We start from the raw sequence: 56240 nt of genomic DNA on the forward strand, positions 1-56240 counted from the left end.
CGGATGTGGAAGCCCAGTAATGGGTGGAGCTGACCGGTACTAATAGGCCGAGGGCTTGTCCTCAGTTGCTCGCGTCCACTGTGTTAGTTCTGAAGCAACGAACAGTTGCTGGTTTGAGCAGAACACAACTACAGAGTGTGCTTGTTCGCTCGAAACCGATAGGGTTTCGGTGGTCATAGCGTTAGGGAAACGCCCGGTTACATTCCGAACCCGGAAGCTAAGCCTTTCAGCGCCGATGGTACTGCAGGGGGGACCCTGTGGGAGAGTAGGACGCCGCCGAACAATCTTTCAGGACCCCTGGTCCCAGCGTTCACGCTGGGACCAGGGGTCCTTTTGTTTTTCCTTGTATTTCTTGAAAGCGCGGTGCGGTGCCGGCTGCGCGAGAATGACTGCAGTACCCGAAGACAGGAGTCACGCCGATGTCCACCAACTCTCCCGACGATCGTCCGGAGCGCGAGCCGCGTCGCCGGGACGGTGGCGAGCGGGGCGGCTTCCGTGGGCCGCGCCGTGACGACAACCGTGGCGGTGGCGGCGGCGGTTACCGTGGCCGCGACGACCGTCCCTCGTACCGTCGCGACGACCGCCGGGACGACCGGCGCGATGACCGTCGTGACGATCGCCCGTCGTCGTACCGCCGTGACGACCGTCCCTCGTACGGCCGTGATGACCGCCGTGACGACAACCGTGGCGGTGGCGGCGGCGGTTACCGTGGCCGTGACGACCGTCCGTCGTCCTTCCGCCGCGATGACCGCCGCGATGACCGCCGTGACGACCGGCGCGATGACAATCGTGGTGGTGGCTTCCGTCGCGATGACCGTCGTGACGACACCCGCGGTGGCGGCGGCTTCCGTCGGGACGACCGCCGTGATGAGCGCCGTGACGACCGTCCCTCGTTCCGTCGCGACGAGCGCCGTGACGACAACCGTGGCGGCGGCGGTGGCTACCGTGGCCGCGACGACCGTCCGTCGTCCTTCCGCCGTGACGACAACCGTGGTGGCGGCTTCCGTCGCGACGACCGCCGTGATGAGCGCCGTGACGACCGTCCCTCCTTCCGTCGCGACGACCGTCCCTCGTACGGCCGTGACGACCGGCGTGACGACAATCGTGGTGGTGGCTTCCGCCGTGACGAGCGTCGGGACGACCGTCCGTCGTCCTTCCGTCGGGATGACCGCCGCGATGACCGGCGTGACGACCGGCGTGATGACAACCGTGGTGGTGGCTTCCGTCGCGACGATCGCCGTGATGAGCGCCGTGACGACCGTCCCTCCTTCCGCCGTGACGAGCGTCCGTCGTACCGCGGTGACGACCGGCGCGACGAGCGGCCCCGTGGGCCGCGGCGTGAGGACGACCGGCGTGGCGGCGGTGGGTTCCGTGGGCGGGACGACCGTCGGGACGATCGTGGGCGTGGGCCGCGTCGGGACGACCGGGGTGGCTACGGGCGCCGTGACGACCGCCGTGACGACCGCGGTGGCGAGCGTCGCGGTGGGGACCGCACGCCGCTGAAGCGGCTGCCGATCCCGCCGGAGGTCACCGGTGAGGAGATCGACCCGGATGTGCGGCAGGAGCTCATGAGCCTGCCCAAGGGCCTGGCCGACGACGTCGCCCGCAACCTCGTCATGGTCGCGCAGCTGATCGACGAGGACCCGGAGAAGGCGTACGGCTACTCCCGCGTCGCCCTGCGGCTGGCCTCCCGCGTCGCCGCCGTCCGCGAGGCGGCCGGCTTCGCCGCGTACGCCACGCAGAAGTACGCCGAGGCGCTGGCCGAGTTCCGGGCCGCGCGGCGGATGACCGGCAGTGTGGAGCTGTGGCCCGTCATGGCGGACTGCGAGCGCGGTCTCGGCCGTCCGGAGCGGGCGCTCGCCATGGCCGGTGAGCCCGAGGTGCAGAAGCTCGACAAGGCCGGGCAGGTCGAGATGCGGCTCGTGGCCGCCGGTGCCCGTCGGGACATGGGGCAGCTGGACGCCGCCATCGTGACCCTGCAGAGCCCCGAGCTGGCGTCGAGCGCCAACCACCCGTGGACCGCCCGCCTGCGCTACGCGTACGCGGACGCGCTCCTGGCCGCCGGCCGGGAGAACGAGGCGCGCGAGTGGTTCGCGAAGGCCCTCGAATCCGACAAGGACGGTTCCACGGACGCCTCCGACCGGCTCGCCGAGCTGGACGGGGTCGAGTTCGTCGACGCCTTCGAGGAGGAGGACGGCGAGGAGGACGGCGCGTCCGAGGACCTCGACGAGGGCACGGACGAGGACGACACGGACGAGGACGACGAGGACGACGAGGACGTCGAGAACCTCGACAAGGACTGACGTCCGACACACCGACGCGCGAAGGGCGGCACCCCAGCCGGGGTGTCGCCCTTCGCGCGTGTCAGTCGAGGGCCAGGCTGCGCAGCACCAGGCCGGTCGCCGGCTTCGGGCCGAACGAGGTCGACTTGCGGGGCATGGTGACGCCCTGCCGGGCCAGGTCCCGCACGACCTCCTCCCTCACCGGGTGCATGAGGACCGCCGTACCGCCGCGGCGTTCGGCCTGGGCGACGGCGGCCTCGGTGTCGTGGATGTAGGCGATGTCCTCGGGGGCGTCCGGGATGCGCCAGACGTGGTCCAGGAGCGTCGAGTGCAGCACGGTCGCGTCGAGCGTGCGCCAGGCCTCGGGGCGGTCGGCGCGGACCGTGCGGGCGAGCAGCTCCGGGTCCGGGCGGTCGAGGAGGTGGAAGGTGCCGTCGCCGGCGAGGACGAAGGCGTTGCCCTCGGCGGTCGCCGCGGCCAGGGCCTCCTGGGCGGCGGACAGCGGGCCGTCGAGGCGTGTGACGCGGAAGGCGTCGCCGACGGCGGCGAGTGCGTCGGCGACGGGGAGCCGGTTGAGGAGCCGGTGGATGGCGCGGACCCGGAGCGGGTAGCGGGCGGTGTCGACGAGCAGCACCAGGCCGTGGTTCCACGGGCCGGGCGCGGCGTGCTCCTCGCGCAGCCGCAGGTAGGTCGCCCAGCGGTGGTGCCCGTCGGCGATGAGGGCCTGGTGGCGGGCGAGTTCGGTGGCGACGGCGGTCAGGTCGGCCGGGTCGGTGACGGCCCACAGGCGGTGCTGGAAGCCGTCCTCGGTGGTGGTGGCGAGCAGCGGCTCGCGCTCGACGACCCGGTCGACGACGGCGCTCGCGCCGTCCCCGTCGCCTCGGTAGGTGAGGAGCAGCGGCTCCAGGTTGGCGGCCGTCGTGCGCATGAGGGCGGCGCGGTCCTCGACGACGTGCGGCATGACGTCCTCGTGGGGGAGCACGATGCCCTCGGCGGGGGTGGAGAGTTCGAGGGCGCCGATGAGGCCGCGTTGCAGGATGCCGTCGCCGCGCTGCTCGTACACGTACAGGGCGGGCTCGGGGTCCGGGGCGAGGACGCCGTCGGCGAGCCAGCGGTCGAGGGTGACGGCGGCCTTGCGGTGGCGGGTGCCGGCGGTGATGGCCTGGGGGAGGATCAGCCGGACGATGTTGTGGGGGTCGGCGGACTCGAGCTCGTGCAGTCCGTCGGGCCGCACGACCACGTCGTACGGCGGGGAGGTCACGGCGGCCAGGCTGCCGACCCGCTCGGGGACGTACCGGAGGCCCCGGAAGGGGCTCAGACGGAGACCGGGGGCGCGGACGTCGTCGGCCGCGTGACCTGAGGTGTTCATCTCGTCATCGTAGGCGGTGGGGGCATGAGCGATGATCGGGGAGCGGGGATTTTCGCCCCCGGCGACGTGAGGAGTGCATGACATGACGGGATTCGGCCAGGGGCGGCAGGGCAGGGTCCGGCCGGAAGGCAGCGCTCGCCCCTTGAGCGAGGCGTACGACACGGCGCTGCTCGACCTGGACGGCGTCGTGTACTACGCGGGCGGCGGCGCGGTCCCGTACGCGGTCGACGCACTGGGGACCGCCCGGGCGGGCGGGATGCACCTGGCGTACGTCACCAACAACGCGCTCCGGCCGCCGGACGCGGTGGCGGCGCACCTGACCGAGCTCGGGCTGTCGGCCGAGCCGACGGACGTGATCACCTCGGCGCAGGCGGTGGCCCGGCTGATCGCCGACGAGATGCCGCCCGGCGCGCGGATCCTGCTGATCGGCGGCGAGGGGCTGCGGGTGGCGCTGCGCGAGCGTGGTCTGGTGCCGGTGGAGTCGCTCGACGACGACCCGGTGGCGGTGGTGCAGGGGTACGGCGGTCCCGACCTGCCGTGGGGGCGGTTCGCGGAGGCGAGTTACGCGGTGGGGCGCGGGCTGCCCTGGTACGCGTCGAACACCGACCTGACGATCCCGAGCGCGCGCGGCATCGGGCCGGGCAACGGGGCGGCGGTGGAAGTCGTCCGGATCGCGACGGGTGCGGAGCCGAGGGTCGCGGGCAAGCCGTTGCCGCCGATGCACCGCGAGACGGTGCTGCGGACGGGGGCCGAGCGGCCGCTGGTGGTCGGCGACCGGCTGGACACGGACATCGAGGGCGCGTTCAACGGCGGGGTGGACTCGCTGCTCGTGCTGACCGGGGTGACGGACGTGGCGCGGCTGCTCGCGGCGGTGCCGGAGCACCGGCCGACGTATGTGTCGGCGGATCTGCGCGGGTTGCTCGTGCTCCAGCCGGAGGTGGCGGGGGACGCGGACGGCGGCTTCCGGTGCGGGGGGTGGACGGCCTCGGTGAGCGGGGGCGCGCTGCTCCTGGAGGGGGAGCCGGAGGGGGCGGGAGACGGACTGGACCCCTTGGACGGGGTACGGGCGCTGTGCGCGGCGGCGTGGACGGAGGCGGGTGCCGGGGCGTGCGGGCTCGACGCGGGCAAGGCGCTGGAGCGGTTGGGGACGGTGGCGGTGCGCTGACCCCGTCGGCGCCCGTCGGCGCCCGCCGGCCCGTACCCGGGCCCGCACCGGGGATCGATCACCTATGGCAGGGTAGGCTAACCTAACCTCGTGTTGGTCGAGAGTCCCTCCCGTGCGAGCGCGGAGTCGACCGGCCCTGCCCAGCCACCGGCGCGCCGCACCTCGCTGCGCGCCGTCGGACTGGTCGCGGCCGTCGGGGTCCTGCTGCTGATCTGCGTCCTGAGCATCATGATCGGTGCCAAGCCGGTGCCGCTCGGCGACGTGTGGCACGGCCTGTTCCAGAACAGCGGCATCCGCAACGACGTCGTCATCCACGACGTGCGCGTCCCCCGCACCCTCCTCGGCCTCCTCGTCGGCCTGGCCCTCGGCCTCTCCGGCGCCGTCATGCAGGGACTCACCCGCAACCCGCTCGCCGAGCCCGGACTCCTCGGCGTCAACGCGGGCGCCGCCGCCGCGGTGGTGTCCGCGATCGCCTTCCTCGGGGTCACCGACCCCGCCTCGTACGTGTGGTTCGCCTTCGTCGGCGCGGCCGTCGTCTCCGTCCTCGTGTACGTGCTCGGCGGCAGCCGCGGTGCCACGCCCGTGCGGCTCGCGCTCGCCGGCACCGCGGCCACCGCCGCCCTGTACGGCTACGTCAACGCCGTACAGCTGCTGAACTCCGCCGCCCTGGACCGGCTGCGCTTCTGGACCGTCGGCTCGCTCGCCGACGCCAACATGGACACCGTCCGCCGGATCGCGCCCTTCGTCCTCGTCGGCGCCGTCCTGGCACTGCTCATCTCCCGCCCGCTCAACGCCATGGAGATGGGCGACGACACCGCCAAGGCGCTCGGCGCGCACCTCAACCGGACCCGGATCACCGCCATGGTGGCCGTGACGCTGCTGTGCGGCGCCGCGACGGCCGCCTGCGGGCCGATCGTGTTCGTCGGCCTGATGGTCCCGCACCTGGTGCGGTCGATCACCGGCCCCGACATGCGCTGGATCCTGCCGTACGCGGCTGTTCTGTCGCCCGTCCTCCTCCTCGGCTCCGACGTCGTCGGGCGGGTCGTCGCCCGCCCCGCCGAACTCCAGGTCGGCATCGTCACCGCGCTCGTCGGCGGGCCCGTCTTCATCCGCCTCGTCCGCCGCAAGAGGATGGCCCAGCTGTGAGCACCCCGACCTCGACCTCACCGAGCAGGACGTTCCGGACCAGGACCCTGCGGACCGGCGGCGGTCTCTCCGTACGGTACGAGCCGCGTGCCCTGTTCTCCGTCCTCGCGCTGGTCGTGGTCGCGCTCGCCGCGGCCGTCGTCCTCATCGGCAGCGGCGACTTCCCCGTCCCGCCCGCCGACGTCGTCTCGACCCTGCTCGGCGGCGGCACCGAGGTGCAGAAGATCGCGGTCCTGGACCTGCGGCTGCCGCGCGTGCTCGTCGCCGTGTTCGTCGGCGCCGCGCTCGGCATCGGCGGCGCCGTCTTCCAGGCGATCTCCCGCAACCCGCTCGGCAGCCCCGACGTCATCGGCTTCGGCCAGGGCTCCACGGTCGGCGCGCTCGTCGTCATCGTCCTCTTCCAGGGCAGCGCCATGGCGGCCGCCGGCGGCGCGATCGCCGGCGGGCTCGTCACCGGCGCCGTGATCTACCTGCTCGCGTGGAAGCGCGGCGTGCACGGCTACCGCCTCGTGCTCGTCGGCATCGGCGCCGCCGCCATGCTCACCGCCGTCATCCACTACCTCATCACCAAGGCCCAGCTGGTCGACGCGACGCGTGCGGTGGTGTGGATGACGGGGTCCCTGGACGGCCGGGACATGGCCCAGTTCTGGCCGCTGTTCGGCGTCAGCTGCGTGCTGCTGCCGTTGGTCCTCGGGCACGGGCGGGCGCTGCGGATGCTGGAGATGGGCGACGACGCCGCGTACGCGCTCGGCGTGAGGGTCGAGCGGACCCGGATCGTCCTGATGGGCTCGGCCGTGCTGCTCGTGGCCGTCGCCACCGCCGCCGCCGGACCGATCGTCTTCGTCTCGCTGAGCGCGCCCCAGCTGGCCCGCCGGCTCACCCGCTCGCCCGGCCCGAACCTGGCCGCCTCCGCGCTCATGGGGACCGCCCTGCTGCTGGTGGCCGACTGGGCCGCCACCAGCGCCTTCGGCGAGCGCCGGCTGCCCGTCGGTGTCGTCACCGGCGTCCTCGGCGGCTGCTATCTGCTGTGGCTGCTCGTCAGCGAACGGAAGGCGGGCCGGATATGACCATCGACGAGAACACCCACAGGACCCACAGGAGCCAGGGAATGAACCGGCAGCAGCAGACGCGGCAGACGCAGCAGGCGGAGCAGCGGCGGCAGCGGCTCAGCGCCGAGTCGGTCACGCTCGCCTACGACCAGCGGGTCATCGCCCGCGACCTCAGCGTCGCGATCCCCGACAACTCCTTCACGGTCATCGTCGGCCCCAACGCCTGCGGGAAGTCCACGCTGCTGCGCGCGCTGTCCCGGATGCTCAAGCCCACCGAGGGCCGGGTGCTGCTCGACGGGCAGGCGATCCACACCATGCCCGCGAAGAAGGTCGCCCGGACCCTGGGCCTGCTCCCGCAGTCCTCCATCGCACCCGACGGCATCACCGTCGCCGACCTCGTCGCCCGCGGCCGCTACCCCCACCAGGGCCTGCTGCGGCAGTGGTCGCCCGAGGACGAGCGGATCGTGCGGGAGTCGATGACCGCGACGGGCGTGGCGGAGCTGGCCGAGCGGTACGTCGACGAGCTGTCCGGCGGGCAGCGCCAGCGCGTCTGGATCGCGATGGCGCTCGCCCAGCAGACCCCGCTGCTGCTCCTCGACGAGCCGACCACCTTCCTCGACATCCAGCACCAGATCGACGTCCTCGACCTGTGCGCCGAACTGCACGAGACCCGGGGCCGCACGCTCGTCGCCGTCCTCCACGACCTCAACCACGCGGCCCGGTACGCGACCCACCTCATCGCCTGCCGCGCCGGCGAGGTCGTCGCCGAGGGCCCGCCGCACGAGGTCGTCACCGCGGAGCTCGTCGAGCGCGTCTTCGGCCTCCCCTGCCAGGTCATCGAGGACCCGGAGACCGGCACACCCCTGGTGATCCCGGCGGGCCGGAAGTCCCGCAGGCCCGCCCTCCGGGCGTAGCCCGGCCGGCCTCCCGGCACAGCCAGGCCGTGCTAGAGCAGCGACCGCAGCTTCAGCAGGTCGCGGAAGCCGGCCTCCAGGCCGACGCGGCCGGAGGCCCAGGCCTTCGCGAAGTTCAGGTCGCCGTCGACCATCGCCACCAGGTCGTCGCCGGTCATCCGGAGCCGGATCTGGGCCTTCCAGGGCGGCGGGCCGACCACCGTGTCCTCGACCTCGATGCGGCCGTCGGCCAGCCGGCCGGTGAAGGTCGTGTCCAGGTCCGTGAGGTGGCAGCTGAGGGTGCGGTCGAGGGCGGCCGCGCCGCGCACCTCGCCGTCCGCCGCCGCCAGGTTGTCCGAGAGCCTCTTCAGTGCCGCGCGGCACTCCGTGATCGTCGCCATCGCGGTCGACCGTACCCCAGGCGTTCTCGCGGTAGCGTCGGGGCATGAACGACGTGACACCCGAAGCCCCGACGGAGGAGCCGCCGGAGGAGCCGCCCCCGGCCGTCCCGGACCGGGAGGGGACCGGCCCCGAGGCCGATCCGTACGAGACCGCCGGGCCAGCCCCCCTCGGTGTCGTCCGCACCCCCACCGGGCGGCCCGCCGTCGACGCCCTGCTCGACCGGCTCGGCGACGCCGACCACCTCACGGCGGACGGACACCTCGATGTGTACGAGGATGTACACCGTGGGCTGCGCGCCGAGCTGACCTCGCTCGACGCACCGCAGACCCCCGCACCCCGTCCGTACGACAACAGGAGCTGAACCGAACGTGGCAGGACCGGCACGCCGCCGTCTCGACGCCGAGCTGGTACGGCGGAAGCTGGCGCGCTCGCGCGAGCACGCCAGCCAGCTGATCGCCGCGGGCCGGGTGACCGTCGGCAAGACCGTCGCGACCAAGCCCGCCACCCAGGTCGAGACCGCCGCGGCGATCGTCGTGGCCCAGGACGACGGCGACCCCGACTACGTGTCGCGCGGCGGCCACAAGCTGGCCGGTGCGTTCGCCGCGTTCGTGCCGCAGGGACTGGTCGTCGAGGGCCGGCGCGCGCTGGACGCGGGCGCGTCCACCGGCGGCTTCACCGACGTCCTGCTGCGCGCCGGCGCCGCCCACGTCGTCGCCGTCGACGTCGGCTACGGGCAGCTCGCGTGGTCGCTGCGGAGCGACGAGCGGGTCACCGTCAAGGACCGCACCAACGTGCGCGAGATGACCCTCGACTCCATCGACGGCATCCCCGTCGACCTGGTCGTCGGGGACCTGTCCTTCATCCCGCTCGGCCTGGTGCTGCCCGCCCTGGTCGCCTGCACCGCGCCCGGCGCCGACCTGGTGCTGATGGTCAAGCCTCAGTTCGAGGTGGGCAAGGAGCGTCTTGGCACCGGCGGAGTGGTGCGCAGCACCGAACTGCGCGCCGACGCCGTGAAGAACGTGGCCCGGCGGGCCGGCGAGCTCGGGCTCGGTGTCCTCGGCGTCACGGCCAGCCCGCTGCCCGGCCCCTCCGGCAACGTCGAGTACTTTCTGTGGCTGCGGGCCGGGGCGCCCGCTCTTGATCCGGCGGAAGTCGACCGCGCCGTGGCGGAAGGACCTCGTTGAGCACTGGTTCGAGCACGTCTGACGAAAGCAGCGGCGACAGCCGCGAGAGCGGCAGCGGCCGCACCGTTTTCCTGCTCGCGCACACCGGGCGGCCGGCCGCCGTGCGCAGCGCCGAGCTCGTCGTCCTCGGGCTGCTGCGCAGCGGCATCGGGGTGCGGGTCCTGGAGGCGGAGGCGGCCGACCTGCCGCTGCCGCCCGCCGTCGAACGGGTCCCCGAGGGCTGCGCCGAGGCGCTCGACGGCTGCGAACTCCTCGTCGTCCTGGGCGGCGACGGCACGCTGCTGCGCGGCTCCGAGTTCTCCCGCGCCTCCGGCGTGCCGATGCTCGGCGTCAACCTCGGCAGGGTCGGCTTCCTCGCCGAGGCCGAGCGGGACGACCTGGACAAGGTCGTGGACCGGGTGGTGACGCGGGCGTACGAGGTCGAGGAGCGCATGACGCTGGACGTCACCGTGTACCAGAACGGCGATGTGCTGCACCGCGACTGGGCGCTCAACGAGGCGGCCGTGCAGAAGGTGTCCCCGGAGCGGATGCTGGAGGTCGTCATCGCCGTCAACGGGCGGCCGGTGACCGGCTTCGGCTGCGACGGGGTGATCTGCGCGACGCCGACCGGCTCCACCGCGTACGCCTTCTCCGCCGGCGGCCCGGTCGTCTGGCCGGAGGTGGAGGCGCTGCTGATGGTGCCGATCGGGGCGCACGCGCTGTTCGCGAAGCCGCTCGTCACCACCCCCGAGTCGGTGCTCGCGGTCGAGGTCGAGCCGCACACCCCCGACGGGGTGCTGTGGTGCGACGGCCGCCGCACGGTCTCCCTCCCGGCCGGCGGCCGCGTCGAGGTCCGCCGCGGCGCCGTCCCGGTCCGCCTGGCCCGCCTCCACCACGCCTCCTTCACCGACCGCCTGGTGGCGAAGTTCGCCCTCCCGGTCTCGGGCTGGCGCGGCGCGCCGCACTAGGCGCGAGCGGGGATCCAGAACGCGCACCTCGGGGGCCGCTTGGCGCCGCCGCCTTCGCCTGTCGGCGGGCCTCGGCTCGGCGTCCGAGCGGGCGCCTGGGCCTGCCCAGGGCCGGTCGGCTTCCGCCCGCCTGCGGGCCTCGGTCCGGTGGGGGGACGTGCGGGTCCGGCGGTCTGCTGTGGCCCGGCGTCCGAACGTGCGGCTCGGGCCTGCCCAGGGCGGACGACTTTCGCTTGACCGAGGGCCCCGGCCCCGGCGGTGGCCCGGTCCGGGCCTTGGCCCGGCCCCCTGGCCCCGCCGTGTCCGGGCCTCCGGCCCGCACCGGCTGGGCCGCTGCCCAAGCCCCGGTCCCCGCCGTGCCCCACTCCGCCGAGTGAACAGCGCCCGCACCAGCCCCTGGCGACCTGCGGGTTCGCACCCGGACGGCAGGGGCCGTCGCACAGGGGCGGTGCGACCTCGTATGGTCTTCTCCGTGTTGGAGGAGATGCGGATACGGTCGCTCGGGGTCATCGACGACGCGGTCGTCGAGCTGTCGCCCGGTTTCACTGCGGTGACCGGTGAGACCGGTGCGGGCAAGACCATGGTCGTCACCAGCCTCGGGCTGCTGCTCGGTGGGCGGGCCGATCCGGCGTTGGTGCGGATCGGGGCGGGGTCGGCGGTCGTCGAGGGGCGGATCACGCTGCCCCCGGGCGCGCCGGCCGCCGCGCGGGCGGAGGAGGCGGGGGCCGAGCTCGACGACGGGGCGCTGCTTGTCAGCCGTACCGTGTCGGCGGAGGGCCGGTCCCGCGCGCACCTCGGCGGGCGCTCGGTGCCCGTCGGGCTGCTCGCCGAGCTGGCCGACGAGCTGGTCGCCGTACACGGCCAGACCGACCAGCAGGGCCTGCTGAAGCCGGCCCGGCAGCGTGGCGCGCTCGACCGGTACGCGGGGGACGCGGTGGCCGTGCCGCTCGCCGCGTACGGGGAGGCGTACCGGCGGCTGCGGGCCGTCGCCGTCGAGCTGGAGGAGATCACCACCCGGGCCCGGGAGCGGGCCCAGGAGGCGGATCTGCTGCGCTTCGGGCTCGCCGAGATCGAGGCCGTGGAGCCCCGCGCGGGCGAGGACACCGAGCTGGCCGCCGAGGCGGAGCGACTTGGGCACGCCGAGTCCCTGGCCTCCGCCGCCGCGCTCGCGCACGCCGCGCTCGCGGGCCAGCCGGAGGACCCGGAGGCCGTGGACGCGACCACACTGGTCGCGGGTGCGGGCCGGGCCCTGGAGGCCGTACGGGCGCACGATCCGGCGCTCGCCGCGCTCGCCGACCGGATGGGGGAGATCTCCATCCTGCTGTCGGACGTGGCCGGGGAGCTTGCCGGGTACGCGGACAACCTGGACGCCGACCCGCTGCGGCTCGCGGCCGTGGAGGAGCGGCGCGCCGCCCTGACGCAGCTCACCCGGAAGTACGGCGAGGACGTGTCCGCCGTGCTCGCCTGGGCCGAGCAGAGCGCGACCCGGCTGACCGAGCTGGACGGCGACGACGAGCGCGTGGACGAGCTGACCACCGAGCGGGACCGGCTGCGCGACGAGCTGTCGGCGCTCGCCCAGCGGCTCACGGACGCGCGGACGGAGGCGGCGGACCGGTTCGCCGGGGCCGTCACCGCCGAGCTGGCCTCCCTGGCGATGCCGCACGCGCGCGTGTCGTTCGCGATCCGGCAGACCGAGGACCCGGACGGCGTCGACGTCGGCGGCCGGCGGGTCGCCTACGGCCCTGCCGGCGCCGACGAGGTCGAGCTGCTGCTCGCCCCGCACCCCGGCGCGCCGCCGCGGCCGATCGCGAAGGGAGCGTCCGGTGGTGAGCTGTCCCGGGTGATGCTCGCCGTCGAGGTGGTCTTCGCCGGTACGGACCCGGTGCCGACGTATCTCTTCGACGAGGTCGACGCGGGCGTCGGCGGCAAGGCGGCGGTGGAGATCGGCCGCAGGCTCGCCAAGCTGGCCAGGACCGCGCAGGTCGTCGTGGTCACCCACCTTCCGCAGGTGGCGGCCTTCGCCGACCGGCAGCTCCTGGTGGAGAAGACCAACGACGGTTCCGTGACCCGCTCCGGCGTCACCGTCCTGGAGGGCGAGGACCGGGTGCGCGAGCTGTCCCGGATGCTGGCCGGCCAGGAGGACTCCGAGACGGCGCGGGCGCACGCCGAGGAACTGCTCGCCGCCGCACGGGCGGACGTCTGATGGCGGCCCGGCCCGGGAGCGCGTCGCGCGGAGCCGTCGACCGGGCCGTGCGCTTCGGCATCGCGTTCGGCGCGACCCGGCTCGCGCACGGGCGGCTGCGGAGCCGTCCGCCGGGCAACCCGGCGAGCTGGGAGCGGACCAACCACGCCGGGCGGACCGTGCACACCCAGGCCGGGGCCGCTGCCGCCGCCGGCGCCGTGCTCGCCGCCCTGCCCTCGGTGCCGGCCGCGCTCGCTACCACCGCCGGGGCGGTCTGCGGGCGTCACGACGACCTGCGCGGCGACGCCCGCCGGGGCTTCCGGGCCCATCTGACGGCGCTTCGGGACGGCGAGGTCACCAGCGGGGCCGTGAAGCTGTTCGGGATCGGCGCCGCCGGACTCGCGGCCGGGGCGCTGCTCAAGGAACGGCCGCTGGACAAGGTCCTCGCCGGGGCGGTCGTGGCCGGGACGGCGCACCTCGTCAACCTGGTGGACGTACGGCCGGGGCGCGCCGCCCTGCTCGTGCTCGGGCTCGGCGCGCCGGGCCTGCTGCGCGGGTCGCTCGCCGCGGCGCCGATGGGGGCCGCGGCGGCCGTGCTCGCCGACGACCTGGCCGAGCGCACCATGCTCGGCGACCTGGGCGCCCATGCGCTCGGGGCGGCGCTCGGCACGGCCGTCGCCGCCGCCAACGGGCGGTTCGGCCTGGCCGTCCACGCGGCCGGGCTGGTCGCCGCGGCGGCCTGCGGGGAGCGCGTGAGCGAGATCGCGCGCGGGGGTGTGCGCCCCTGAGCTCACCCGTGTGGGTGATCCCGGTCGGTAAGTTGCTGAAGCCGCCCCGGAACGCGGCGACTTCGGTGCCGGAACGTGCGTACGGACTGGCATCCTTGGGCGCGTGACACAGCTCCGTACGGTCCAAGTGCTGGGCGGCGGCAGCGCGGGCAGCAGCGCGCACGTCAGATCACTTGCCTCGGGGCTGGTGGCGAGGGGCGTGCGGGTGACCGTGTGCGCCCCGCTGGAACTCGACCACGCCTACGACTTCCAGGGCGCGGGCGCCCACCTCGTGCCGGTCCCGCGGCAGGGCGGCCCCGCGGCCGTCGCCGCGCTGCGCAACGCCTTCATCGGCGCCGACATCGTGCACGCGCACGGCCTCGACGCCTCGGTGCGGGCCTCCCTCGCGCTGGCCGGCGCCGCCGCCGTGCCGCCCACGCCGCTGGTCACCACCTGGCACACCCGCAGCCGGGCCGTGGGGGCGCGCGCCCGGCTCGTACGCCTCCTGGAGCGGCGGACCGTGCGGGCGGCCGCCGTCGTCCTCGGCACCTCCTCCGAGCTCGTCGACCGGGCCCGGCGGCGCGGCGCCCGCGACGCCCGGCTCGCACCCGTCACGGTGCCCGCCTCGCGCGCCCCGGTCTGCCTCCACGACGGCAAGGCGCGGGCCGAACTCGGCGCCGTGGACCGCCCGTTGCTGATGGCGGTCGGCGCGCTGGAGTCCGGGCGCGGGTACGGGATGCTGCTCGACGCGGCCCGGACGTGGCGGGACCTCGACCCGCAGCCGCTGCTCGTCATCGCCGGCGAGGGGCCCGAACGGGCGCCGCTGCAACGGCGGATCGAGGTCGAGGAGCTCGCCGTCCGGCTCATCGGGCGCCGCGATGACGTCGCCGAACTGCTCGCCGCCGCCGACGTCGCCGTCCTGCCCTCGCGGTGGGAGGCCCGCTCGCTCCTCGCCCAGGAGGCGCTGCGGCTCGGCGTGCCGCTGGTCGCCACGGCCGTCGGCGGGGTGCCCGAACTGGTCGGCGACGCCGCCGAACTCGTACCGTACGGCGACGCGGAGGCGCTCGCGACGGCGGTGCGCGGACTGCTCGACGACGCCGACCGGCGGTCCGACCTGGCGGCGGCGGGGCGGGTGCAGGCGGGCACGTGGCCGACGGAGGACCAGACGATCGCGCACGTCCTGAGCGTGTACGACGAGCTGTCGGGACGGTGACCTTTCCCCCACCCCACCCGCCCCCTGCCTCCCGGAGGCGGCGGCTTCGTGCCCCTCAGCCCGTGTGCCGCCGGGCCCTCAGCGCCAGGCTCAGTGCCAGGACCGTCTGCGGGTCGTCGAGGTCGGTGCCCAGGAGTTCGGAGATGCGGGCGAGACGGTTGTAGAGGGTCTGGCGGTTGAGGTGCAGCTCGCGGGCCGTCTCCGCCTTGCGGCCCGCGTGGGCCAGGTACGTCTCCAGAGTCGGGAGGAGCGGGGGGCGTGAGGTGCGGTCGTGGTCGCGCAGGGGGCCGATCGCGCGGTCCACGAAGGCGGCCAGGTCGGGGTGGTCGCGCAGCCGCCACAGGAGCAGGTCCGTGTCGAGGCGCCGGGCGTCGTACCAGGGCAGCTCCGACAGGCCCTGCGCGGCCGTCGCCGTCTCCGCCGCGTGCCGCAGCCCCGCCGAGGCCGCCGCCCAGCCGCCCGCCACGCCCACCACCACGACCGGCGGGTGCGCGCCCGCCCGCTCCAGGCCGGCCCGCTCCACGCCCGCCCGCAGCGCGGCGGCGACCCGGTCGGCGACGGCGGTGCGCTCCGACTCGGAGCGCAGCCCGAGCAGCAGCGGCACCCGGCCCTCGACCGGCCGCACACCGAGCAGCACGGGCACGCCGACCGAGGCCAGCTCCTCCAGGACCGCGCGGGCGAGCAGCGCCCAGTTGCCGGAGGGCGCCAGCTCGGAGGCGAGCCGCATCACCACCGGGAGCAGCGGGCCGTCGCCCGGCTTGAAGCCGAGCACCCGGGCCTGCGCCGGGGCGTCCTCGGCGGAGATCCGGCCCTCGGCGAGATCGGTGAGGAAGTCGCCACGGCCGCGCGCCGCCAGCTCCTCCTCCTGCCGGGCCTGCATGAGGACGACCGCGAGCAGACCGGCGGCCCGTTCGGCGGCCATCCGGTGCACGGGGGAGAGCGGCGAGGACACCGCGAGCAGCACCAGGCGGGCCCGGACCGACGCGCTGCCCGGGCCGCCGCCCGGCACGTCCACCAGCACCGCGCCGGTCGGCGGGCCGGACTCGCGGGCGGCCCGCTGCCCGCGCAGCCCGTCCCACACCTGGAGCGGGTCGGCGGGCTCGGACTCGGTGCCCGCCGCGTAGAGCAGCTGTCCGTCGGCGGTCTCCAGGAAGACCGGGTTGAGCGCGAAGTCGGCGAGGATCCGCAGCACCTGCGGCACCCCGCCGCCGCCGAGGAGGGCGGCGGTGCACTGGTGGTGCACCTCCTCGGCCCGGCGGAGCAGCGCGTAGTGCCCGTTGACGATCTCGGTGTGGATCTCCTCCGTGACGGCGACGAAGGGCACCTCGCGGTGCAGCTGGACCAGCGGGAGTCCGGCGGCCCGCGCGGTCTCCACTATCGTCGCCGGAAGCCGGGCGAAGCGCGGGCCCAGCTCGACCACGAGGGCCGCGATGCCGCGCTCGGCGAGCCGGCGCACGAAGGCCCGCTGCTCGGCGGGCCGGGTGCCCAGGCCCAGACCGGTGGTGAGCAGGAGCTCGCCGCCCTTGAGCAGCGAGGCGATGTTCGGCACCTCGCCCGCGTGCACCCAGCGCACGGTGCGGTGCAGCCGGTCGGCGCCCGCGACGACCTCCGGGAGACCGCTGCGCAGACCCGGAAGCTCGAGTGCCCGCTGCACGGTGATCCCGCCCTGACGTTCCATGGACATGGACGGAAGCTACCCGCCGGCCCCGTCACCGCGACATCACCGGGGTGTGAACGGGCCGGACAGTTCGTACACCAGGGCGACAACTCGTCGTCCCCTGAAGGGAATTGTGCGACCGGATGTCGATTGTGGCCTACGTCACTCCGGAGGATGCTCTCGCGCCATGGCAGAGAACCCCACAAAAGAGGTCCACCGGCTCAAGGCGAACTCGGTCGGGCTCGTCGGCGTCGTCTTCATGGCCGTCGCCACCGCCGCGCCCATCACCGCGATGACCGGCAACCTCCCCATCGCCGTCGGCTTCGGCAACGGCACCGGAGCCCCGGCCGGCTATCTCTTCGCGACCGTCGTCCTCACCGTCTTCTCGGTCGGCTATGTCGCCATGGCCAAGCGGATCACCGCCGCCGGCGCCTTCTACGGCTACATCTCGCACGGCCTCGGCCGGATCGCCGGCATGGCCTCCGGCATGCTCGCCGTCCTCGCGTACATCGTCTTCGAGGCGTCCATCGTCGGCGTCTTCGCCTACTTCGCCAAGGCCACCGTGGCCGCCCAGCTGGGCGTGGACCTGCCGTGGATCGGCTACGCGGCGGCCATGCTCGCGGTCACCGCCGTCCTGTCGTACTTCGACATCAACCTCACCGCCAAGGCGCTCGGCGTGATGCTGGTGGCCGAGATCGCGGTGCTGTTCGCGGTCGCCACCGCCGTGCTGATCGCCGGCGGCGGCCCCGACGGCATCCCCGCCGAGCCGATCAACCCGAAGAACGCCTTCACCGGCGCCTCCGCCGGCCTCGGCCTGTTCTTCGCCTTCTGGTCGTGGGTCGGCTTCGAGTCCACCGCCATGTACGGCGAGGAGTCCCGCGACCCCAAGCGGGTCATCCCGCGTGCCACCCTCATCTCCGTCATCGGCGTCGGCCTCTTCTACATCTACGTCTCGTGGATGACCATCGCCGGCAACGGGCTCGCCGGATCGGTGAAGCTGTCCTCCTCGGCCAGCCCCCTCGACCTGTTCTTCGCGCCCACCGAGTCCTTCATCGGCGCCTGGGCCGTCGACGCCTTCCAGTGGCTGCTGCTCACCGGCTCCTTCGCCTGCGGCATGGCCTTCCACCAGTGCGCCGCCCGCTATCTGTACGCGATCGGCCGCGAGGGCTTCCTGCACCCGGCCCTCGGGCGCACCCACCCCAGGCACGGCTCGCCGTACCTCGCCTCCTTCGCGCAGAGCGTCATCGCCGTCGTCCTCGTCGGCGCGTTCTGGCTCACCGATCAGGACCCGTACATCCACCTCTACACGCTGCTCGCGATCCTCGGCACGATGGCGATCCTGATCGTGCAGACCCTCTGCTCCTTCGCCGTCATCGGCTACTTCCGCAAGAACCACCCCGAGGACCGGCACTGGTTCAAGACCTTCACCGCGCCGCTGCTCGGCGGGGTCGGCATGACCGCCGTGGTCGTGCTGCTGATCATGAACATGGAGACGGCGGCCGGGCTCGCCGCCGACTCCCTCTTCTTCAAGGCCATCCCGTGGATCGTCGGCGCCGTCTTCTTCGGCGGCCTCGGCCTCGGTCTCCACCTCAAGGCCCGGCGGCCCGAGCGCTACGAGATCATCGGCCGGATCGTCCTGGAGGACGCCGCCGAGCGCGCCGACGACAGCGCGGACCCGGACCCGGACCCGGCCCCCGCGCCCGTACCGCAGAGCTGACCCCTCACCCCCATCCCTCCAGGAGCGCCCCATGGCACGCACCAACCCGATGCACCTCCTGAAGCGCCTCGCCGCCGAGCACGCCGACGCCCGACGGCTGGACATCCCCGTGGCCGAACTGCGCGGACTGCGGACCGACGCCCTCGGCCGCCGCACCCTCCTCAAGTACGCCGCCGCGGCCGGCGTCGCCGTCTCCGCCGGGACGGCCGTGGCCGCCCCGGCGGTCGCCAAGGCCGCCACCCCCGCCCGGATCGCCGTCGTCGGAGCCGGCATCGCCGGCCTCACCGCCGCCCTCACCCTCCAGGACGCCGGCCTGAGCCCGGTGCTCTACGAGGCGAACCCGTCCAGGGTCGGCGGCCGCATGTGGACCCAGCGGGAGCACTGGGCGTACGGGCAGACCTCCGAGATCGGCGGCGAGCTCATCGACACCAGCCACAAGAAGATCCTCCAACTCTGCCGCCGCTTCGGCCTCGCCACCGAGGACTTCCTCGGCGGCGGGCCCAACGGAGCCGAGGAGGTCCTCTGGTTCGACGGCGCCTACTACCCGCGCGCGCAGGCCGACGAGGACTTCAACGCCGTCTACCAGGCCCTGCACCGCGACCTGCTCGACGCCGGGGAGGTCTTCTGGAACCAGACCACGCCCACCGGCACCGCCCTCGACGAGATGTCGCTCCACGAGTGGATCGAGAGCCGGGTCCCCGGCGGGCACTCCGCACCGCTCGGCAGGTTCTTCGACGTCGCCTACAACGTCGAGTACGGCGCCGACACCACCGACCAGTCCGCGCTCGCCCTGGTGCTGCTCATGGGCTACCAGACCAATCCGGGCCACTTCAACATCTGGGGCCTGTCCAACGAGCGCTACCACGTGGTCGGCGGCAACGACCGGCTGCCGAACGCCGTCGCCGGGGCCCTCGCGCCCGGCACCCTGCGCATGGGCTGGTCGCTCGACGCCGTACGGGCCGACGCCGACGGCACCCAGACCCTCACCTTCACCGAGGCGGGCAGCACCCGGACGGTCACCGCCGACCACACGATCCTGTGCGTACCCCTGCCGGTCCTGCAGCGGCTCGACCTGAGCCGGGCCGGCTTCGACCCGCGCATGACCGACCTGCTGCGGGACGCGCGGATGGGTTACTGCACCAAGCTCAACATGCAGTTCGCCACCCGCCCCTGGCGCGGCACCGGCCCCTGGCCCGGGGTCTCCGCCGGCGACTGCTTCACCGACACCGAGGTGCAGCAGACCTGGGACACCACCAAGGTCCAGGGCGGCACCGGCGGCATCCTCATCCAGTACGGCGGCGGCAGCCTGGCCCGGTCCCTGAACCCCGCGGGGCCCTTCTCCACCGAGTCCGACCCGTACGTCCGGGACCTCGTCACCCGCTACCTGAAGGGCATCGACGCCTTCTTCCCCGGCACGTCGAAGTCGTACACCGGGCGCGCCCAGCTCTCCGCCTGGCACGAGAACCCGTACGCCCTCGGCGCCTACTCGTACTGGCCGGTGGGCTACCTCCACCGCTACGCCGGCTACGAGGGCACCGCCCAGGGCAACGTCCACATCGGCGGCGAGCACTGCTCCTACGACTTCCAGGGCTTCATGGAAGGCGGCGCCACCGAGGGCGAGCGGGCCGCCCGGGAGGTGATCGCCGCCCTCACGTAGTGGCCCTGTGCCGTCAGGCGGCGGCCGGCGCGATGTTGTGGTTGAAGCGGAAGACGTTGTCGGGGTCGAAGGCGGCCTTGACGGAGGCGAGCCGCCGGTAGTTCTCCTCCCCGAACGAGGAGACGATCCGCTGCTCGCCCTCGGCGCCGATGAAGTTCAGATACGTGGCGCCGACCGACCACGGCTGCGCGTCGGCCCGCACGTCCTGGACCCACTGCCTGGCCCGTTCGTCGTCCGCCGGGTCCTCCCAGGTCGCGAACGGGTGCACCGCCCAGGGCGCGGTACGCCACGGCTGCGGGTAGTGCGACGGTCCCGCCGCCACGGCCCCGCCCATCGCGAACACCACCTGCTGGGTGGCCGTCGGCATCGGGATCGCCGCGCCGCGCGCGCAGAAGACGTCCACGGCCACGTCCGGGAAGTCCGACAGATACTCGGCCGACCAGTAGTTCCGCAGCCCGGGCGGGTCGTCGAGCATGCACTGCAGCTCCACGTAGGGGATGTCCGAGACGAGCTCGATCACCGGCTTCAGCGCGAACAGCGGCGCCGCGAGCTCGCGGACCTCGTCGACCGGACCGGCGTACGTGAGCAGCGAGCCGCAGACCAGCTTGCCGACCAGGTCCTCGGGCACGAACGGCTCCGGCGGCGCCGGCAGGATGATGGCGCCGCCGCCCACCTCGTCCGGGGCGCCCGCCGCGATGTCCCGGTAGGTCCGCACCACCTCGCCCGCCTTGTCGGGCAGGAAGAACAGCATCACGAAACTCATCCGCGGCAGCGGGTGCAGTCGCAGTGTCAGCGAGGTCGCCACCCCGAAGTTGCCGCCCCCGCCGTGCAGGGCCCAGAACAGCTCCGGGTGCTCCTCCGCGTCCGTGTGGACGTGCTTCCCCTCGGCCGTGATCAGCTCGGCGGCCAGCAGGTTGTCGCTGGCGAGCCCGAACTTCCGCTCCAGCCAGCCCGATCCGCCGCCCAGCACGAAGCCGCCGACGCCGGTGGTGGACACCCGTCCGCCCGTGGTGGCCACGTGGAACGGCTGGCAGGCGTGGTCCAGGTGGGCCATGGTCGCCCCGCCCTCGACCCGGACGGTCATGTTCTCCGGGTCGGCGACGACCGCGTGCATCCGGCGCAGGTCCACGACCAGGGCGTCGTCGATCACCGACGAGCCGGCCACGCTGTGGCCCCCGCCGCGCACCGCGATCGGCAGCCCGGCCTCCCGGCCGAACAGGATCGCGTTGGAGACGTCCGCCGGGGTCGCGCACTGGGCGATCACCGCGGGACGCCGGTCGATCATGCCGTTGTGGACGGCCCGGGCCTCGTCGTAACCGGGGTCGCCGGGCGTGAGCACCTCACCCGCCAGATCCTCGCGAAGGCCCGACAGGGCACTGTCCGGAACGGTCGTGGTCTGGGGAGCCATGGGAGTGCCCCCCTTTCGTGACGGAGGGGGGACAGGACAATCTCATCGTAGGTCCGGCCCCCCGAGCGCGCCCCTCAGCCGCCGTGCGCCCCGCTGGCCGCCGTACGCCGCGCTAACCCCCGTACGCCCCGCTCGCCGTCAGCCGCAGGGCCGTGTCGATCAGCGGGACGTGGCTGAAGGCCTGCGGGAAGTTGCCGACCTGGCGCTGGAGGCGGGCGTCCCACTCCTCGGCCAGCAGGCCCAGGTCGTTGCGCAGCGAGAGCAGCTTCTCGAAGAGCTTGCGGGCCTCGTCGACGCGGCCGATCATCGCCAGGTCGTCGGCCAGCCAGAAGGAACAGGCGAGGAACGCGCCCTCGTCGCCCTCCAGGCCGTCCACGCCCGCCTCCTCGCCGGCCGTCGGGTAGCGCAGCACGAACCCGTCCTCGGTGGACAGCTCCCGCTGGATCGCCTCGATCGTGCCGATGACGCGCTTGTCGTCCGGCGGCAGGAAGCCCATCTGCGGGATCAGCAGCAGCGAGGCGTCCAGCTCCTGCGAGCCGTAGGACTGGGTGAAGGTGTTGCGCTCCTTGTCGTAGCCCTTCTCGCAGACGTCCCGGTGGATCTCGTCGCGCAGCTCGCGCCACCGCTCCAGCGGGCCGTCCGCGTCGCCGGACTCGATCAGCTTGATCGTGCGGTCCACCGCCACCCAGGCCATCACCTTGGAGTGGGTGAAGTGGCGGCGGGGGCCGCGCACCTCCCAGATGCCCTCGTCGGGCTGGTCCCAGTTCTTCTCCAGGTAGTTGATCAGCTTGATCTGGAGGAGCGAGGCGTAGTCGTTGCGGGACAGGCCCGTCATGTGCGCCAGGTGCAGGGCCTCGGTGACCTCGCCGTACACGTCCAGCTGGAGCTGGTTCGCCGCGCCGTTGCCGACCCGGACCGGGCCGGAGTTCTCGTACCCCGGCAGCCAGTCCAGCTCCGCCTCGCCGAGCTCCCGCTCGCCCGCGATGCCGTACATGATCTGCAGGTTCTCCGGGTCGCCGGCCACCGCGCGCAGCAGCCAGTCCCGCCAGGCGCGGGCCTCCTCGCGGTAGCCGGTGCGCAGCATCGAGGAGAGGGTGATCGCCGCGTCCCGCAGCCAGGTGTAGCGGTAGTCCCAGTTCCGCACGCCGCCGATCTCCTCCGGCAGCGAGGTGGTCGGCGCGGCCACGATCCCGCCGGTCGGCGCGTACGTCAGCGCCTTCAGGGTGATCAGCGAGCGGACCACCGCCTCCCGGTAGGGGCCGTGGTACGTGCAGTGCTCCACCCACTCGCGCCAGAACTCGACCGTCGCCTCCAGCGAGCCCTCCGGGTCCGGCAGCGGCGGCGCCTCCTTGTGCGAGGGCTGCCAGGAGAGCGTGAAGGTGATCCGGTCACCGGGCGTGACGGTGAACTCGGAGTACGTGGTGAGGTCCTTGCCGTGCGTCTCGGCGTCCGCGTCCAGCCACACCGAGTCCGGCCCGGCGACGGCCACCGTGCGTTCGCCCACCTTGTGCACCCAGGGCACCACCCGCCCGTAGCTGAACCGCATCCGCAGCGAGGAGCGCATCCGCACCCGGCCGCTGACCCCCTCGACGATCCGGATCAGCTGCGGCGCACCGTCACGCGGGGGCATGAAATCGGTCACCCGGACGGTTCCGCGCGGGGTGTCCCACTCGGACTCCAGGACGAGCGAGTCGCCCCGGTAGCGGCGGCGGTCGGCGGGGGCCGCGGGCGCGCCGTCGGGGACCGCCGGGCCGACCCGCCAGAAGCCGTGCTCCTCGGTGCCGAGCAGTCCCGCGAAGACTGCGTGCGAATCGAAGCGGGGCAGGCAGAGCCAGTCGACACTGCCGTCCCGGCAGACCAGGGCGGCGGTCTGCATGTCTCCGATGAGTGCGTAATCCTCGATGCGCCCGGCCACGTGCTTCACTCCAGATCGAACGGCCACGTCCGCCCCGCGGGGCGACGCTTACGGTCAGCGGTCAAGGGATCGTTGACGAGCTCTACGTACCGGTGACTTGGCGGGGGTGGTGCCGTGCCGGCCCGGCTCGGCAGCGCGTGTCCGAGCAGGATACGACGCACCGTGGCGACCGGCGGCGCCGATCTTGCGACGGCGCTGGGCCGATCGGGTGAATGGGTCTTGACCTCGACCGAAAACCCTCCTTGTCCTGACACGCTGCCCGTCCGCTGCCCGTCCGCTGCCCGTCCGCTGCCCGTCCGCGGCCCGGTCCGCGGCCCGGTCCGCGGCCGGGTCCGCAATCCGTCCCGGTCCCGTCCACGGTCCAGGGACCGCCGGCGCCGGGCACGGTGTGTCGCCGACCGTGTGCACCCGAGTGCCCCGTGTGGCCGGAAGCGGTCTCCCGATGTCGCTGATACCCTGGTACCCCGTGGACCGGTGGGAAACGGCGACAGCCGAGGACCCCGAAACCGCAGCGACGGCACCCCCCGATTCTTCCGGAGGGCACGCCGGTACGCACTTCCAGAACGCGACCACGGGAGCCCCCTCTTGGCGATGCCGCCCAACACCACGACGACCAAGCACATCTTCGTCACCGGGGGTGTCGCCTCCTCCCTCGGCAAGGGCCTGACCGCCTCCAGCCTGGGTGCGCTCCTCAAGGCCCGGGGCCTGCGGGTCACGATGCAGAAGCTCGACCCGTACCTGAACGTCGACCCCGGCACGATGAACCCCTTCCAGCACGGCGAGGTGTTCGTCACCAACGACGGCGCCGAGACCGACCTGGACATCGGCCACTACGAGCGCTTCCTCGACGTCGACCTCGACGGCTCGGCCAACGTCACCACCGGCCAGGTCTACTCGCAGGTCATCGCCAAGGAGCGGCGCGGCGAGTACCTCGGCGACACCGTGCAGGTCATCCCGCACATCACCAACGAGATCAAGTCCCGGATCCGCCGCATGGCGACCGACGACGTCGACGTCGTCATCACCGAGGTCGGCGGCACCGTCGGCGACATCGAGTCGCTGCCGTTTCTGGAGACCGTCCGCCAGGTGCGCCACGAGGTCGGCCGCGACAACGTCTTCGTCGTGCACATCTCGCTGCTGCCGTACATCGGCCCCTCCGGCGAGCTGAAGACCAAGCCGACCCAGCACTCGGTCGCCGCCCTGCGCAACATCGGCATCCAGCCCGACGCGATCGTGCTGCGCGCCGACCGCGAGGTCCCGACCGCCATCAAGCGCAAGATCTCGCTGATGTGCGACGTCGACGAGGCCGCCGTGGTCGCCGCCATCGACGCCAAGTCGATCTACGACATCCCGAAGGTGCTGCACTCCGAGGGCCTGGACGCCTATGTCGTCCGCAAGCTCGACCTGCCCTTCCGCGACGTGGACTGGACCGTCTGGGAGGACCTCCTGGACCGTGTCCACAACCCCGACCACGAGGTCACCGTCGCGCTCGTCGGCAAGTACATCGACCTGCCCGACGCCTACCTGTCGGTGACCGAGGCCATGCGCGCCGGCGGCTTCGCCAACAAGGCCCGGGTCAAGGTCAAGTGGGTCACCTCCGACGACTGCAAGACCCCGGCCGGCGCCGAGCAGCAGCTCGCCGACTGCGACGCGATCCTCATCCCGGGCGGCTTCGGCGACCGCGGTGTGGCCGGCAAGGTCGGCGCCATCCGCTACGCCCGTGAGAACAAGGTGCCGCTGCTCGGCATCTGCCTGGGCCTGCAGTGCATCGTGATCGAGGCCGCGCGCAACCTCGCCGACATCCCCGAGGCCAACTCCACCGAGTTCGACCCGGCCACCGCGCACCCCGTCGTCTCCACGATGGAGGAGCAGCTGGCGTACGTCGAGGGCGCCGGCGACCTGGGCGGAACGATGCGCCTGGGCCTCTACCCGGCCAAGCTCGCCGAGGGCTCGGTGGTCCGCGAGACCTACGCGGACGAGCCGTACGTCGAGGAGCGCCACCGTCACCGCTACGAGGTGAACAACGCGTACCGCGCGGAGCTGGAGAAGAAGGCCGGTCTGGTCTTCTCCGGCACCTCCCCGGACAACAAGCTCGTCGAGTTCGTCGAGTACCCGAAGGACGTGCACCCCTACCTGGTCGCCACCCAGGCGCACCCGGAGCTCAAGTCCCGCCCGACCCGCCCGCACCCGCTGTTCGCCGGCCTGGTGAAGGCGGCCGTCGAGCGCAAGACGGGCCGGTCCGCGAAGTAGATCACCGGTGTCAGCACTGCCGTTAACGTTGCCGGGGTACGGGTCCGCTTTCGGACGCGTACCCCGGTTTTCGTACGAGAGGACTCCTGATGCAGGTGCAGGACACCCCGGAGGAGTGGCGGGTCACCGCCACCACCACCCCCTTCACGGGCAAGAAGACGAGTGTCCGCACGGACGAGGTGGTCATGCCGGACGGTTCGGTCGCCCGCCGCGACTACCAGGTCCACCCCGGCTCGGTCGCGGTCGTCGCCCTCGACGAGCAGGACCGGGTGCTGCTGCTCAAGCAGTACCGGCACCCGGTGCGGCAGAAGCTGTGGGAGATCCCGGCCGGCCTGCTCGACGTGCCCGGCGAGAACCCGCTGCACGCCGCCCAGCGCGAGCTGTACGAGGAGGCCCACGTCAAGGCCGGGGACTGGCGGGTCCTCACCGACGTCTACACCACGCCCGGCGGCTGCGACGAGGCCGTCCGCATCTTCCTGGCCCGCGACCTCGCCGAGGCGGAGGGGGAGCGGTACGAGGTCTCCGAGGAGGAGGCCGACATGGAGTTCGCCCGCGTCCCGCTCGACGAGCTGGTCCGCGGCGTGCTCGCGGGCGAGCTGCACAACAACTGCCTGGTGGTGGGCGTCCTCTCACTGCTGGCGGCCCGCACCGCCGACGGCCTGGACGCCCTGCGCCCGGCGGACGCGGAGTGGCCGGCCCGGCCGTTCGAGGCATAGCCGGTACGGAGGGGGCGGGGGAGCGGCGGCGGGCGGGTCCGGCGCCGGACGACCGGTCCGACAATCCACTGATCCGATCGGGCGATTCGTCCGCCGCGCTCCGCCGGGTCCGGCGCACCGGCTGAACTACGCTCGTGATCGCCCGTGCGGAGCCTCCACGCGGGATCGGCTCGTGCGCAGGTGGACGGGAGCGTGGCCCGTGACGGATCAGGCGGTTGGGGGTCCCCCCGGGCGAAGTCCGGGGGAGGTCGGCGCCTCGCGGTTCTACGGTCGCCAGCGGGAGCTGAAGGCGCTGCGGGCCGACATCGAACGCACCGGTCTCGACACCCTCACCGGCCGCAAGGCGCCCCGCGCCCGGGTCCTGCTCATCGCGGGCAAGCCCGGCTCGGGGCGGACCGCGCTCGCCGAGGAGCTCGTCGGCGGGCTCGCCGCCGAGTACCCCGGCGGGGTGTTCCGGACTCGGCTCACGGAGTCCGGCGGCGACCCCGTCCCCACCGCCCGCGCCGCCCGGGAACTGCTCGCCGCGCTCGGCGTCGAGGAGCCGCCGGGCGCCGCCGAGGACGAGCTGACCGCGCTGGTCCGCACCGCCTTCACCGGCCGCCGGGCGCTGCTGCTGCTCGACGACGCCGTGGACGCCGAGCAGGTCGACCCGCTGCTTCCGGACAACCCCGACACCCTGGTGGTCGGCGTGGCCCGCGGCCCGCTCACCGGCATCCCGGACGTGCGGCCCTGCACGGTCGGCGGCCTCGACCCCAAGTCGGCCATCGAACTGCTCACCGCCTTCACCGGCTCCGTCCGCGTCACCGTCGACCCGCAGGCCGCCGAGAGCCTGGCCGAGGAGTGCGGCGGACTGCCCGCCGCCCTGGTCCTGGCCGGCGGCTGGCTCGCCGCCCGGCCCAAGGCCTCGGTCGCCGACCTCGCCAAGCGGCTGCGCGCACTGACCGGCGACCCGGTCGAGCGGGCCTTCGCCCTCGTGCACGAGGCGCTGCCGCAACCGGCCGCCCGGATACTGCGTCATCTGGCGCTCGCCCCGCTCGGCCGGGCCGACGCCCACACCGCCTCCGCGCTCGCCGGCTGCTCGGTGTCCGCCGCCGCGACCACCCTCGCGGACTTCGCCGCGCTGGGTCTCGTGCGGGAGGTGCCCGGCGGGGACGGACAGTACGAGGTGGGCGGGCACCTGGTGCCGCTGCTGCGCGAGCGGCTGGCCGAGCTCGACCGGCCGGCCGAGGTGCAGCTGGCCCGGGCCCGGATGCTGGAGCGGACCGTGCGGCTGCTGCAGTCCGCCCGGGCCGTCACCGAACCCGAGGGCTCCCCGGCCCGCCGCAAGCTCGCCGGGCTGCCCCGCGCGCTGCGCTTCCCGAACACGGCGACCGCCCGGGCCTGGCTGGAAAGCCGGCGGCCGGTGCTGCTCGCCGCGGCCCGCCTCGCCGTCGCCGACGGGGAGCTCGACACCCTGGCCCGGCGGCTGATCGCGGCCCTGGTCCGGGCGCTCACCGCGCACCGGGGCGCCGAGGCCGCCGCCCCCGACCTCTACGGGCTGCACCGCCTCGTCCTGGATGTCGCCGAGCGGCGCGGGCTGCACCGGGAGCAAGCCGCGGCCCTGCTCAACCTGGCCGACCTGGACGCCAGAACCGGACGTACCGAGGACGCTCTGCAACGATATCGGTCGGCATTGGATGCCGGAAGACGAGCAAATGATCCGTATGCCACCGGCCGCGCAATGGAATCCGTAGGCGGCGCCTATCAGGAGCTGGGGGACTGGCAGCGGGCCGGCGACTGGTACGGGCGTGCCCTCGCCCAGCGCCTCGCCCGCGACGAGCGCGCCGACCAGGCCCGGCTCTACGGCCGGCTCGGCGCGGTGCACACCTACGCGGGCCGCTACGGAGAGGCGCTGCGCAACTGGCGCGCCGCCGCCGCGGGCTACCGGCGACTGGCCGATCTCCCCGGCCACGCACGGGCGTTGAGCGAGGCCGCCCGGGTCCAGGAGTACGCGGGCCGGCCCGAGGAGAGCCTGCGGACCTGCGAGGAGGCGGTCGAGTGGGCCCGCCGCGCCCAGGACGTACGGCTGCAGGCGGCGCTCCAGCTCAGGCTGGCCGACACCCTGGACCGGCTCGGCGACCCCGCCGCCGCCCGGTTGCACCGGTCCGCGGCCGAAAGACTCCTTGGAAGCGACTCCTCCGCCTACGAAATCCGCAGTGCTTCTGAAGAAGATTAGTGCTTTGCAAGGCTAGACAGCGGGAACTCCTTCATTAGACTGGTTGCGCCGCGATCGACCGCGGTCTGTCCCGGTGCGCGGTAGTGCATCCGGGTATGTATCGCAGTGCACCCCCGTTTCCCCCGATTCAAGGACCGTGATCGACGATGAAGGTCGGCATCCCCCGCGAGGTCAAGAACAACGAGTTCCGCGTGGCCATCACCCCCGCCGGTGTCCACGAGCTCGTCCGCAACGGACACCAGGTCTTCGTCGAGCAGAACGCCGGTGTGGGCTCCTCGATCACGGACGAGGAGTACGTCTCGGCCGGCGCCGAGATCCTCGCCACCGCCGACGAGGTCTGGGCCACCGCGGACCTGCTGCTCAAGGTCAAGGAGCCGATCGCGGAGGAGTACCACCGCCTCCGCAAGGACCAGACCCTCTTCACCTACCTGCACCTCGCCGCCTCCAAGGAGTGCACCGACGCGCTCCTGGAGTCCGGCACCACCGCCATCGCCTACGAGACGGTCGAGACCGCCAACCGCGCGCTCCCGCTGCTCGCCCCGATGTCCGAGGTCGCGGGCCGCCTGGCCCCGCAGGTCGGCGCCTACCACCTGATGCGCTCGGCCGGCGGCCGCGGCGTGCTCCCCGGCGGCGTCCCCGGCACCCACGCCGGCGAGTGCGTGGTCATCGGCGGCGGCGTCTCCGGCTGGAACGCCGTGCAGATCGCCATCGGCCTGGGCTTCCACGTGACCCTGCTCGACAGGGACATCAACAAGCTTCGCGAGGCCGACAAGATCTTCGGCACCAAGGTCAAGACGATCGTCTCCAACGCCTTCGAGCTGGAGAAGGCCGTCGTCGAGGCCGACCTCGTCGTGGGCGCCGTCCTCATCCCGGGCGCCAAGGCCCCGAAGCTGGTCACCAACGAGCTCGTCGCCAAGATGAAGCCCGGAAGTGTCCTTGTCGACATCGCCATCGACCAGGGCGGCTGCTTCGAGGACTCCCACCCGACCACCCACGCCGAGCCGACCTTCCAGGTCCACAACTCGGTCTTCTACTGCGTCGCCAACATGCCCGGCGCGGTCCCGAACACCTCCACCTACGCCCTCACCAACGCCACGCTGCCCTACATCGTGTCGCTGGCGAACAACGGCTGGGTCGAGGCGCTGCGCCGCGACGCCGCTCTCGCCAAGGGTCTCAACACCCATGAGGGCAAGGTCGTCTACAAGGAGGTCGCCGAGGCGCACGGCTACGAGCACGTCGAGCTGGCGAGCCTCCTGGGCTGATCGGACGGACGGCTGTCAACATCCGCCGTCAACCCCGCACGCCGGGCCGGACCTTGTCGAGCAAGGTCCGGCCCGATGTGTGTCCGGCCACGTTCCGACGCCCGGTCAACTCGCCTCGAACGTAACTCTTTAACCGTTTCGCGCACCCCTGAAACGTACGGTTCCCTGTCTGCGCACCCTTGACAGCGGGGTGTTCGGTTGCCGACACATCGGGCCGGGTCCGGCGGATTGTGTTGCTGCGGAGCGGTGACACGCCATAGAGTCGCCAACCGTCGGCATGGTGCCACGCTGACCTATCGATAAATGTTCCTGGTCAATCCAAGGAGGTAAGACGACTTGTGAATGAGTCGACATTTACTCCCGAGGGTGCCCGGCCAGGAGCCCCGATCGGCTCCGTCGCGGTGCGGACCTTCGCGACGCACCAGACCATGACGCCAGCCCATACGATGAAGATGACGGACGGCCTACACGTGAACGCCACGGCCGGCAACGAGATGGGCCGAGAGTCCACCCACTTCGCCGCCTTTGACGAGGTGCCCGAGGGGCACTTCTACGACCCCGACGCCGAGTACGAGCCCGATCCGGAGTACGCGGCCACCCTCGCACCCGACGCTGCCCGCCAGCGCCGCGAGCGGATCGGCCCCACCGGACGGCCCCTGCCGTACTTCCCGATCCCGGGCCCGCTGACCGACCACGGACCCGCGAAGATCATCGCGATGTGCAACCAGAAGGGCGGCGTCGGCAAGACCACGTCGACCATCAACCTGGGCGCCGCGCTCGCCGAGTACGGACGGCGGGTGCTGCTCGTCGACTTCGACCCGCAGGGAGCCCTGTCGGTCGGCCTCGGCGTGAACCCCATGGAGCTCGACCTCACCGTCTACAACCTGCTCATGGAGCGGGGCATGTCGGCCGACGAGGTGCTGCTCAAGACCGCGGTCCCCAACATGGACCTGCTGCCGAGCAACATCGACCTGTCGGCGGCCGAGGTCCAGCTGGTCTCCGAGGTCGCGCGCGAGTCCACGCTGCAGCGCGCCCTGAAGCCGCTGATGAACGACTACGACTACATCGTGATCGACTGTCAGCCCTCGCTCGGCCTGCTCACCGTCAACGCCCTGACGGCCGCTCACAAGGTCATCGTGCCGCTGGAGTGCGAGTTCTTCGCGCTGCGCGGCGTGGCGCTGCTCACCGAGACGATCGAGAAGGTCCAGGAGCGGCTCAACCCCGAGCTGGAGCTCGACGGCATCCTCGCCACGATGTACGACTCGCGGACGGTGCACTCGCGCGAGGTGCTCGCGCGCGTCGTCGAGGCCTTCGACGACCACGTGTACCACACGGTGATCGGCCGGACCGTGCGCTTCCCGGAGACCACCGTCGCCGGCGAGCCCATCACCACGTACGCCTCGAACAGTGTGGGCGCCGCGGCCTACCGTCAGCTCGCCAGGGAGGTGCTCGCCCGGTGTCACGCCGAGTGAGTCTGCCCGGCGCCGACGAGCTGTTCCGTACGACCGGGGGCATGGGGCTGCAGTCCTCCTCGCCGCGCCGGACCGTTCCACCGCCGGCCGGCGAGAGCGACTCGGCCGCGGCCGGGGGCGCTCCGGCGGAGGGATCCGCCGAGCACGCGGCGGCCGACGCGGAGCCGACGGAGCCGCGCGCCCGGACGGCGGACCCGAAGGCCGCGGCTCCGGCCGCCCCCGCCGCCGCCACCCCGGCCCAGGCCCGGCGGCGCGCCCGCGCCGCCAACCGGCGCCCCAGCGGGCGCGAGCGCCACGACGAGAAGATCACGGTCTACGTCTCCGCCGAGGAGCTGATGGACCTGGAGCACGCGCGCCTGGTGCTGCGCGGCGAGCACGGCCTCGCGGTCGACCGCGGCCGCATCGTCCGCGAAGCGGTCGCGGTGGTCCTCGCGGACCTGGAGTCCCGCGGCGACGCGAGCATCCTCGTGCGCCGCCTGCGCGGCCGCTGACGGTAGCCTGCGGAGCTGCCGCACCCCCGCTCCACCAGGACCCCGATGCCCCCTCCCTCTGACGAAACGTCCCGCCCGCCCCGCCGCCGCGCCCTGGGGCGCGGGCCGGGGACGGGGCCGGCGGCCGCGAGGCCGGTGCCGGTGGTGCCGGACCCGGTGGTCGAGCCCGAGCCCGAGATCGTACGGGTGGAGCCGGCGCCGGAGGCCGTACCGGAGCCTGAGGCTGAGCCTGAGGTCGTACGGGAGCCCGAGGTCGTACGGGAGCCCGAGGTCGTACGGGAGCCTGAGGCCGTACGAGCCGAGCCCGAGGCCCCCGAGTCCCCAAAGCCCGCTCCCGAGCCGTCCGAGGCCGGTGACGGGCGCTTCACCGTGCGTCTGGCGAACTTCGAGGGCCCGTTCGATCTGCTACTCCAGCTGATCGCCAAGCACAAGATGGACGTCACCGAGGTCGCCCTGTCCAAGGTGACCGACGAGTTCATGGCGCACATCCGTGCCATGGGGCCCGACTGGGACCTCGACCAGACCACCGAGTTCCTGGTGGTCGCGGCGACGCTGCTCGACCTGAAGGCCGCGCGGCTGCTGCCCGCCGCCGAGGTCGAGGACGAGGCGGACCTCGCGCTCCTGGAGGCCCGGGACCTGCTCTTCGCCCGGCTGCTGCAGTACCGCGCGTACAAGCGGATCGCGGAGATCCTCGCCGAGCGCTGGGAGAGCGAGGGCCGGCGGTATCCGCGGACCGTCGGTCTGGAGCCGCACCACGCCGAGCTGCTGCCCGAGGTCGTCATCTCCATCGGCGCCGAGGGCTTCGCCAGGCTGGCCGTGAAGGCCATGCAGCCCAAGGCCAAGCCGCAGGTGTACGTCGACCACATCCACGCCCCGCTGGTGAGCGTGCGCGAGCAGGCGGGCATCGTGGTCGCGCTGCTGCGCGAGCGCGGCACCATGAGCTTCCGCGAGCTGGTGGCCGGCACCGACGACACCCTGACCGTCGTCGCGCGCTTCCTGGCCCTCCTGGAGCTCTACCGGGAGAAGGCCGTCGCCCTCGACCAGGAGACCGCCCTCGGGGACCTGACCGTGTCCTGGACGGGCGGGGAGGACACGTCCGCGGCCGCCGCCGTCACCGATGAATTCGACCAGGAGGCCGCATCGTGAACGATCACGACCTCAAGCCCGCTCTCGAAGCCGTCCTCATGGTCGTCGACGAGCCCGTCACCGAGGAGCGGCTCGCCAAGGCCCTCGACCGCACCCCGCGCGAGGTCGCGCTCGCCCTGCGCGAGCTCGCCGACGAGTACGCCGTCCAGGGCCGCGGCTTCGAGCTGCGGGTGGTCGCGGGCGGCTGGCGCTACTACACCCGCGCCGAGCACGCCGCCGCCGTCGAGGCCTTCGTCCTGGACGGGCAGCAGGCCCGGCTCACCCAGGCGGCCCTGGAGACCCTGGCGGTCGTCGCGTACCGCCAGCCGGTCAGCCGGTCCCGGGTCTCCGCGGTGCGCGGAGTGAACTGCGACGGGGTCATGCGGACCCTCCTCCAGCGTGGTCTGGTGGAGGAGGCGGGCGCGGAACCCGAAACAGGTGCGATCCTGTACAGGACGACGAACTACTTCCTGGAGCGGATGGGCCTGCGCGGCCTGGACGAGCTCCCGGAGCTCGCGCCCTTCCTGCCCGAGGCGGAAGCGGTGGAGGCGGACTCCCTGGAAGGCGTCCCGTCGTTCGACCCCGACGCAGACGACGGCGCCGGGCACGCAGACGAGACAACGGAAGTTTGATGCGAAGCAGCAGCGGCAGGAACAGCGGAAACAACGGCGGGAGCCGTGGTGCCAAGAGCGGCGGCCGCGGCAACTACCGGGGCGCGGGGAACAACCGCGACGAGCGCGGCGGCCAGGGCCGTCCGGGCGGCCAGGGCGGCCAGAGCCGAGGCGGCCAGGGCGGCGGCCAAGGCGGTCAGGGAGCCGCCCGTCCGCGCCGGCCCCGCCCCGAGGACCGCCAGTACGACGTGGACATGCCCTCGTCCGGCGGCGGTGCCCCGAAGCGCGGGCGCGGCGACGCGGCCCGCGGCGGCGCCAAGGGCGGCCCCAAGCAGTCCCCGAAGCGCGGCGGCGGCCGCACGGCGCCGGCCCGCTCGCGCGAGTACGAGGCCCGCGCGGAGGAGCGCAACCGCGAGCGGTACGCGAACAAGCCCCAGATCAAGACCCCGAAGACCTTCCCGGGCGCCGAGCAGGAGGGCGAGCGGCTGCAGAAGGTCCTCGCCCGCGCCGGCTACGGCTCGCGGCGCGCCTGCGAGGAGCTCGTCGAGCAGGCCCGCGTCGAGGTCAACGGCGAGATCGTCCTGGAGCAGGGCCTGCGGGTGAAGGACTCCGACGAGATCCGCGTCGACGGCCTGACGGTCGCGACGCAGTCGTACCAGTTCTTCGCGCTGAACAAGCCCGAGGGCGTCGTCTCCACGATGGAGGACCCCGACGGCCGCCAGTGCCTGGGCGACTACGTCACCAACCGTGAGACCCGGCTGTTCCACGTCGGCCGGCTCGACACGGAGACCGAGGGCATCATCCTGCTCACCAACCACGGCGAGCTGGCCCACCGACTCACCCACCCCAGGTACGGCGTGAAGAAGACCTACCTGGCCGCCATCACCGGCCCGCTGCCCCGCGAGGTCGGCAAGCGGCTCAAGGACGGCATCGAGCTGGAGGACGGCTACGCGCGCGCCGACCACTTCCGGGTCGTCGAGCAGACCGGCAAGAACTACCTGGTCGAGGTCGTGCTGCACGAGGGCCGCAAGCACATCGTGCGCCGGATGCTCGCCGAGGCGGGCTTCCCGGTCGAGAAGCTGGTGCGTACGGCCTTCGGCCCGATCACCCTGGGCGACCAGAAGTCGGGCTGGCTGCGCCGGCTCAGCAACACCGAGGTCGGCATGCTGATGAAGGAAGTCGGCCTGTAGCCGTACCCGGCTCGGAGAGACGAGAGGCCCGTGACCGCCCGCAAGGCGGTCACGGGCCTTTGCCGTTCCCCTGTGCCCCCCCGCTTTCGTACTTGTGGTCGAGCCCCGCCGCCATTTATAGTCAAGATGACTCTTAAATCTTGGGGGAGGCGAGGATGAGTCTCGCGAACGTCCTGGAACCGTTGCAGCAGCCGCTGTTCACGCTGCTCGACACCCCGGTCAGCTGGACCGAGGTGCTCGGCTTCGGCAGCGGGGCGCTCTGCGTCTGGCTCGTCGCCCGCCAGCACCTCGCGAACTGGCCGATCGGCATCGCCAACAACCTGTTCTTCGTCCTGCTCTTCACCCAGAGCGGGCTCTACGCCGATGCCGGCCTCCAGATCGTCTTCATCGCCCTCGCCGCGTACGGCTGGTGGACCTGGACCCACGGGGGTGGCCCGGGCTCCGACACCCTGCCGGTACGGCGCACCAGCCGTACCGAATGGACCTGGCTGCTCGCGGCGGGGGCGGTGGGGACCCTCGCCCTCACCCTGCTCCTCGACCGGGCCACGGACTCGACCGTCCCCTTCTGGGACGCGCTCACCACCGCCCTGTCCCTGACGGCCACCTACGGGCAGTGCCGAAAGCGTCTGGAGTCGTGGTGGCTCTGGATCGCCGCGGACGTCGTCTACGTGCCGCTGTACGCGTACAAGGAGCTCTACCTGACCTCCCTGCTGTACGTCGGCTTCATGACCCTCTGCGTCCTCGGTCTGCGCGGCTGGACCCGCGACCTGGCCGCCGCGCCGCGTCCGCTGGAGGCCACGGCATGACCGCCGACCGCCGCTACGGCCACGGGCTCGTCCTCGGCAAGTTCTATCCGCCGCACGCGGGCCACCACCACCTGGTGCGCACCGCGCGCGAGCGCTGCGAACGCCTCACCGTCCTCGTCTGCGCCTCCTCCGTCGAATCCGTGCCGCTCGCCGACCGGGTCGCCTGGATGCGCGAGGTCCACCCCGACGCGCTCGTCGTCGGCGCCGTCGACGACGTCCCCGTCGACCTGCACGACCCCGATGTGTGGGACGCCCACATGAAGATCTTCCGGGCGGCCGTACCCGAGCCCGTCGACGCGGTCTTCACCTCGGAGTCGTACGGGGAGGAGCTCGGCCGCCGCTTCGGCGCCGCGTCCGTCCTCGTCGACCCCGAGCGCGGGACCCACCCCGTCTCCGGCACCGCCGTCCGCGCCGACCCGGCCGGCTGCTGGGACCACCTCGCCGCGCCCGTACGGGCCGCCCTCACCCGCCGGGTCGTCGTCCTCGGCGCCGAGTCCACCGGCACCACCACCATGGCCCGCGCCCTCGCCGACCACTACCGGCGGCGCGGCGGGGTCTGGGCCCGCACCCGCTGGGTGCCCGAGTACGGGCGCGAGTACAGCGAGCTGAAACTCGCCGAGCTGCGCGCCGAGCGCCCCGGCGCCGACTGGTCCGACGTCGCCTTCCACTCCGCCGACTTCCCCGTCATCGCGCTCCGCCAGGCCGAGCTGGAGGAGGAGGCCGCCCGCGACGGCTCGCCCGTCCTCTTCTGCGACACCGACGCCTTCGCCACCACCATCTGGCACGAGCGCTACATGGGTACGAGCAGCCCCGGCACCGGCGAGATAGCCGCCCGCGGCCGTCAGCACCTCTGGCTGCTCACCGACCACCGTGGCGTCGCCTTCGAGGACGACGGCCTGCGCGACGGCGAGCACCTGCGGCCCTGGATGACCGCGCGCTTCCTCACCCAGCTCGCCCACACCGGCCGCCGCACCGTCGTCCTCACCGGCCCGCACGAGGAACGCCTCGCGACCGCCGTCGCCGCCGTCGACGCGCTGCTCGCCGAGGGCTGGCACCTCACCGATCCTCTGCCGGAGCGCCGATGACCACCGCACACCGGGGCGACGTGGCGGGCTACGACAAGTACGCGTTCGAGCCCTTCGCCCTCACCGCCGACCTCGCCGTCCTCACCGTCCGCGAGGGCCGCCTGCACGTCCTCCTCGTCGAACGCGGCCAGGCACCCTACGCCGGTGCCTGGGCCCTGCCCGGCGGCTTCGTGCTGCCCGACGAGTCGGCCGAGCAGGCCGCGCGCCGCGAACTCGCCGAGGAGACCGGCCTGTCCGGCGACACCGCCGCCCGGCTCCACCTCGAACAGCTCCGCACCTACAGCGACCCGGACCGCGACCCGCGGATGCGGGTGGTCTCCGTCGCGTACACCGCGCTCGTCCCCGACCTGCCCGAGCCGCGCGGCGGCGGCGACGCCGCCCAGGCCCGCTGGCAGCCGTACGACACCGTCCGCGACCTGGCCTTCGACCACGACCGGATCCTCGCCGACGCCCGCGAACGGGTCGGCGCCAAACTCGAATACACCTGTCTCGCCACCGCCTTCTGCCCGCCCGAGTTCACCCTCGGCGAGCTGCGGCAGGTGTACGAGACCGTCTGGGGCGTGGCACTCGACCGCCCCAACTTCCGGCGCAAGGTCCTCGCCACCCCCGGCTTCGTCCGGCCGGTGGAGGGTCCCCCGCGCCTCACCGGCGGCCGCGGGAAGCCGGCCGCGCTCTACCGGGCGGGCGAGGCGACTGCCCTGCACCCGCCGCTGCTCCGACCGGAAGGACGATCCGCATGACGAAGAAGAGCGCCACGGGGGCGCTGGTGGGGCTGGCGCTCGGCGATGCGCTGGGCTTTCCGACGGAGTTCAACGACGTCCCGCAGATCCTCGGGAAGTTCGGCCCCTGGCGGGCCATGGAACTGCCCGTGAACCGCGGCACGGCGTACATCACCGACGACACCCAGATGACGCTCGCCTTCGCGCGGGGCATCCGCACCGCCATGGAGCGGGGACCGCTCGCGCCGCTGCGGCTGGCACGGCCGCTGCGCGAGGAGTACGTCGACTGGTACCACTCGCCGGAGAACAACCGCGCGCCCGGGCGCACCTGCATGGTCGCGTGCCACCTCCTCGACGGCGACCGGGCCTGGCAGGACGCCAGCCAGATCGGCTCCAAGGGCTGCGGCGCCAACATGCGGGTCGCACCCATCGGGCTCGTTCCCGGCCTCACCGACGAGCAGCGGTCCGGCGCCGCCCAGCTCCAGGCCGCGCTCACCCACGGGCACCCCACCGGGCTCGCCGCCTCCGACCTCACCGCGCGGGCCGTGTGGCTGCTCGCCCAGGGCGCCGACCCCACCGGCCTGGTGGGCCAGCTCCGCTCGTACGCCCTGGACAACCGCGACCGGTACCACGAGCACTGGCTCGGCGACCTGTGGACCCGCTCCCAGGACCCCGGCCCCGTGCACTTCATCCGGCGCGGCTGGGACGAGTGCCTTGCCGTCCTGGAACGCCTCGACGCCGTCCAGCGGACCGCCGACCCCGAGATCGACCCCTGCGAGTACACCGGCGACGGCTGGATCGCCGAGGAGGCCCTCGCCACCGGCCTCCTCGCCTTCCTCCTCTTCCCCGACGAGCCCGTGACCGCCCTCCGCCGCGCCGCCTGCACCCGCGGCGACTCCGACTCCATCGCGGCCCTCGCCGGCGCCTTCGCCGGCGCGCACCTGGGCGCGGACGCGTGGCCTGCGGAGTGGGTGGCGGCGGTGGAGCACCGGGACGAGCTGCTGGCGTTCGGCGCGCTCTGGGACGCGTGAGCCATGACGACGCCCACCGCCTCAGCCCCTGACGTCGACCTGACCGCCGTCGTCGCCGAGCAGCCCGACCCCCTGCTCTTCGCCACCGTCTCCGGTGCCCACCTCTACGGCTTCCCGTCCCGCGACTCCGACGTGGACCTGCGCGGAGTGCACCTGCTGCCCGTCGCCGCCCTGCTCCGGCTGCGAGAGCCGGAGGAGACCCGGACCCGCATGTGGGACCGCGACGGGACCGAGATGGACCTCGTGACCCACGACCTGCGGAAGTTCGTGCGCCTGATGCTGCGGCGCAACGGCTACGTGCTCGAACAGCTCACCTCGCCGCTGATCGCCCACACCACCGACGCGCACGCCGAGCTGCGCTCCCTCGTCCCGGACGTGCTCACCTCGTACCACGCGCACCACTACCGGGGCTTCGCCGGCACCCAGTGGCGCCTGTACGAGAAGACCGGCGAGCTGAAGCCGCTGCTCTATACCTACCGGGCCCTGCTCACCGGCATTCACCTCATGCGCTCCGGCGAGCTCCAGGCCCACCTCCCCACCCTCGCCGCCGAGGTCCCCGAGGCGCCCGCCCGCCTCGCCGGGCTCATCGCCGCCAAGGCCGCGGCCGAACACGGCGCCGCCGAGGTGTTGGAGGCCGAGGTGCGGGCGGAGGTGGAGGGACTGCACGCCGTGCTGGACGCCGCCCAGGCCGGCTCAGGGCTGGCCGACGAGCCCGTCGCCTTCGCCGCGCTCGACGACTTCGTCGTACGCGTGCGGCGGGAGCTCGCGCAGGGCTGAGGCGCGGCGGGCGCGGGTCAGGAAGTCCTCCACCCGGGCCCGGTCCGGGGCGTCCGGGAGGGGGCTCGTGGTGTGGGCGGCGTCGGCCTCGTCCTGGAGGCGGTTCATCCAGGACTCGACGCCCGCCCAGGACACCTCCCCGCGCCTGACCGCGAGCAGCCGCTCCCGCTCCCCGCTCACGTCGATCCGCAGCTCGCCGCTGCGCAGCAGGTCCCGGCAGCTCGTCAGCAGCCGCAGCAGATGCATCGCGTGCTTCCAGCGCGGCGCGCCGTACTGCCGTACGTCCGCCTCCAGCTTGCGGCGCTGCCCGGCCGCGTACCGGACGAAGGTCTCGTGCGCGCGCCGCGACAGGAACGCGCCGCGCAGTTCGAGCAGTTCGCGCCCGGTGGCGTCGGCGTGCTCGACGAGCGGGGAGTGCAGGCACTCCAGGACGTTCGGGTTGTTGCGGAGCGCCAGCTCGCAGAAGCGTTCCAGCTCCCAGCTGAACTGCTCCTCCGCCGGGCCCTCCACATGCGCGGGCGGCTTGTCGAAGCGCCAGAACAGCGGTGTCGGCGCGAGGTACACCCCGCGCCGGTCGGTGTCGCTGTCCTCGGTCGCCAGACCGAACGCGCGCGAGCCCATCACACAGGAGTAGATCGTGTGGTCGCGCACCAGTTCCTCAGGACTCATGCGCGCCAGGCTAGGTGAGCGTGATCGTTCCCGCCGACACATTGACGTCCTCGGGCGGGAGCGGGCGGGGCGCCGGGCCCGCGGCCACCGAACCGTCTGCGATCCGGTACTTCGAGCCGTGGCAGGGGCAGTCGATCGTGCCGTTCTCGACCTTGGCGACCGTGCACCCCTGGTGTGTGCAGATCGCCGAGAAGGCCTTGAACTCGCCGGCCACCGGCTGGGTGACCACGACCTTCTCGTCCTTGAAGACGGTGCCGCCGCCGACCGGGATGTCCGCGGTCCGGGCCAGCGCGCTCGGTGCCGCGGCGGGAGTCGAGGGAGCCTCGGGAGTCGAAGGAGCCTCGGTAGCCGGGGGAGCCTCGGTAGTCGAGGGCGGTGCGCTCGTCGCCGTGCCATCCGTCGTACCGCCCGGGGCGTCGTCCGAGCCGCAGCCGGAGACCAGCACCGTGGCGGCGGCGGAGCCCGCGCCGGCGGCGCGCAGGACGGTACGGCGGCTGGGCATGGCGTCAGGAGTCATGCCGTCCAGCTTGGCCGGGGAGCGTACCGAGCGGTCCGCAACACGCCTACGCCCAGGGCGTCAGCTCCCTCGCCCGGCCGTCCGCGTCCCGCCGTACCTCCAGGACCGCCGTGACCGCGGCCCGCTCGATCGGCCCGTACACATGCGGGAAGAGCCGGTCCTCGGAGCCCTCCCAGCGCACCTCCCCGCCGAGCCGTGTCTCGTCGATCACGAGCACCAGCAGCGGACCGGCAACGTCCCGGTAGTGGCCGTCGGCGATGGCGAGGGCGGCCTGCTCGTCCGGGGAGCAGTGGACGAAGCCCTCGGCGGCGAGGGAGGGCGGAGCGTAGGGGACACCGGGGTCGGCGGACCATTCGTCCAGGGGTACGACGTGCAGCAGCATCCGACAGTTGTACCGCGAGCGTGTACCGCGAGCGCCGCCCACGCTGGGTGGCGGGGCGGAGTGGTTCGGGTGACATTGGCCGTGTTCCGTATCGGAAGAAGGGCACGGTCATGGCAGGAAACGATCTCGGCAGTCTGCTCGGCGGCCTCCTCGGCGGAGGCGCCCAGGGCGGTGGCGGCGGCGCCGGCGGCAACATCCTCGGCTCGCTCCTCGGCGCGCTGACGGCCGGCAAGGGCGGCGGCGGGCAGGGCGGCTCGAACCCGCTCGGCGGGCTCCTCGACATGCTCACCAGGTCCGGTCTCGCCGACCAGGCCCAGTCCTGGGTCGGCACCGGCGACAACCAGCCCGTGAGCGGCGCTCAGATCGCCGAGGCCCTCCCCGACGAGACCCTGCAGAAGGTCGCCGCCGACGCCGGGGTGACCCCGGACCAGGCCGCGGACGAGATCGCCCGGTCCCTGCCCCAGGCGGTCGACAAGCTGTCCCCGCAGGGACAGCTGCCCAGCGGCTCCCTGGAGGACCTCATCCGCGCGCAGAAATTCTGACGCCGTCTCGGTGGGCGGGCGCCGCGGCGGTCGCTCCGGCCCGCTGACTAGGCTGGTCGGAGCACCGACGCAGGCGATGAGGGAGTGACGACGTGGCGGTACGAGCGGTCCGCGGCGCGGTCCAGCTGGAGCGGGACGAGGCCGGGCACATGCACGAGCAGGTCGAGGAGCTGCTCACCGCCGTGCTCGAACGCAACGGACTGACCGCCGACGACCTCATCAGCATCTGGTTCACGGCCACGCCCGATCTGCACAGCGACTTCCCGGCCGCGGCCGCCCGCCGCATCGGGATCGTGGACGTTCCGCTGATCTGCGCCCAGGAGCTCGACATCGAGGGTGCGATGCCGAGGGTCGTACGGCTCCTCGCGCACGTCGAGTCGGAACTGCCCAAGTCCCGGATCGCGCACGTCTACCTCGGTGCCGCGGCCGCCCTGCGCAAGGACATTGCCCAGTGAGAACCGCGCTCGTCATCGGAACCGGCCTGATCGGCACCTCGGCCGCCCTCGCGCTCGCCGGGCGCGGGGTCACCGTGCATCTGCGCGACCACGACCCGGCCCGGGCCCGTACCGCCGCCGCGCTCGGCGCCGGCACCGACGAGGCGCCCGCCGGGCCGGTCGACCTCGTGATCGTCGCCGTACCGCCCGCGCACGTCGCCGGGACCCTCGCCGCCGCCATGCGGGACGGGCTCGGCCGCGGCTACCTCGACGTGGCCAGCGTCAAGGGCGGGCCCAAGCGGGAGCTCCAGGACCTGGGCATCGACCTCACCGCGTACATCGGCACGCACCCCATGTCCGGCAAGGAGCGTTCCGGCCCGCTCGCCGCCACCGCCGACCTCTTCGAGGGCCGGCCCTGGGTGCTCACCCCCACCCGCGACACCGACACCGAGGTGCTCAACCTCGCCCTGGAGCTGGTCGCGCTGTGCCGGGCGGTGCCCGTCGTCATGGACGCCGACGCCCACGACCGGGCCGTCGCCCTCGTCTCGCACACCCCGCAGCTCGTCTCCTCGATGGTCGCGGCCCGCCTGGAGAGCGCGGACGAGACGGCGGTACGGCTCTGCGGCCAGGGCATCCGCGACGTCACCCGCATCGCCGCCTCCGACCCGCGCATGTGGGTCGAGATCCTCTCCGCCAACCCCGGGCCGGTCGCCGACGTCCTCGCGGGCGTGGCCGCCGACCTCGACGAGACGGTACGGGCGCTGCGCTCGCTGGAGTCCGAGGACGACGCCAAGCGCCGGGCCGGCGCCTCCGGCGTCGAGGACGTCCTGCGCCGCGGCAACGCCGGCCGCGCCCGCGTCCCCGGCAAGCACGGCGCCGCCCCCGCCACGTACGAGATCGTCGCCGTCCTCATCAGCGACCAGCCCGGTGAGCTGGCCCGCATCTTCGCCGATGCCGGTCGTGCGGGCGTCAACATCGAGGACGTCCGTATCGAGCACGCCACCGGCCAGCAGGCGGGTCTGGTCCAGCTCATGGTGGAGCCTTCGGCGGTTCCGGTTCTGGAGTCGTCGTTGAAGGAGCGGGGCTGGGCGCTGCGGACGGGCTGAGGGGGGCCGCCGGTGCCGGCGCGCTCGCCTGGGCGGTGCTCCTGTCGCCGGTCCGTGTCGCCTGGCCGACGACCCGCCGGACGGAGTCCGGTGCAGCCGTCCGAAGCCCGGGAGGCCCCTGGGGCCGAGCGGTGCGAGGGGGGCGGTGGATGATCCAGCCCAGCCCGGTGAGCTGGCCCGCATCTTCGCCGATGCCGGTCGTGCGGGCGTCAACATCGAGGACGTCCGTATCGAGCACGCCACCGGCCGGCAGGCGGGTCTGGTCCAGCTCATGGTGGAGCCTTCGGCGGTTCCGGTTCTGGAGTCGTCGTTGAAGGAGCGGGGCTGGGCGCTGCGGACGGGCTGAGGGGGGCCGCCGGTGCCGCCGTGCGGGGCCCCGCGGCACACTGGGCCGAACGGGTGCGGGGGACTCGGTAACCTTGGGGGAGGTCCCCGCGCGTCCGCCGGGACCTCACGCTCACCCAGGAAGGCGTTCCCCACCGTGGAAACCGTGATCGTCGCCATCGACGGCCCCTCCGGCACGGGCAAGTCGAGCACCTCGAAGGCGGTGGCCGCCAAGCTGGGGCTGAGCTACCTCGACACCGGGGCCCAGTACCGGGCCATCACCTGGTGGATGATCAGCAACGGCGTCGACGTGAACGACGCCGACGCGGTCGCCAACGCCGCCGCCAAGCCCGTCATCGTCTCCGGCACCGACCCGTCCCGCCCCACCATCACGGTGGACGGCGTCGACGCCGCCGGCCCCATCCGTACCGAGGAGGTCACCTCCAAGGTCAGCGCCGTCAGCGCCGTCCCCGAGGTGCGCTCCCTCATCACGGAGCTCCAGCGGAGCATCGCCCGGAGCGCCGAGGTCGGCATCGTCGTCGAGGGCCGGGACATCGGCACCACCGTGCTGCCGGACGCCGACCTCAAGATCTTCCTCACCGCCTCGCCCGAGGCCCGCGCCGCCCGCCGCTCCGGCGAGCTCAAGGGCGCCGACGTGGCCGCCACCCAGCAGGCCCTGATCAAGCGGGACGCGGCCGACTCCAGCCGTAAGACCTCCCCGCTCGCCAAGGCCGGCGACGCCGTCGAGGTCGACACCACCGAGCTCACCCTCGACCAGGTCATCGAGTGCGTCGTCACCCTGGTGGAGGAGAAGCGGACCGGCGCCAAGTGACCCAGCCCACCGGGCGGCCCTCAGAGAAGGGCGCCGCCGTCGGCCGGCGCATCGGCATCGGGCTGATGTACGGCTTCTGGAAGCCGCGCGTGCTCGGTGCCTGGCGGGTCCCGGCCTCCGGCCCCGTCATCCTCGCCGTCAACCACGCGCACAACATCGACGGCCCCATGCTCATGGGCACCGCCCCGCGCCCCGTGCACTTCCTGATCAAGAAGGAGGCGTTCGTCGGGCCGCTCGGCAGCTTCCTGGAGGGCATCGGGCAGCTCAAGGTCGACCGCGACTCGACCGACCGCACCGCGATAGGCAACGCCCTCGGGATCCTGGAGCAGGGCGGTGTCCTCGGGATCTTCCCCGAGGGCACCCGCGGCGAGGGCGACTTCGCCTCGCTCCGGGCCGGTCTCGCCTACTTCGCGGTCCGCAGCGGCGCGCCGATCGTCCCGGTCGCCGTCCTGGGCAGCACCGACACGCCCGGACGCCTGGTCAAGGCGCTGCCCCGGCTCCGCAGCCGCGTCGACGTCGTCTTCGGCGACCCGTTCGACGCGGGCGACGGCAGCGGCCGGCGCACCCGCAAGGCGCTGGACGAGGCGACCTTCCGCATTCAGGAACGCCTCACCGACCACCTCAAAAACGCCAGGCGCCTCACCGGGCGCTGAGCGACACTCTCAGTAGTGGGCCCCGGGGCTCGAGCCCCCGGCAACCCACCGACCACGAATGATCAAGGAACGGACTTCATGAACGACCAGCACGACCACGGGGCACTTGGCGACGCCGAGTACGCGGAGTTCATGGAGCTCGCCGCGGAAGAGGGATTCGACGTCGAGGACGTCGAGGGCGCGATCGAGGAGGCCGGGCACGGCCCGCTGCCCGTCCTCGCCGTCGTCGGCCGTCCCAATGTCGGCAAGTCGACCCTGGTGAACCGGATCATCGGCCGCCGCGAGGCCGTCGTCGAGGACCGCCCGGGCGTCACCCGCGACCGCGTCACCTACGAGGCCGAGTGGGCCGGCCGCCGCTTCAAGATCGTCGACACCGGCGGCTGGGAGCAGGACGTCCTCGGCATCGACGCCTCCGTCGCCGCCCAGGCCGAGTTCGCCATCGAGGCCGCCGACGCCTGCCTGTTCGTCGTGGACGCCACCGTCGGCGCCACCGACACCGACGAGGCCGTCGTCAAGCTGCTGCGCCGCGCGGGCAAGCCGGTCGTCCTCGCCGCCAACAAGGTCGACGGCCAGTCCGGCGAGGCCGATGCCGCCATGCTGTGGTCCCTCGGCCTCGGCGAGCCGTTCCCCGTCTCCTCGCTGCACGGCCGCGGCACCGGCGACCTCCTCGACGAGGTCCTCAAGGCCCTGCCCGAGGCCCCCGAGCAGCGCTTCGGGAGCCCCCTCGGCGGCCCGCGCCGCATCGCGCTCATCGGGCGTCCGAACGTCGGCAAGTCCTCCCTCCTCAACAAGGTCGCCGGCGAGGAGCGGGTCGTCGTCAACGAGCTGGCCGGCACCACCCGCGACCCGGTCGACGAGCTGATCGAGCTCGGCGGCGTGACCTGGAAGTTCGTCGACACCGCCGGCATCCGCAAGAAGGTGCACCTCCAGGAGGGCGCGGACTACTACGCCTCCCTGCGCACCGCCGCCGCCGTCGAGAAGGCGGAGGTGGCCGTCATCCTCATCGACACCACCGACCACATCTCGGTCCAGGACCAGCGCATCATCACGATGGCCGTCGAGTCCGGCCGCGCCATCGTCATCGCCTACAACAAGTGGGACGAGCTGGACGAGGAGCGCCGCTACTACCTGGAGCGGGAGATCGAGACCGAGATGCAGCAGGTCTCCTGGGCGCCCCGGGTCAACGTCTCGGCGAAGACCGGCCGCCACATGGAGAAGCTCGTCCCGGCCATCGAGACCGCGCTCGCCGGCTGGGAGACCCGCGTCCCCACCGGCCGCCTGAACGCCTTCCTCGGCGAGCTGGTCGCGGCCCACCCGCACCCGATCCGCGGCGGCAAGCAGCCCCGCATCCTCTTCGGCACGCAGGCCGGCACCAAGCCGCCCCGCTTCGTGCTCTTCGCCTCCGGCTTCCTGGAGGCCGGCTACCGCCGCTTCGTCGAGCGCCGGCTGCGCGAGGAGTTCGGCTTCGAGGGCACCCCGATCCACATCTCGGTGCGGGTGCGCGAGAAGCGCGGCAAGAAGAAGTAGGGCCTTGTGAGGCCTTGTACGACAGCGGCCGGGGGCCGGGGCGATCTCGCCCCGGCCCCCGGCCGTGTCTCCGCCCCTCGCGGAACGCCCTACGGAACGGCCCGCCGGCCCGGCGGCAGCGCGTACGCGGACCAGCCGCCGGTCTGATGACCGTGCCGGGCGTACTGGCCGCTCTGCCCCGGCAGCCGATGCGTGCCGAGCGTGCCGAAGCCCCGGAAGCCCAGTTCCTCCTCGCCGCTGCGGTCGCCCGGCAACGAGCGGAACGACCGGCGGTACTCGGAGTACAGGGCGTCGTAGATCGGAGTCGCCGAGAAGCCCGTGGAGGTCCCCGGGAAGCCCGTCGAGCCGGCCGTGCCGGCCGTGCCGTCGTGCGCCGGGCGCATCGACGGGATCGGGCTCGGGACCGGACCCGGCACCGGACTCGGTACCGGGCTCGGGTACTGCTGGCGGAAAGGGTCGTATGCGTGCACATAGGTGCCAACGACCCCGCCGTCCGCGAGATGCGGGCGGCGCTCCTCGGAAAGCGGCGCCCGCGGGCGCGGCACGGTCGGTGTCCCCGGCCCGCGGACCGGTTCCAGCGGCCCCAGTGGGCCGAGCGAGTCCTGTGGCCGCCCTATGCCCGCGGGTCGCGCCTCGTCCCTCACGTGCCGGCCAGCGGCATCGCGGCGGCCACCAGACGCCCGTTGGCCGCGGCCTTCTCCAGCGCGTCGCGCAGCAGGTCCTCGCGCGGCTGCTGCCCGATCGAACCGACCGGCGCGGCGAACACGAGCACCGTGTGCGACTTGTTCGCCGCGGCCCGCCAGCCTTCGGTGACCTGGAGCGGCTGGTGCGCCTGCCACCAGGCGGCCTGGCCCGCGCCGCCCGGTCCCGGCTGCAGCACCGAGTGCAGCTGGCCCATCGCGACCAGGACCGACCAGCCGGGCAGCGGGGCCGGCTTCTGGTTGACGTCGGCGACCGGCTGGAAGCCCTGCTCGACGAGGAGCGGCAGGAACTCGTCGGTCAGCCCCTCCGAACCGGGCCGGGCGACCGGCGCGGTCGGCTCCACCACGAGCGCCGGGTGCAGCTCGCCCTCGATCAGCACCAGACCGCTGGTCACCCCGAGCACCGCCTGCTCGGGGTTGGCGGCGGCGAGGGAGTCGGCGGCGTCGGCCGCCGTGATGGAGGCGACGGCACCCTGCAGCTGCTCCTCGGCGACCCGGACGACCTGGGACGGGATGCAGCTGGCGTGGGCGAAGGCGAGGACGGCGGTCTCCTCGCCGACGAACAGCACCGTGCTGGTGCGCTCCTGCTCCGAGTCGCCCGGGGTCCGGCAGGAGGTGCAGTCGTAGCTGCCCGGGGCGTTGTCGCCGGCGAGCAGCCGGTCGGCTTCTTCGTCGCCGATCTCGGCGCGTACGTCCTCGCTGACGTCGAGCATGCGCGGCACGGGGGGCTCCCTGGACTCGTTGCGTGCGACGACGGGCGGTTCCCGGCCGTCTCATGCCGAGTTCAACGGGGAAGACTCGCCGGGGGTCACGCGTCGGGGCCGACAACTTGTTTGAGGAGCGGCGGCAGTGGCCGTGCCGCCGACCGGGTGGCATGTGAACGCTGTTCCGCGCGGCACCGGCCCGGCGTTCGAAACCGCTGCCTAGCCTGCCCCGATGTCGAAGATCCGATATTGGACGGCCGGTGCCGTGCTGGCCGCCGCCACCGCCCTGCTGTCCCCGGCGCGGGCTCACGCAGAGGAGGCGGGCGCCGCCGCCCCCACGCCCGTCGAGGCCTGCGTCAAGGACCAGTGGCCGTGGGGCTGCGTCGCCGCGTGCGAGAGCAGCGGGGACTGGCACGCCAACACCGGCAACGGCTTCTACGGCGGACTGCAGTTCTGGCAGCCCACCTGGGACGAGTTCGGCGGCCGCCGCTACGCCCGGCGCGCCGACCTCGCCACCCGCGCGCAGCAGATCGCGGTCGCCGAGGACGTGCTGCGCGTGCAGGGCTGGGGAGCCTGGCCGGTCTGCTCGAAGCGGTACGGGCTGAGCGGCCGCGCCCATGTCGTACAGCGCGGCGACACCCTCAGCGCGATCGCCCGCCGCTTCAGGACGAAGGGCGGCTGGCAGGCGCTGTACGCGGCGAACCGCTCGGTGATCGGCGCGGACCCGAACCGGCTGATGGTCGGCACCATGCTGCGCCTGCCGTGATCAGGTGACCTCCTGATCACGTGATCTCCCGGGCGTCCGCGAGGGAGCCGCGGCGCAGCTCGTACGCGAGGGAGCCGGGCGGCAGGCCGGCCGGGACGCGCTGCTCGGCGAGGACGACCGCGGCGTGGGCGGGCGGGCCGGCGAGGGCGGCGAGGAGCGCGTACGTACGGGAGGCCACCGCCGCCGACAGGCCGAGCGACGGCTCGTCGACGAGGACGACCCGGGCGCCGGCGCACGCGGCGCGGGTGAGCGCGAGCATGCGGCGCTCGCCGCCCGACAGCGTCGCGGCCCGGTGGCCGAGCAGCCGCGTGAGCTCCGGGTACGCGGCGAGGGCGTCGCCCCGGCGGTCCGGCACGGCGAGGTCCAGGTTCTCGGCGACCGTCAGCGTCGCGTACACCGCCCGCAGATCCGGTACGAAGCACAGCCCGCGGCGCGCCCGGGCATGGGCCGGCAGCCGCGTGACGTCCGCGCCCCGCCACTCCACCCGCCCGCCGCTGAGCGGCACCGTCCCGGCGAGCGCCCGCAGCGCGGTGGTGCGGCCGGAGCCGTTGCGGCCGAGGAGCACGGTGACGGTGCCGGCCGGCAGCGCCAGGTTCAGGCCGTGCAGGGCCTCCAGCGGGCCGTAACGGACCCGGGCGGCGCGCAGCGCGATCTCGACGCTCACAGGATGCGGCCGCCTTCCATGGTGTGGACGGTACGGGCGATGCCGGCGACGAGGTCCGGGTCGTGCTCGACCACGAGCACGGCGAGCCCGTCGGCGGCGAGCGCGGCGAGGATCCGGGCGAGCGCCGCCGCCTCCGCCGCGTCGAGCCCGGCGGCCGGCTCGTCGAGCAGCAGCGTGTGCGGCCGCCCCGCGAGCGCCCGCGCGAGCTCCACCCGCCGCAGGGTCCCGGTCGGCAGCCCGGCCGCCGCCCGGTGCCGCACGGCTCCGTCGAGTCCGAACAACCGCAACGCCTGCTCGGCCCCCGGGCCCCCGACCCGTACGTTCTCCTCGACGCTGAGCGACGGAAACACCGCCAACTGCTGGAACGTCCGCCCCACCCCGAGCCGCTGCCGCACGTGCGCCGCCTTCCCGGTGACGTCGACCCCGTCGAGCACCACCCGCCCCGCCGTCGGCCGCACGGCCCCCGCCAGACAGTCGAACAAGGTGCTCTTCCCGGCCCCGTTGACCCCCACGACGGCGGTGACCGCCCCGACCGCCACCTCGATGTCCACCCCGTCAAGACCCACCGTCCCCCCTGGATGCACCAGCCGGATCCCGACGGCGACCAGCCGAGCGGCGCCGTCGGTCCGCCGGCCCGTGCCGGCCGTCCGGCCGGGGGCGGCCGGGGGCGCACCGCCGGCCACCTCGCCCGGCGGCGGGTGTGCGTCGGCTGACTGGCCGGAGGCGACGTATGACCTGCCGGCGGACGTCTTCGCCCGGCGCCGGGCGGCCCGGCCGCCGGCCGCAGGGCCGGCACCCGCCCCCGGCCCGTTCCGCCTTCCCACCCCCAGCAGCCACGGCAGCACCGGTGGCAGACGGCCCGTGAAGGTGGCCAGGAGGCCGATCAGGGCCACCGCCACGCCCGCGTGAGTGCCGGCGTCGAGGGAGACGAGGAGGGTGGCGGCGAGCAGGGGGGTGAGAAGGGTGTCGGCGCCGAGGGTGAGGACGGCGGCGAACCAGAGGAGGCCGCGGACCGGGTCGAAGGCGTCGGGGTCGAAGGCGCGGACGGACATGGCGAGGAGGGCGCCGCCGAGGGCGGCGAGCGCGGCGCCGAGGGTGAAGGCGAGGAGTTTGAGGGTGGCGACGGGGACGCCGGCGGCCTCCGCGCCCGGTTCGTGGTCGCGCAGGGCGGCAAGGGCGCGGCCGGTGCGGCCGCGGCGGAGGGCCGCGACCAGGAGGAGGCAGGCGGCGAGGAGCAGCAGCTCAAGGACGTAGTAGGCGCGGTCGTCCGAGAAGCCGGCCGGGCGCGTGACGGTGACGCCGGCCGTGGCGTACGGCTGGGCGAAGACGAAGCGGCTCACCGCCACCCCGACGGCCAGCGTCGCCAGGGCGAGCGCCAGCCCGTGGCGGCGGATCGCGGGCCAACCCGTGAGCAGCCCGAGCGCCGCCACGCACAGCACCGCCACGCCGAGCGCGACCAGCTCCGGCAGGCCCGCCGCCGCGAGCAGGGCGGTGAAGAGCGCGCCGAGACCCGCGTACGCGGCCTGGCCCAGGGCGATCTGGCCGCCCCGGCCGGAGACCACGACCAGCGAGAGCAGGACCACCGCGAGCGCCGGGACCTGCACCGCCGTCGTCAGGTCCTCGCCCGCGAAGCCCAGCGGCAGCAGGAGCAGCACCGCCGTGACCAGCCACACCGGCACCGGCACCCGTGGCGCGGCCCGGGGCGGCGGCAGCGCGTCCGTGTCCCCGACGCCCGGCAGGACCAGGGCGGCGACGAGCAGCGCCACCACGAAGAGGTTCGTCCCGGCCGCCTGGACCAGTTCGCCCGCCCAGCCCTCCGGGTGCAGCCGGGTGAGCTGCGCCTGCGCCACGCCCAGCGCGAGCGCGGTCAGCACCGCCACCGGCAGGCTCCGCATCCGGGCCACCACCGCTACCGCGATGACCTCGACGACCAGCAGGGGCATCCCGTACGGGTCGAGGCGCACGTACGGCGCGAGCAGCACGCCCGTGAGACCGGCCGTGAAGGAGCCGAAGGCCCAGCCCGCCGCCGACACCCGGTCCGCGGGGATGCCGGACAGGACGGCGAGCGGCCGGTTGTCGACCACCGCCCGCAGTTCCCGCCCGAACCGGGTCCACCGGGTCACCGCCCCCACCATGCAGGCCAGCGCCACGGCCGCCGCGAGCTGCGCCCACGGGTCGTCGCCGAGCAGCACCGGCGCGTCGTCCCGGGCGCCGTCGCCCCACACCAGCGCCGCCGCGCCGACGAGCAGCACGAACACGCCGATCGAGGCCACCAGTGTCTGCGCCGGCCCCGCGCCCGCCACCGCGAGCGGGCGGAACACCAGCCGGTCCAGGACGAGCCCGATGCCCGGCGCCACCACGAGCAGCGTGACCAGCGCCCCGACCGGCAGCGGCCAGTGCCAGACCACCACCAGCTGGCGCAGCACGTACGCGCAGACCATCGCGATCGCGCCGTGCGCCAGGTTCAGCACCCCGGTGGCCCGGTAGGTGACGATCAGACCGATGCCGGTGAGCGCCGCCGCGCTGCCGACGGCGAGGCCGGCGAGCGTGAGGTCGTACGTCAGCGAGGCCACGGCTCACACACCGGGCACGGGTCGAGTTCCGCGTCCCCCACGGGTTCCGCCTCGGGGCGGCCCGCCACCAGGGGGCAGTCCGGGCGGTGCGCGAGCGTGCCGCCGGGGACGCGCAGGGGCGGATCCTCCGACGACGGCGCGGCCGAGAGCGCGGCGGGCTCCTCCTCTGCGCCCTCCGGGGGCCCGGCCGCGGCCTCCGGCGGCGCGAGCAGGGCCGCCCCGACGAGCAGCACCACGCCGGCGACGATCAGTGCCGCCCCGGGCACGGTGCACGAGGCCAGATAGGGCAGCTGGCGTTCGGCGAAACGCTCGCCGGAGATCCCGTACCAGCCGATGACACACAGCACCGCCCCGCCGGCGACCGCCACGAGCCCGCCCCACAGCAGCAGCTTCGACGGCGAGCGCGGAACCGACGGCACGGACGTCCCCTTCCTCAAGCAGGCCCACCCTTTATGTTCTCTTTAATTCTCTTCCTTGCGCTATGTCCGTGATCGGATCACCCTGGAATCGACAGGGTGGTGAGCCAGATGCTCCTCAAGCGACGTGCGGCCGCCTTCGGCGCCGCGGCGGTACTCGTCCTCGCGCCCGCCGTCGCGGGCTGCTCCGACGACAACGGTTCCTCCGAGCAGGTCACGCCGACCACCTCGCCGGCCATGACCGACCAGCCGCTGGACCCGGCCGCCGCCAAGGCGGAGATCACCAAGAACTTCACGGCGTTCTTCGATCCGAAGACGCCGACCGCCGAGCGGATCAAGCTCCTGGAGAACGGCGAGGCCATGGCACCGGTGCTCGGCGCCTTCGCCGGCGACAAGAACGCCGCCCAGACCTCCGTGAAGGTCAAGGAGATCGACTTCACCTCGCCCACCGGCGCGAACGTCACCTACGACCTGCTCGTCGCCGGCAACACCGCGCTGCCGGACGCCAAGGGCACCTCCGTGCTCCAGAACGACACCTGGAAGGTCTCCGTGCAGACACTCTGCGGCCTCGTCCAGGTCAGTGGTGCGACCGTCCCGGGCTGCTGAGACGGCCCTGGCACTGCTCCTCGCCGGACTCGCCGCGGTCACCGCGGGCTGCGGCAGCCGGCTCCCGGAGAGCGCCTTCGAGACGCGGCCCACCGCCAACCCCTCCGGCGGTGAGCCGCTCCGCGTCGGCGTCATCACCAGCGCCACCAGCCCGGTCGGCGGCGACGCCCTCACCGGCCCCCGCGACGGCGCCCTCGCCTACTTCGCCGCCCTGAACGCCCGCGGCGGCCTCGACGGACGCCGGATCGAGGTGCTCACCTGCGACGACGGCGGGAGCGGCGTCGGCAACAACGCCTGTGTGCACCGGCTCGTCGACGAGCGCAAGGTCTTCGCCCTGGTCGCCACCACCGCCCTCGACTACGCGGGCGCCCCCCGGGTCTCCGCGGCCGGCGTCCCCGACATCGGCGGGCAGCCGCTGACCCCCGCCTACGACACGTACCCCCACCTCTACGGGATCTACGGCAGCTCCGCCCCGCGCACCGGCAAGGCGCCCGGCTGGAACGGCGTGCTGTACGGCGGGACGGAGGTCTACCGCTGGTTCAGGTCCCATCTCGGCGCCCGTACCGCCGCCGTCGTCTCCTACAACCAGGCCGCCTCCGCCGCGTACGCCCGCCTGATCGCCGACGGGCTGCGCGCCGAGGGCTACCGGGTGGTCGACGAGCAGGTCGACTTCGTGCTGCCCAACTTCCGCGCGGTGGCGGCCGATCTGCGGTCGCAGCGGGTCGACGTGGTCTTCGACGCGATGGACACCCACGGCAACGCCCGGCTGTGCGAGGCGATGCAGGCCTCGGGCGTGCGGATCGCCGCCAAGGTGACGAACGTGCAGAACTGGTCCTCGACCGTGCCGCGCGACTACGCCGGCTCGCCCGGCTGCCGGTCCGTGCTCTACGCGACCGGCTCCAGCCGCGCGTACGACGACACGTCCTCCCCGGCGGTACGGGAGTTCCGGGCCGCGATGCAGCGGCAGGGGCAACGGACACTGTCCCAGTGGCAGTTGGAGGGCTGGGCGGCGGCCATGTGGTTCACGGACGCCGCCAAGTCCTGTCTCACGAAGGACCGGCAGCCCACGCGGGCCTGCGTCGAGCGCTACCTCAACCGGGCCGAGCCGTACACCGCCCGCGGGCTGCTGCTGCCCGTCCGCTTCGAGCACCTCGACGAGCCGCCGGAGTCCCGCGACACCTGTCTGTCCGTGGCCCGTTGGCGCGACGGCAGCGGCTGGATCCCGCAGGGGGACATGAACACGAACTGTGCCACCGTCCCCCAGCTGGGGTACCGCCCGTGAGCACCCGTGCGTCTGGCAGTACAGTCACCCCGACCACCACCCACCACCTGACCAGGGGGGATCCGGCGGCACGATGCGCATCTCTTTCCTGCTCCACAACGGCTACCACATCGGCGGGACCATCAGGACGACCTTCACGCTCGCCGGGGAACTGGCGGACCGCCACGAGGTGGAGATCGTCTCGGTGTTCCGCCACCGAGACGAACCCATCCTCGGCGTCCCGGACGGGGTGACCCTCCGTCACCTCGTCGACATCCGGAAGAACAGCCGGGGTTACGACGGGGAGCACCCCGACTTCCACCGCCCCGCCCGGGTGTTCCCGCGCGGCGACGGGCGCTGGAAGCAGTACAGCGCGCTCACCGACGCCCGGATCGGCGCGCATCTCGCCTCCGTCGAGGCGGACGTGGTGATCGCGACCCGTCCCGGGCTCAACGTCCAGCTCGCCCGGCAGGCCCCGCGCGGACCCGTCCTCGTCGGCCAGGAGCATCTGACCCTGGACGGGCACACCTACCGGCTGCGGCGCGACATCCGGCACGAGTACGCCCTCCTGGACGCCGTCACCACGGTCACCGAGGCCGACGCCCGGGCCTATCGCGCGCTCGCGCTGCGCGGCGTACGGATCGACGCCGTGCCCAACAGCGTGCCCGCGCCCGCCGTGCCGCCCGCCGACCCCGCCGCGAAGGTCGTCGTCGCGGCCGGCCGGCTCACCGCGGTCAAGCGCTACGACCTGCTGATCGACGCCTTCGCGGACGTGGCCGCCGCCCGGCCCGACTGGAAGCTGCGGATCTACGGCACCGGCGACGCCGTCGACGACCTGAAGAAGACCCTGGCCCGGCAGATCGAACGGCTCGGGCTCGGCGAGCACGTCTTCCTCATGGGCACCGCCCATCCCATGGAGCCGGAGTGGGCCAAGGGCTCGCTCGCCGCGGTCACCTCGCGCCGCGAGTCCTTCGGGATGACCATCGTCGAGGCGATGCGCTGCGGACTGCCGGTGGTCTCCACCGACTGCCCGCACGGCCCCGGCGAGATCATCGAGGACGGCGTGGACGGCCGGCTCGTCCCGGTCGACGACACGGCGGCGGTGGCCGCGGCACTGCTCGACCTGATCAACGACGACGAGGCCCGGGCCCGCGCCGCGAAGGCGGCCCTGGCCGCCTCCGAGCGCTTCGACCCGGCCCATACCGCCGTGACGCACGAGTCGATCTGGTCCGACCTGGCCACGTCCGGCGCCGCCACCCGCCCCCGCACCCACGGCCCGGTGCGGTCCGTCCTCCATCGCGGGGTCGGCGCGGCGATCGACACCGTGTACGCGGCGAAGGCGAAGGCGGGGGCTCTGGTCCGCCGCTTCCGCTGACCGCCCGGGCGACGGGTGCCGGCCCACCCGGGCAATCCGCCGAGCGAGCCGAAGGGCGCGCCGGGGGAACGGCGCCGAGCGCGCGGAGGCCCGCGAGGAACGAGCGGGTCGAGCACGGTCGGGGCCGTGAGCCCGGCTGAAGGCGCCCGGAGGCGAGCGAGGCCTCAAGAAAGGGGCTGGCAGACTCGGGCCCATGTTGGAGACCTCCGCACGACTGCTGCGTCTGCTCTCACTCCTCCAGGCCCACCGCGAGTGGTCCGGGCCCGAGTTGGCCGCGCGGCTCGGGGTGACGGGGCGGACCGTGCGGCGGGATGTGGAGCGGCTGCGGGAGCTCGGGTATCCGGTGAACGCGACGCCCGGGACAGGGGGCGGGTACCGGCTGGGGGCGGGGGCCGAGCTGCCGCCGCTGCTCCTCGACGACGACGAGGCGGTCGCCGTCGCGGTCGGGCTGCGGACGGCGGCCGGGCACGGCGTCGAGGGCATCGGGGAGAGCTCGGTGCGCGCCCTCGCCAAGCTGGAGCAGGTGCTCCCGGGGCGGCTGCGGCGCCGGGTGAGCGCCCTCAACGCCTTCACCGTGCCCATGCTGCGCACCCCGGACGACCGGATCGACCCGGCCGTGCTGACCGAGCTCGCGAACGCCTGCCGGGACGCCGAGCGGCTGCGCTTCGAGTACCGCGACCACTCCGGAGCCGCCACCCGCCGCACCGTCGAGCCGCACCGCCTGGTGTGCAGCGAGCGGCGCTGGTACCTGGTCGCCTGGGACGTGGACCGGGCCGACTGGCGCACCTTCCGCGCCGACCGGATCGTGCCGAAGCCGCCGCACGGGCCCCGCTTCCCGCCCCGCGATCCTCCCGCCGAGGACCTGGCCGCCTATGTCGCGAAGGGCGTGTCCACCGGCGCGTACGCCACCGAGGCCACGGTCCGGCTTCATGTGCCGCTCGCCGAGGCCGCCTCGGCCGTCGGCATCCTCGACGGCGTCCTCACGGCGGAGGGGGAGCGGAGCTGTCTGCTGCGCACCGGCGCGCCCGGCCTGGACGCGATGGTGGTGCACGTCTCGCTGCTCGGCCTCGAGTTCGAGGTGGTCGACCCGCCGGAGCTCGCCGACCGGGTGCGGACGCTCAGGGACCGCCTGTCCCGGGCCCTGGACCGGCAGGACCTGGACCGGCCGGGCGGTGCTCCGGCGGCGGGACCGTGAGCCGCAGCCGCTCGTACGCCGCGAACTCGGGGTGGTGCAGGTCGAAGGCGGGCGACTCGGAGCGGATCCGCGGCACCGACTCGAAGTTGTGCCGGGGCGGCGGGCAGGAGGTCGCCCACTCCAGGGAGCGGCCGAAGCCCCACGGGTCGTCCGTCTCGACCTTCTCGCCGTGCCGCCAGGTGTGCCACACGTTGTAGAGGAAGGGCAGCGTGGACATGCCCAGCAGGAAGGCGCCGATCGTCGACACCGTGTTGAGCGCGGTGAAGCCGTCGGCGGCCAGGTAGTCGGAG

53 protein-coding genes, 1 rRNA gene and 1 pseudogene (1 of these 55 running past the window's edge) are annotated in these 56240 nt (G+C 73.5%); 41 read left to right on the forward strand and 14 right to left on the reverse strand.

Going from position 1 to position 56240, the window contains the following annotated elements:
• The first annotated feature begins 165 nt into the window (after window positions 1–165).
• The 3 genes from rrf (at window position 166) to AB0M18_RS05505 (ending at window position 2303) form a co-directional block, all read left to right on the forward strand.
• A 5S ribosomal RNA gene (gene rrf / locus AB0M18_RS05495) occupies window positions 166–282 on the forward strand.
• 51 nt (window positions 283–333) lie between these two features.
• Window positions 334–1503, forward strand: a complete 1170-nt coding sequence (locus AB0M18_RS05500) for a hypothetical protein (RefSeq protein WP_365755502.1) — start codon at window positions 334–336, stop codon at window positions 1501–1503.
• Between the two features lie 50 nt (window positions 1504–1553).
• Window positions 1554–2303: a tetratricopeptide repeat protein gene (locus AB0M18_RS05505; protein WP_365755503.1), complete on the forward strand. Its 750-nt coding sequence runs from the start codon at window positions 1554–1556 to the stop codon at window positions 2301–2303.
• A 61-nt stretch (window positions 2304–2364) separates the two neighbouring features.
• Here the strand turns inward: AB0M18_RS05505 and AB0M18_RS05510 are convergent, their stop codons facing one another.
• Entirely contained in the window at window positions 2365–3651 is a 1287-nt protein-coding gene (locus AB0M18_RS05510) for a DUF1015 domain-containing protein (protein ID WP_365755504.1), read from the reverse strand.
• 82 nt (window positions 3652–3733) lie between these two features.
• On the opposite strand from AB0M18_RS05510, the gene AB0M18_RS05515 reads away from it, so the two are divergent.
• The 4 genes from AB0M18_RS05515 (at window position 3734) to AB0M18_RS05530 (ending at window position 7925) form a co-directional block, all read left to right on the forward strand.
• Window positions 3734–4816, forward strand: coding sequence for an HAD hydrolase-like protein (locus tag AB0M18_RS05515; RefSeq protein WP_365755505.1), 1083 nt, complete (start codon window positions 3734–3736; stop codon window positions 4814–4816).
• Between the two features lie 90 nt (window positions 4817–4906).
• On the forward strand, window positions 4907–5962 hold the full coding sequence (locus AB0M18_RS05520) for an iron chelate uptake ABC transporter family permease subunit (RefSeq protein ID WP_365755506.1): 1056 nt from the start codon (window positions 4907–4909) through the stop codon (window positions 5960–5962).
• Window positions 5959–7029 (forward strand): iron chelate uptake ABC transporter family permease subunit, encoded by a 1071-nt coding sequence (locus AB0M18_RS05525; protein WP_365755507.1) that lies wholly within the window; start codon window positions 5959–5961, stop codon window positions 7027–7029. The genes AB0M18_RS05520 and AB0M18_RS05525 overlap by 4 nt, the downstream gene beginning before the upstream one ends.
• 41 nt (window positions 7030–7070) lie before the next feature.
• Window positions 7071–7925 carry an ABC transporter ATP-binding protein gene (locus tag AB0M18_RS05530; RefSeq protein WP_365755508.1) on the forward strand — a complete coding sequence of 285 codons (855 nt, stop codon included), beginning with the start codon at window positions 7071–7073 and terminating at the stop codon, window positions 7923–7925.
• Between the two features lie 32 nt (window positions 7926–7957).
• Here AB0M18_RS05530 and AB0M18_RS05535 read toward each other — a convergent pair whose 3' ends face one another.
• The gene (locus tag AB0M18_RS05535; RefSeq protein WP_365755509.1) at window positions 7958–8305 is read right to left on the reverse strand and encodes an SCP2 sterol-binding domain-containing protein; all 348 of its coding nucleotides are present in this window, start codon (window positions 8303–8305) and stop codon (window positions 7958–7960) included.
• Window positions 8306–8349: 44 nt separating this feature from the next.
• Here AB0M18_RS05535 and AB0M18_RS05540 point away from each other — a divergent pair, with 44 nt between their 5' ends.
• The 6 genes from AB0M18_RS05540 (at window position 8350) to AB0M18_RS05565 (ending at window position 14599) form a co-directional block, all read left to right on the forward strand.
• A complete protein-coding gene (locus tag AB0M18_RS05540; RefSeq protein WP_365755510.1) occupies window positions 8350–8667 on the forward strand; it encodes a hypothetical protein in 318 nt (105 codons plus the stop codon).
• Window positions 8668–8674: 7 nt separating this feature from the next.
• Entirely contained in the window at window positions 8675–9490 is an 816-nt protein-coding gene (locus tag AB0M18_RS05545; RefSeq protein WP_365755511.1) for a TlyA family RNA methyltransferase, read from the forward strand.
• Window positions 9487–10437 (forward strand): NAD kinase, encoded by a 951-nt coding sequence (locus AB0M18_RS05550; protein ID WP_365755512.1) that lies wholly within the window; start codon window positions 9487–9489, stop codon window positions 10435–10437. Before AB0M18_RS05545 ends, AB0M18_RS05550 begins: the two co-directional genes overlap by 4 nt.
• 460 nt (window positions 10438–10897) lie before the next feature.
• A complete protein-coding gene (gene recN, locus AB0M18_RS05555) occupies window positions 10898–12640 on the forward strand; it encodes a DNA repair protein RecN (RefSeq protein WP_365755513.1) in 1743 nt (580 codons plus the stop codon).
• Window positions 12640–13407: a hypothetical protein gene (locus tag AB0M18_RS05560; protein ID WP_365755514.1), complete on the forward strand. Its 768-nt coding sequence runs from the start codon at window positions 12640–12642 to the stop codon at window positions 13405–13407. The genes recN and AB0M18_RS05560 overlap by 1 nt, the downstream gene beginning before the upstream one ends.
• Before the next feature lie 103 nt (window positions 13408–13510).
• Window positions 13511–14599 carry a glycosyltransferase family 4 protein gene (locus tag AB0M18_RS05565; RefSeq protein ID WP_365755515.1) on the forward strand — a complete coding sequence of 363 codons (1089 nt, stop codon included), beginning with the start codon at window positions 13511–13513 and terminating at the stop codon, window positions 14597–14599.
• A gap of 55 nt (window positions 14600–14654) precedes the next feature.
• Here AB0M18_RS05565 and AB0M18_RS05570 read toward each other — a convergent pair whose 3' ends face one another.
• Window positions 14655–16277, reverse strand: coding sequence for a PucR family transcriptional regulator (locus AB0M18_RS05570; RefSeq protein WP_365755863.1), 1623 nt, complete (start codon window positions 16275–16277; stop codon window positions 14655–14657).
• Window positions 16278–16443: 166 nt separating this feature from the next.
• Here AB0M18_RS05570 and AB0M18_RS05575 point away from each other — a divergent pair, with 166 nt between their 5' ends.
• Together AB0M18_RS05575 and AB0M18_RS05580 are read left to right on the forward strand one after the other, a co-directional pair.
• Window positions 16444–17973, forward strand: a complete 1530-nt coding sequence (locus AB0M18_RS05575) for an APC family permease (protein ID WP_365755516.1) — start codon at window positions 16444–16446, stop codon at window positions 17971–17973.
• A 31-nt stretch (window positions 17974–18004) separates the two neighbouring features.
• A complete protein-coding gene (locus AB0M18_RS05580; protein ID WP_365755517.1) occupies window positions 18005–19630 on the forward strand; it encodes an NAD(P)/FAD-dependent oxidoreductase in 1626 nt (541 codons plus the stop codon).
• 13 nt (window positions 19631–19643) lie between these two features.
• On the opposite strand, the gene AB0M18_RS05585 is transcribed toward AB0M18_RS05580, so the two are convergent.
• The gene (locus tag AB0M18_RS05585) at window positions 19644–21038 is read right to left on the reverse strand and encodes an FAD-binding oxidoreductase (RefSeq protein WP_365755518.1); all 1395 of its coding nucleotides are present in this window, start codon (window positions 21036–21038) and stop codon (window positions 19644–19646) included.
• Between the two features lie 112 nt (window positions 21039–21150).
• Window positions 21151–22953 carry a glycoside hydrolase family 15 protein gene (locus AB0M18_RS05590; protein WP_365755519.1) on the reverse strand — a complete coding sequence of 601 codons (1803 nt, stop codon included), beginning with the start codon at window positions 22951–22953 and terminating at the stop codon, window positions 21151–21153.
• Window positions 22954–23544: 591 nt separating this feature from the next.
• On the opposite strand from AB0M18_RS05590, the gene AB0M18_RS05595 reads away from it, so the two are divergent.
• The 14 genes from AB0M18_RS05595 (at window position 23545) to AB0M18_RS05660 (ending at window position 38703) form a co-directional block, all read left to right on the forward strand.
• Window positions 23545–25203, forward strand: coding sequence for a CTP synthase (locus tag AB0M18_RS05595; RefSeq protein ID WP_365755864.1), 1659 nt, complete (start codon window positions 23545–23547; stop codon window positions 25201–25203).
• Between the two features lie 89 nt (window positions 25204–25292).
• Window positions 25293–25919 (forward strand): NUDIX hydrolase, encoded by a 627-nt coding sequence (locus tag AB0M18_RS05600; RefSeq protein ID WP_365755520.1) that lies wholly within the window; start codon window positions 25293–25295, stop codon window positions 25917–25919.
• Window positions 25920–26118: 199 nt separating this feature from the next.
• Window positions 26119–28134 carry a tetratricopeptide repeat protein gene (locus tag AB0M18_RS05605; RefSeq protein WP_365755521.1) on the forward strand — a complete coding sequence of 672 codons (2016 nt, stop codon included), beginning with the start codon at window positions 26119–26121 and terminating at the stop codon, window positions 28132–28134.
• 146 nt (window positions 28135–28280) lie between these two features.
• Window positions 28281–29396 carry an alanine dehydrogenase gene (gene ald / locus AB0M18_RS05610; RefSeq protein ID WP_365755522.1) on the forward strand — a complete coding sequence of 372 codons (1116 nt, stop codon included), beginning with the start codon at window positions 28281–28283 and terminating at the stop codon, window positions 29394–29396.
• A gap of 446 nt (window positions 29397–29842) precedes the next feature.
• The gene (locus AB0M18_RS05615) at window positions 29843–30868 is read left to right on the forward strand and encodes a ParA family protein (RefSeq protein ID WP_265865697.1); all 1026 of its coding nucleotides are present in this window, start codon (window positions 29843–29845) and stop codon (window positions 30866–30868) included.
• Window positions 30865–31359: a hypothetical protein gene (locus AB0M18_RS05620; protein ID WP_365755865.1), complete on the forward strand. Its 495-nt coding sequence runs from the start codon at window positions 30865–30867 to the stop codon at window positions 31357–31359. The genes AB0M18_RS05615 and AB0M18_RS05620 overlap by 4 nt, the downstream gene beginning before the upstream one ends.
• Before the next feature lie 45 nt (window positions 31360–31404).
• Window positions 31405–32505 carry a segregation/condensation protein A gene (locus AB0M18_RS05625; RefSeq protein WP_365755523.1) on the forward strand — a complete coding sequence of 367 codons (1101 nt, stop codon included), beginning with the start codon at window positions 31405–31407 and terminating at the stop codon, window positions 32503–32505.
• Window positions 32506–32543: 38 nt separating this feature from the next.
• Complete coding sequence (scpB, locus tag AB0M18_RS05630; RefSeq protein ID WP_265865694.1) at window positions 32544–33116, forward strand: SMC-Scp complex subunit ScpB; 573 nt, start codon at window positions 32544–32546, stop codon at window positions 33114–33116.
• Window positions 33116–34285: a pseudouridine synthase gene (locus AB0M18_RS05635; RefSeq protein WP_365755524.1), complete on the forward strand. Its 1170-nt coding sequence runs from the start codon at window positions 33116–33118 to the stop codon at window positions 34283–34285. The genes scpB and AB0M18_RS05635 overlap by 1 nt, the downstream gene beginning before the upstream one ends.
• A gap of 155 nt (window positions 34286–34440) precedes the next feature.
• Complete coding sequence (pnuC, locus tag AB0M18_RS05640; RefSeq protein WP_365755525.1) at window positions 34441–35091, forward strand: nicotinamide riboside transporter PnuC; 651 nt, start codon at window positions 34441–34443, stop codon at window positions 35089–35091.
• Window positions 35088–36176 (forward strand): AAA family ATPase, encoded by a 1089-nt coding sequence (locus AB0M18_RS05645; protein WP_365755526.1) that lies wholly within the window; start codon window positions 35088–35090, stop codon window positions 36174–36176. The genes pnuC and AB0M18_RS05645 overlap by 4 nt, the downstream gene beginning before the upstream one ends.
• A complete protein-coding gene (locus AB0M18_RS05650) occupies window positions 36173–36916 on the forward strand; it encodes an NUDIX domain-containing protein (protein ID WP_365755527.1) in 744 nt (247 codons plus the stop codon). The genes AB0M18_RS05645 and AB0M18_RS05650 overlap by 4 nt, the downstream gene beginning before the upstream one ends.
• Entirely contained in the window at window positions 36913–37926 is a 1014-nt protein-coding gene (locus tag AB0M18_RS05655) for an ADP-ribosylglycohydrolase family protein (protein ID WP_365755528.1), read from the forward strand. Before AB0M18_RS05650 ends, AB0M18_RS05655 begins: the two co-directional genes overlap by 4 nt.
• Window positions 37927–37929: 3 nt before the next feature.
• Window positions 37930–38703, forward strand: a complete 774-nt coding sequence (locus AB0M18_RS05660) for a nucleotidyltransferase domain-containing protein (protein WP_365755529.1) — start codon at window positions 37930–37932, stop codon at window positions 38701–38703.
• On the opposite strand, the gene AB0M18_RS05665 is transcribed toward AB0M18_RS05660, so the two are convergent.
• The 3 genes from AB0M18_RS05665 to AB0M18_RS05675 are packed head-to-tail and all read right to left on the reverse strand — an operon-like array spanning window position 38620 to window position 40271.
• The gene (locus AB0M18_RS05665) at window positions 38620–39372 is read right to left on the reverse strand and encodes a nucleotidyltransferase domain-containing protein (protein WP_365755530.1); all 753 of its coding nucleotides are present in this window, start codon (window positions 39370–39372) and stop codon (window positions 38620–38622) included. The genes AB0M18_RS05660 and AB0M18_RS05665 overlap by 84 nt on opposite strands.
• Window positions 39373–39382: 10 nt before the next feature.
• Window positions 39383–39889, reverse strand: a complete 507-nt coding sequence (locus AB0M18_RS05670) for a Rieske 2Fe-2S domain-containing protein (RefSeq protein ID WP_365755531.1) — start codon at window positions 39887–39889, stop codon at window positions 39383–39385.
• A gap of 46 nt (window positions 39890–39935) precedes the next feature.
• Window positions 39936–40271 carry a DUF952 domain-containing protein gene (locus tag AB0M18_RS05675; RefSeq protein WP_365755532.1) on the reverse strand — a complete coding sequence of 112 codons (336 nt, stop codon included), beginning with the start codon at window positions 40269–40271 and terminating at the stop codon, window positions 39936–39938.
• Between the two features lie 110 nt (window positions 40272–40381).
• Between AB0M18_RS05675 and AB0M18_RS05680 the strand changes: the two genes are divergently transcribed.
• The 7 genes and pseudogenes from AB0M18_RS05680 to der all read left to right on the forward strand — a co-directional run bounded on the left by AB0M18_RS05680 (window position 40382) and on the right by der (window position 45689).
• Window positions 40382–40813: a YidB family protein gene (locus AB0M18_RS05680; protein WP_365755533.1), complete on the forward strand. Its 432-nt coding sequence runs from the start codon at window positions 40382–40384 to the stop codon at window positions 40811–40813.
• A gap of 92 nt (window positions 40814–40905) precedes the next feature.
• Window positions 40906–41268 carry a chorismate mutase gene (gene aroH, locus AB0M18_RS05685; RefSeq protein WP_362536800.1) on the forward strand — a complete coding sequence of 121 codons (363 nt, stop codon included), beginning with the start codon at window positions 40906–40908 and terminating at the stop codon, window positions 41266–41268.
• On the forward strand, window positions 41265–42353 hold the full coding sequence (locus AB0M18_RS05690) for a prephenate dehydrogenase (protein ID WP_365755534.1): 1089 nt from the start codon (window positions 41265–41267) through the stop codon (window positions 42351–42353). The genes aroH and AB0M18_RS05690 overlap by 4 nt, the downstream gene beginning before the upstream one ends.
• 160 nt (window positions 42354–42513) lie before the next feature.
• Window positions 42514–42699 (forward strand): annotated as a pseudogene (locus AB0M18_RS05695) (prephenate dehydrogenase); the annotation flags it as partial.
• Window positions 42700–42834: 135 nt separating this feature from the next.
• On the forward strand, window positions 42835–43509 hold the full coding sequence (gene cmk, locus AB0M18_RS05700; protein WP_365755535.1) for a (d)CMP kinase: 675 nt from the start codon (window positions 42835–42837) through the stop codon (window positions 43507–43509).
• Window positions 43510–43574: 65 nt separating this feature from the next.
• Window positions 43575–44162 (forward strand): lysophospholipid acyltransferase family protein, encoded by a 588-nt coding sequence (locus tag AB0M18_RS05705; protein ID WP_365755866.1) that lies wholly within the window; start codon window positions 43575–43577, stop codon window positions 44160–44162.
• 78 nt (window positions 44163–44240) lie between these two features.
• Window positions 44241–45689: a ribosome biogenesis GTPase Der gene (der, locus tag AB0M18_RS05710; protein ID WP_365755536.1), complete on the forward strand. Its 1449-nt coding sequence runs from the start codon at window positions 44241–44243 to the stop codon at window positions 45687–45689.
• An 89-nt stretch (window positions 45690–45778) separates the two neighbouring features.
• Here the strand turns inward: der and AB0M18_RS05715 are convergent, their stop codons facing one another.
• Window positions 45779–46072 (reverse strand): hypothetical protein, encoded by a 294-nt coding sequence (locus AB0M18_RS05715; RefSeq protein ID WP_365755537.1) that lies wholly within the window; start codon window positions 46070–46072, stop codon window positions 45779–45781.
• A 257-nt stretch (window positions 46073–46329) separates the two neighbouring features.
• The gene (locus AB0M18_RS05720; protein WP_365755538.1) at window positions 46330–47112 is read right to left on the reverse strand and encodes a hypothetical protein; all 783 of its coding nucleotides are present in this window, start codon (window positions 47110–47112) and stop codon (window positions 46330–46332) included.
• A 214-nt stretch (window positions 47113–47326) separates the two neighbouring features.
• Between AB0M18_RS05720 and AB0M18_RS05725 the strand changes: the two genes are divergently transcribed.
• Window positions 47327–47860 (forward strand): transglycosylase family protein, encoded by a 534-nt coding sequence (locus AB0M18_RS05725; RefSeq protein WP_365755539.1) that lies wholly within the window; start codon window positions 47327–47329, stop codon window positions 47858–47860.
• Window positions 47861–47876: 16 nt separating this feature from the next.
• On the opposite strand, the gene AB0M18_RS05730 is transcribed toward AB0M18_RS05725, so the two are convergent.
• Genes AB0M18_RS05730 through AB0M18_RS05740 form a run of 3 tightly spaced genes read right to left on the reverse strand, consistent with a single transcriptional unit; the run spans window position 47877 to window position 51516 of the window.
• On the reverse strand, window positions 47877–48524 hold the full coding sequence (locus AB0M18_RS05730) for an ATP-binding cassette domain-containing protein (protein ID WP_365755540.1): 648 nt from the start codon (window positions 48522–48524) through the stop codon (window positions 47877–47879).
• A complete protein-coding gene (locus tag AB0M18_RS05735) occupies window positions 48521–51097 on the reverse strand; it encodes an ATP-binding cassette domain-containing protein (protein ID WP_365755541.1) in 2577 nt (858 codons plus the stop codon). Before AB0M18_RS05735 ends, AB0M18_RS05730 begins: the two co-directional genes overlap by 4 nt.
• Window positions 51085–51516 carry a hypothetical protein gene (locus tag AB0M18_RS05740; protein ID WP_365755542.1) on the reverse strand — a complete coding sequence of 144 codons (432 nt, stop codon included), beginning with the start codon at window positions 51514–51516 and terminating at the stop codon, window positions 51085–51087. Before AB0M18_RS05740 ends, AB0M18_RS05735 begins: the two co-directional genes overlap by 13 nt.
• A 108-nt stretch (window positions 51517–51624) precedes the next feature.
• Here AB0M18_RS05740 and AB0M18_RS05745 point away from each other — a divergent pair, with 108 nt between their 5' ends.
• The 4 genes from AB0M18_RS05745 to AB0M18_RS05760 all read left to right on the forward strand — a co-directional run bounded on the left by AB0M18_RS05745 (window position 51625) and on the right by AB0M18_RS05760 (window position 55950).
• Entirely contained in the window at window positions 51625–52119 is a 495-nt protein-coding gene (locus AB0M18_RS05745) for a hypothetical protein (RefSeq protein ID WP_365755543.1), read from the forward strand.
• Window positions 52097–53401: an ABC transporter substrate-binding protein gene (locus AB0M18_RS05750; RefSeq protein WP_365755544.1), complete on the forward strand. Its 1305-nt coding sequence runs from the start codon at window positions 52097–52099 to the stop codon at window positions 53399–53401. Before AB0M18_RS05745 ends, AB0M18_RS05750 begins: the two co-directional genes overlap by 23 nt.
• Before the next feature lie 73 nt (window positions 53402–53474).
• Window positions 53475–54755, forward strand: a complete 1281-nt coding sequence (locus AB0M18_RS05755) for a glycosyltransferase (protein ID WP_365755545.1) — start codon at window positions 53475–53477, stop codon at window positions 54753–54755.
• A gap of 193 nt (window positions 54756–54948) precedes the next feature.
• Window positions 54949–55950: a YafY family protein gene (locus AB0M18_RS05760; RefSeq protein WP_365755546.1), complete on the forward strand. Its 1002-nt coding sequence runs from the start codon at window positions 54949–54951 to the stop codon at window positions 55948–55950.
• Here the strand turns inward: AB0M18_RS05760 and ctaD are convergent.
• A protein-coding gene (gene ctaD, locus AB0M18_RS05765) for a cytochrome c oxidase subunit I (protein WP_365755547.1) crosses the window boundary here: on the reverse strand, window positions 55874–56240 show its 3' portion. 1361 nt of this gene lie beyond the right edge of the window; 367 of the gene's 1728 nt are visible here — the last part of the coding sequence; its start codon lies beyond the right edge, outside the window; it ends in the stop codon at window positions 55874–55876. The genes AB0M18_RS05760 and ctaD overlap by 77 nt on opposite strands.

Source organism: Streptomyces sp. NPDC051909, from assembly GCF_040681095.1.
GTDB lineage: Bacteria > Actinomycetota > Actinomycetes > Streptomycetales > Streptomycetaceae > Streptomyces.

Coding starts and splice junctions, on each gene's coding strand:
- AB0M18_RS05625 (WP_365755523.1), top strand. CDS start 31,405: ATGCCCCCTCCCTCTGACGAAACGTCCCGCCCGCCCCGCCGCCGCGCC.
- AB0M18_RS05670 (WP_365755531.1), bottom strand. CDS start 39,889: ATGACTCCTGACGCCATGCCCAGCCGCCGTACCGTCCTGCGCGCCGCC.
- AB0M18_RS05660 (WP_365755529.1), top strand. CDS start 37,930: ATGACGACGCCCACCGCCTCAGCCCCTGACGTCGACCTGACCGCCGTC.
- AB0M18_RS05515 (WP_365755505.1), top strand. CDS start 3,734: ATGACGGGATTCGGCCAGGGGCGGCAGGGCAGGGTCCGGCCGGAAGGC.
- AB0M18_RS05580 (WP_365755517.1), top strand. CDS start 18,005: ATGGCACGCACCAACCCGATGCACCTCCTGAAGCGCCTCGCCGCCGAG.
- AB0M18_RS05540 (WP_365755510.1), top strand. CDS start 8,350: ATGAACGACGTGACACCCGAAGCCCCGACGGAGGAGCCGCCGGAGGAG.
- AB0M18_RS05760 (WP_365755546.1), top strand. CDS start 54,949: ATGTTGGAGACCTCCGCACGACTGCTGCGTCTGCTCTCACTCCTCCAG.
- der (WP_365755536.1), top strand. CDS start 44,241: ATGAACGACCAGCACGACCACGGGGCACTTGGCGACGCCGAGTACGCG.
- ald (WP_365755522.1), top strand. CDS start 28,281: ATGAAGGTCGGCATCCCCCGCGAGGTCAAGAACAACGAGTTCCGCGTG.
- AB0M18_RS05745 (WP_365755543.1), top strand. CDS start 51,625: ATGCTCCTCAAGCGACGTGCGGCCGCCTTCGGCGCCGCGGCGGTACTC.
- AB0M18_RS05655 (WP_365755528.1), top strand. CDS start 36,913: ATGACGAAGAAGAGCGCCACGGGGGCGCTGGTGGGGCTGGCGCTCGGC.
- AB0M18_RS05510 (WP_365755504.1), bottom strand. CDS start 3,651: ATGAACACCTCAGGTCACGCGGCCGACGACGTCCGCGCCCCCGGTCTC.
- AB0M18_RS05600 (WP_365755520.1), top strand. CDS start 25,293: ATGCAGGTGCAGGACACCCCGGAGGAGTGGCGGGTCACCGCCACCACC.
- AB0M18_RS05570 (WP_365755863.1), bottom strand. CDS start 16,277: ATGGAACGTCAGGGCGGGATCACCGTGCAGCGGGCACTCGAGCTTCCG.
- AB0M18_RS05715 (WP_365755537.1), bottom strand. CDS start 46,072: ATGCGCCCGGCGCACGACGGCACGGCCGGCACGGCCGGCTCGACGGGC.
- AB0M18_RS05705 (WP_365755866.1), top strand. CDS start 43,575: ATGTACGGCTTCTGGAAGCCGCGCGTGCTCGGTGCCTGGCGGGTCCCG.
- AB0M18_RS05575 (WP_365755516.1), top strand. CDS start 16,444: ATGGCAGAGAACCCCACAAAAGAGGTCCACCGGCTCAAGGCGAACTCG.
- recN (WP_365755513.1), top strand. CDS start 10,898: ATGGTCTTCTCCGTGTTGGAGGAGATGCGGATACGGTCGCTCGGGGTC.
- AB0M18_RS05615 (WP_265865697.1), top strand. CDS start 29,843: ATGAAGATGACGGACGGCCTACACGTGAACGCCACGGCCGGCAACGAG.
- scpB (WP_265865694.1), top strand. CDS start 32,544: ATGGTCGTCGACGAGCCCGTCACCGAGGAGCGGCTCGCCAAGGCCCTC.
- AB0M18_RS05725 (WP_365755539.1), top strand. CDS start 47,327: ATGTCGAAGATCCGATATTGGACGGCCGGTGCCGTGCTGGCCGCCGCC.
- AB0M18_RS05680 (WP_365755533.1), top strand. CDS start 40,382: ATGGCAGGAAACGATCTCGGCAGTCTGCTCGGCGGCCTCCTCGGCGGA.
- AB0M18_RS05645 (WP_365755526.1), top strand. CDS start 35,088: ATGACCGCCGACCGCCGCTACGGCCACGGGCTCGTCCTCGGCAAGTTC.
- AB0M18_RS05585 (WP_365755518.1), bottom strand. CDS start 21,038: ATGGCTCCCCAGACCACGACCGTTCCGGACAGTGCCCTGTCGGGCCTT.
- AB0M18_RS05650 (WP_365755527.1), top strand. CDS start 36,173: ATGACCACCGCACACCGGGGCGACGTGGCGGGCTACGACAAGTACGCG.
- AB0M18_RS05595 (WP_365755864.1), top strand. CDS start 23,545: ATGCCGCCCAACACCACGACGACCAAGCACATCTTCGTCACCGGGGGT.
- AB0M18_RS05560 (WP_365755514.1), top strand. CDS start 12,640: ATGGCGGCCCGGCCCGGGAGCGCGTCGCGCGGAGCCGTCGACCGGGCC.
- AB0M18_RS05675 (WP_365755532.1), bottom strand. CDS start 40,271: ATGCTGCTGCACGTCGTACCCCTGGACGAATGGTCCGCCGACCCCGGT.
- AB0M18_RS05755 (WP_365755545.1), top strand. CDS start 53,475: ATGCGCATCTCTTTCCTGCTCCACAACGGCTACCACATCGGCGGGACC.
- AB0M18_RS05535 (WP_365755509.1), bottom strand. CDS start 8,305: ATGGCGACGATCACGGAGTGCCGCGCGGCACTGAAGAGGCTCTCGGAC.
- AB0M18_RS05635 (WP_365755524.1), top strand. CDS start 33,116: ATGCGAAGCAGCAGCGGCAGGAACAGCGGAAACAACGGCGGGAGCCGT.
- AB0M18_RS05530 (WP_365755508.1), top strand. CDS start 7,071: ATGAACCGGCAGCAGCAGACGCGGCAGACGCAGCAGGCGGAGCAGCGG.
- pnuC (WP_365755525.1), top strand. CDS start 34,441: ATGAGTCTCGCGAACGTCCTGGAACCGTTGCAGCAGCCGCTGTTCACG.
- AB0M18_RS05665 (WP_365755530.1), bottom strand. CDS start 39,372: ATGAGTCCTGAGGAACTGGTGCGCGACCACACGATCTACTCCTGTGTG.